This is a genomic window from Pseudomonas sp. rhizo66 (assembly GCF_031931925.1).
GTDB lineage: Bacteria > Pseudomonadota > Gammaproteobacteria > Pseudomonadales > Pseudomonadaceae > Aquipseudomonas.
Genome location: NZ_JAUJWZ010000003.1, coordinates 281,536 through 338,841, shown reverse-complemented (window position 1 = coordinate 338,841; position 57,306 = coordinate 281,536). Strand labels below are relative to the sequence as shown.

The 57,306-nt window shown below is 59.1% G+C and carries 53 protein-coding genes (2 of these 53 cut by a window edge); 24 read left to right on the top strand and 29 right to left on the bottom strand.

Going from position 1 to position 57,306, the window contains the following annotated elements; translation table 11 throughout:
• The 12 genes from QZR14_RS05875 to yaaA form a co-directional block, all read right to left on the bottom strand.
• Positions 1–277, bottom strand: the beginning of a protein-coding gene (locus QZR14_RS05875; protein WP_311996102.1) for an alginate O-acetyltransferase AlgF. It extends 380 nt beyond the left edge of the window; the window shows 277 of its 657 coding nt (coding positions 1–277); it begins with the start codon at positions 275–277; the stop codon falls past the left edge of the window.
• Positions 278–291: 14 nt separating this feature from the next.
• Positions 292–1,467, bottom strand: a complete 1,176-nt coding sequence (locus QZR14_RS05870) for an alginate O-acetyltransferase (protein WP_122843191.1) — start codon at positions 1,465–1,467, stop codon at positions 292–294.
• A gap of 10 nt (positions 1,468–1,477) precedes the next feature.
• The gene (locus QZR14_RS05865; protein ID WP_016985188.1) at positions 1,478–3,043 is read right to left on the bottom strand and encodes an MBOAT family O-acyltransferase; all 1,566 of its coding nucleotides are present in this window, start codon (positions 3,041–3,043) and stop codon (positions 1,478–1,480) included.
• 270 nt (positions 3,044–3,313) lie between these two features.
• On the bottom strand, positions 3,314–4,426 hold the full coding sequence (locus tag QZR14_RS05860) for a mannuronate-specific alginate lyase (RefSeq protein ID WP_250607358.1): 1,113 nt from the start codon (positions 4,424–4,426) through the stop codon (positions 3,314–3,316).
• A gap of 8 nt (positions 4,427–4,434) precedes the next feature.
• Positions 4,435–5,895 (bottom strand): alginate O-acetyltransferase, encoded by a 1,461-nt coding sequence (locus tag QZR14_RS05855; protein ID WP_311996101.1) that lies wholly within the window; start codon positions 5,893–5,895, stop codon positions 4,435–4,437.
• Between the two features lie 10 nt (positions 5,896–5,905).
• A complete protein-coding gene (gene algG, locus QZR14_RS05850; RefSeq protein WP_250607362.1) occupies positions 5,906–7,477 on the bottom strand; it encodes a mannuronan 5-epimerase AlgG in 1,572 nt (523 codons plus the stop codon).
• A 26-nt stretch (positions 7,478–7,503) separates the two neighbouring features.
• Entirely contained in the window at positions 7,504–8,985 is a 1,482-nt protein-coding gene (locus QZR14_RS05845; RefSeq protein WP_311996100.1) for an alginate export family protein, read from the bottom strand.
• Positions 8,982–10,484: an alginate biosynthesis TPR repeat lipoprotein AlgK gene (gene algK / locus QZR14_RS05840; protein WP_311996099.1), complete on the bottom strand. Its 1,503-nt coding sequence runs from the start codon at positions 10,482–10,484 to the stop codon at positions 8,982–8,984. The genes QZR14_RS05845 and algK overlap by 4 nt, the downstream gene beginning before the upstream one ends.
• 9 nt (positions 10,485–10,493) lie before the next feature.
• Positions 10,494–11,663, bottom strand: coding sequence for an alginate biosynthesis protein Alg44 (locus QZR14_RS05835; protein ID WP_311996098.1), 1,170 nt, complete (start codon positions 11,661–11,663; stop codon positions 10,494–10,496).
• 35 nt (positions 11,664–11,698) lie between these two features.
• The gene (alg8, locus tag QZR14_RS05830) at positions 11,699–13,180 is read right to left on the bottom strand and encodes a mannuronan synthase (protein ID WP_371857959.1); all 1,482 of its coding nucleotides are present in this window, start codon (positions 13,178–13,180) and stop codon (positions 11,699–11,701) included.
• A gap of 251 nt (positions 13,181–13,431) precedes the next feature.
• Positions 13,432–14,748 carry a nucleotide sugar dehydrogenase gene (locus QZR14_RS05825; protein WP_122609548.1) on the bottom strand — a complete coding sequence of 439 codons (1,317 nt, stop codon included), beginning with the start codon at positions 14,746–14,748 and terminating at the stop codon, positions 13,432–13,434.
• Between the two features lie 810 nt (positions 14,749–15,558).
• On the bottom strand, positions 15,559–16,338 hold the full coding sequence (yaaA, locus tag QZR14_RS05820) for a peroxide stress protein YaaA (RefSeq protein WP_250607366.1): 780 nt from the start codon (positions 16,336–16,338) through the stop codon (positions 15,559–15,561).
• A 329-nt stretch (positions 16,339–16,667) separates the two neighbouring features.
• On the opposite strand from yaaA, the gene QZR14_RS05815 reads away from it, so the two are divergent.
• The 5 genes from QZR14_RS05815 (at position 16,668) to moaE (ending at position 20,921) form a co-directional block, all read left to right on the top strand.
• Complete coding sequence (locus QZR14_RS05815) at positions 16,668–17,792, top strand: polysaccharide deacetylase family protein (protein ID WP_311996097.1); 1,125 nt, start codon at positions 16,668–16,670, stop codon at positions 17,790–17,792.
• Positions 17,793–18,129: 337 nt separating this feature from the next.
• The gene (locus QZR14_RS05810) at positions 18,130–19,524 is read left to right on the top strand and encodes a PhoH family protein (protein ID WP_007914309.1); all 1,395 of its coding nucleotides are present in this window, start codon (positions 18,130–18,132) and stop codon (positions 19,522–19,524) included.
• A gap of 228 nt (positions 19,525–19,752) precedes the next feature.
• Positions 19,753–20,226 (top strand): cyclic pyranopterin monophosphate synthase MoaC, encoded by a 474-nt coding sequence (moaC, locus tag QZR14_RS05805; RefSeq protein WP_016985015.1) that lies wholly within the window; start codon positions 19,753–19,755, stop codon positions 20,224–20,226.
• Positions 20,223–20,465 carry a molybdopterin converting factor subunit 1 gene (gene moaD / locus QZR14_RS05800; protein ID WP_123451855.1) on the top strand — a complete coding sequence of 81 codons (243 nt, stop codon included), beginning with the start codon at positions 20,223–20,225 and terminating at the stop codon, positions 20,463–20,465. The genes moaC and moaD overlap by 4 nt, the downstream gene beginning before the upstream one ends.
• A gap of 3 nt (positions 20,466–20,468) precedes the next feature.
• A complete protein-coding gene (gene moaE / locus QZR14_RS05795; RefSeq protein WP_038357637.1) occupies positions 20,469–20,921 on the top strand; it encodes a molybdopterin synthase catalytic subunit MoaE in 453 nt (150 codons plus the stop codon).
• Between the two features lie 3 nt (positions 20,922–20,924).
• On the opposite strand, the gene QZR14_RS05790 is transcribed toward moaE, so the two are convergent.
• Positions 20,925–21,218 (bottom strand): hypothetical protein, encoded by a 294-nt coding sequence (locus QZR14_RS05790; RefSeq protein ID WP_311996096.1) that lies wholly within the window; start codon positions 21,216–21,218, stop codon positions 20,925–20,927.
• Between QZR14_RS05790 and QZR14_RS05785 the strand changes: the two genes are divergently transcribed.
• A complete protein-coding gene (locus QZR14_RS05785; RefSeq protein WP_311996095.1) occupies positions 21,217–21,993 on the top strand; it encodes an ABC transporter substrate-binding protein in 777 nt (258 codons plus the stop codon). The genes QZR14_RS05790 and QZR14_RS05785 overlap by 2 nt on opposite strands.
• Positions 21,994–22,077: 84 nt before the next feature.
• Here the strand turns inward: QZR14_RS05785 and QZR14_RS05780 are convergent, their stop codons facing one another.
• The 5 genes from QZR14_RS05780 to QZR14_RS05760 all read right to left on the bottom strand — a co-directional run bounded on the left by QZR14_RS05780 (position 22,078) and on the right by QZR14_RS05760 (position 27,327).
• On the bottom strand, positions 22,078–22,704 hold the full coding sequence (locus QZR14_RS05780; RefSeq protein ID WP_064586076.1) for a helix-turn-helix transcriptional regulator: 627 nt from the start codon (positions 22,702–22,704) through the stop codon (positions 22,078–22,080).
• Positions 22,705–22,797: 93 nt separating this feature from the next.
• The gene (locus tag QZR14_RS05775) at positions 22,798–23,925 is read right to left on the bottom strand and encodes an NAD(P)/FAD-dependent oxidoreductase (RefSeq protein WP_311996094.1); all 1,128 of its coding nucleotides are present in this window, start codon (positions 23,923–23,925) and stop codon (positions 22,798–22,800) included.
• A gap of 88 nt (positions 23,926–24,013) precedes the next feature.
• Positions 24,014–24,958: an ornithine cyclodeaminase family protein gene (locus QZR14_RS05770; RefSeq protein WP_311996093.1), complete on the bottom strand. Its 945-nt coding sequence runs from the start codon at positions 24,956–24,958 to the stop codon at positions 24,014–24,016.
• A 136-nt stretch (positions 24,959–25,094) separates the two neighbouring features.
• Entirely contained in the window at positions 25,095–26,573 is a 1,479-nt protein-coding gene (gene rhlB / locus QZR14_RS05765; protein WP_250607375.1) for an ATP-dependent RNA helicase RhlB, read from the bottom strand.
• A 97-nt stretch (positions 26,574–26,670) separates the two neighbouring features.
• Entirely contained in the window at positions 26,671–27,327 is a 657-nt protein-coding gene (locus tag QZR14_RS05760) for an alpha/beta hydrolase (protein ID WP_250607377.1), read from the bottom strand.
• A 467-nt stretch (positions 27,328–27,794) separates the two neighbouring features.
• Between QZR14_RS05760 and QZR14_RS05755 the strand changes: the two genes are divergently transcribed.
• The 4 genes from QZR14_RS05755 to QZR14_RS05740 all read left to right on the top strand — a co-directional run bounded on the left by QZR14_RS05755 (position 27,795) and on the right by QZR14_RS05740 (position 31,955).
• Positions 27,795–28,826, top strand: coding sequence for an amino acid ABC transporter substrate-binding protein (locus QZR14_RS05755; protein ID WP_095050968.1), 1,032 nt, complete (start codon positions 27,795–27,797; stop codon positions 28,824–28,826).
• A gap of 66 nt (positions 28,827–28,892) precedes the next feature.
• Positions 28,893–30,074, top strand: coding sequence for an amino acid ABC transporter permease (locus tag QZR14_RS05750; RefSeq protein ID WP_311996092.1), 1,182 nt, complete (start codon positions 28,893–28,895; stop codon positions 30,072–30,074).
• A 10-nt stretch (positions 30,075–30,084) separates the two neighbouring features.
• Positions 30,085–31,179 (top strand): amino acid ABC transporter permease, encoded by a 1,095-nt coding sequence (locus tag QZR14_RS05745; RefSeq protein ID WP_250607379.1) that lies wholly within the window; start codon positions 30,085–30,087, stop codon positions 31,177–31,179.
• Between the two features lie 11 nt (positions 31,180–31,190).
• Positions 31,191–31,955 (top strand): amino acid ABC transporter ATP-binding protein, encoded by a 765-nt coding sequence (locus QZR14_RS05740; protein WP_003221897.1) that lies wholly within the window; start codon positions 31,191–31,193, stop codon positions 31,953–31,955.
• 61 nt (positions 31,956–32,016) lie between these two features.
• On the opposite strand, the gene QZR14_RS05735 is transcribed toward QZR14_RS05740, so the two are convergent.
• Complete coding sequence (locus QZR14_RS05735; RefSeq protein WP_311996091.1) at positions 32,017–32,505, bottom strand: type II toxin-antitoxin system MqsA family antitoxin; 489 nt, start codon at positions 32,503–32,505, stop codon at positions 32,017–32,019.
• Positions 32,502–32,813, bottom strand: a complete 312-nt coding sequence (locus tag QZR14_RS05730; RefSeq protein ID WP_311996090.1) for a type II toxin-antitoxin system MqsR family toxin — start codon at positions 32,811–32,813, stop codon at positions 32,502–32,504. The genes QZR14_RS05735 and QZR14_RS05730 overlap by 4 nt, the downstream gene beginning before the upstream one ends.
• Positions 32,814–32,980: 167 nt before the next feature.
• On the opposite strand from QZR14_RS05730, the gene QZR14_RS05725 reads away from it, so the two are divergent.
• The 5 genes from QZR14_RS05725 to QZR14_RS05705 all read left to right on the top strand — a co-directional run bounded on the left by QZR14_RS05725 (position 32,981) and on the right by QZR14_RS05705 (position 36,971).
• Positions 32,981–33,640: a FadR/GntR family transcriptional regulator gene (locus QZR14_RS05725; RefSeq protein ID WP_311996089.1), complete on the top strand. Its 660-nt coding sequence runs from the start codon at positions 32,981–32,983 to the stop codon at positions 33,638–33,640.
• The gene (locus QZR14_RS05720) at positions 33,630–34,934 is read left to right on the top strand and encodes a CynX/NimT family MFS transporter (protein WP_311996088.1); all 1,305 of its coding nucleotides are present in this window, start codon (positions 33,630–33,632) and stop codon (positions 34,932–34,934) included. Before QZR14_RS05725 ends, QZR14_RS05720 begins: the two co-directional genes overlap by 11 nt.
• A 204-nt stretch (positions 34,935–35,138) precedes the next feature.
• On the top strand, positions 35,139–35,609 hold the full coding sequence (locus QZR14_RS05715) for a nuclear transport factor 2 family protein (protein ID WP_311996087.1): 471 nt from the start codon (positions 35,139–35,141) through the stop codon (positions 35,607–35,609).
• Positions 35,610–35,648: 39 nt separating this feature from the next.
• Positions 35,649–35,951 carry a GIY-YIG nuclease family protein gene (locus tag QZR14_RS05710; protein ID WP_008083651.1) on the top strand — a complete coding sequence of 101 codons (303 nt, stop codon included), beginning with the start codon at positions 35,649–35,651 and terminating at the stop codon, positions 35,949–35,951.
• Between the two features lie 84 nt (positions 35,952–36,035).
• Positions 36,036–36,971, top strand: a complete 936-nt coding sequence (locus QZR14_RS05705; RefSeq protein ID WP_311996086.1) for a glutathione S-transferase family protein — start codon at positions 36,036–36,038, stop codon at positions 36,969–36,971.
• 83 nt (positions 36,972–37,054) lie between these two features.
• Here QZR14_RS05705 and QZR14_RS05700 read toward each other — a convergent pair whose 3' ends face one another.
• Both QZR14_RS05700 and yejK read right to left on the bottom strand, forming a co-directional pair.
• A complete protein-coding gene (locus QZR14_RS05700) occupies positions 37,055–37,405 on the bottom strand; it encodes a glutaredoxin family protein (RefSeq protein WP_099758069.1) in 351 nt (116 codons plus the stop codon).
• Entirely contained in the window at positions 37,405–38,409 is a 1,005-nt protein-coding gene (gene yejK / locus QZR14_RS05695) for a nucleoid-associated protein YejK (protein WP_095050956.1), read from the bottom strand. Before yejK ends, QZR14_RS05700 begins: the two co-directional genes overlap by 1 nt.
• A gap of 395 nt (positions 38,410–38,804) precedes the next feature.
• Here yejK and QZR14_RS05690 point away from each other — a divergent pair, with 395 nt between their 5' ends.
• Positions 38,805–39,086 carry an HU family DNA-binding protein gene (locus QZR14_RS05690; RefSeq protein ID WP_003221909.1) on the top strand — a complete coding sequence of 94 codons (282 nt, stop codon included), beginning with the start codon at positions 38,805–38,807 and terminating at the stop codon, positions 39,084–39,086.
• Between the two features lie 194 nt (positions 39,087–39,280).
• On the opposite strand, the gene rlmF is transcribed toward QZR14_RS05690, so the two are convergent.
• From rlmF to QZR14_RS05660, 6 genes are all read right to left on the bottom strand, one after another.
• Positions 39,281–40,300: a 23S rRNA (adenine(1618)-N(6))-methyltransferase RlmF gene (rlmF, locus tag QZR14_RS05685; RefSeq protein ID WP_311996085.1), complete on the bottom strand. Its 1,020-nt coding sequence runs from the start codon at positions 40,298–40,300 to the stop codon at positions 39,281–39,283.
• Positions 40,301–40,467: 167 nt separating this feature from the next.
• A complete protein-coding gene (locus QZR14_RS05680) occupies positions 40,468–41,628 on the bottom strand; it encodes a hypothetical protein (protein WP_311996084.1) in 1,161 nt (386 codons plus the stop codon).
• Between the two features lie 591 nt (positions 41,629–42,219).
• Positions 42,220–45,066 carry a valine--tRNA ligase gene (locus tag QZR14_RS05675; protein ID WP_311996083.1) on the bottom strand — a complete coding sequence of 949 codons (2,847 nt, stop codon included), beginning with the start codon at positions 45,064–45,066 and terminating at the stop codon, positions 42,220–42,222.
• Positions 45,067–45,259: 193 nt separating this feature from the next.
• Positions 45,260–45,655 carry a DNA polymerase III subunit chi gene (locus QZR14_RS05670; RefSeq protein ID WP_311996082.1) on the bottom strand — a complete coding sequence of 132 codons (396 nt, stop codon included), beginning with the start codon at positions 45,653–45,655 and terminating at the stop codon, positions 45,260–45,262.
• 8 nt (positions 45,656–45,663) lie between these two features.
• Positions 45,664–46,092, bottom strand: coding sequence for a DNA polymerase III subunit chi (locus tag QZR14_RS05665; RefSeq protein WP_311996081.1), 429 nt, complete (start codon positions 46,090–46,092; stop codon positions 45,664–45,666).
• Positions 46,093–46,149: 57 nt separating this feature from the next.
• Complete coding sequence (locus QZR14_RS05660) at positions 46,150–47,640, bottom strand: leucyl aminopeptidase (protein ID WP_250607394.1); 1,491 nt, start codon at positions 47,638–47,640, stop codon at positions 46,150–46,152.
• A 308-nt stretch (positions 47,641–47,948) separates the two neighbouring features.
• On the opposite strand from QZR14_RS05660, the gene lptF reads away from it, so the two are divergent.
• The 8 genes from lptF to pdxJ all read left to right on the top strand — a co-directional run bounded on the left by lptF (position 47,949) and on the right by pdxJ (position 56,306).
• On the top strand, positions 47,949–49,070 hold the full coding sequence (gene lptF, locus QZR14_RS05655; protein WP_250607396.1) for an LPS export ABC transporter permease LptF: 1,122 nt from the start codon (positions 47,949–47,951) through the stop codon (positions 49,068–49,070).
• Positions 49,063–50,124 carry an LPS export ABC transporter permease LptG gene (gene lptG / locus QZR14_RS05650; protein WP_311996080.1) on the top strand — a complete coding sequence of 354 codons (1,062 nt, stop codon included), beginning with the start codon at positions 49,063–49,065 and terminating at the stop codon, positions 50,122–50,124. The genes lptF and lptG overlap by 8 nt, the downstream gene beginning before the upstream one ends.
• A 172-nt stretch (positions 50,125–50,296) precedes the next feature.
• Positions 50,297–52,093, top strand: a complete 1,797-nt coding sequence (gene lepA / locus QZR14_RS05645) for a translation elongation factor 4 (protein WP_203420853.1) — start codon at positions 50,297–50,299, stop codon at positions 52,091–52,093.
• A gap of 9 nt (positions 52,094–52,102) precedes the next feature.
• Positions 52,103–52,957, top strand: coding sequence for a signal peptidase I (lepB, locus tag QZR14_RS05640; protein WP_250607398.1), 855 nt, complete (start codon positions 52,103–52,105; stop codon positions 52,955–52,957).
• Between the two features lie 169 nt (positions 52,958–53,126).
• Entirely contained in the window at positions 53,127–53,816 is a 690-nt protein-coding gene (rnc, locus tag QZR14_RS05635; protein ID WP_024011703.1) for a ribonuclease III, read from the top strand.
• The gene (gene era, locus QZR14_RS05630) at positions 53,809–54,711 is read left to right on the top strand and encodes a GTPase Era (protein ID WP_007909024.1); all 903 of its coding nucleotides are present in this window, start codon (positions 53,809–53,811) and stop codon (positions 54,709–54,711) included. The genes rnc and era overlap by 8 nt, the downstream gene beginning before the upstream one ends.
• Before the next feature lie 117 nt (positions 54,712–54,828).
• Positions 54,829–55,518: a DNA repair protein RecO gene (gene recO, locus QZR14_RS05625; protein ID WP_311996079.1), complete on the top strand. Its 690-nt coding sequence runs from the start codon at positions 54,829–54,831 to the stop codon at positions 55,516–55,518.
• A gap of 41 nt (positions 55,519–55,559) precedes the next feature.
• On the top strand, positions 55,560–56,306 hold the full coding sequence (gene pdxJ, locus QZR14_RS05620) for a pyridoxine 5'-phosphate synthase (RefSeq protein ID WP_311996078.1): 747 nt from the start codon (positions 55,560–55,562) through the stop codon (positions 56,304–56,306).
• Between the two features lie 82 nt (positions 56,307–56,388).
• Here the strand turns inward: pdxJ and mltF are convergent, their stop codons facing one another.
• Positions 56,389–57,306, bottom strand: partial view of a membrane-bound lytic murein transglycosylase MltF gene (gene mltF, locus QZR14_RS05615; RefSeq protein ID WP_250607400.1) — the 3' portion only. The gene runs 543 nt beyond the window's last position; the window shows 918 of its 1,461 coding nt (coding positions 544–1,461); its start codon lies off the right edge, out of view — the gene reads right to left on this strand; it ends in the stop codon at positions 56,389–56,391.

The following is a 57,306-nucleotide window of genomic DNA, read 5'->3' as shown; positions in this document are numbered from 1 at the left end:
TCTGGCTGCCGATTTTGGCGCTGTAATCGCCGCCCGGCATGAAGCTGAAGTCGCTGCTGGCCAGTGGCGCAACATCGCTCAGGTTGGTGCTGCCGACGGTGGCGCTGACTTCGGCGTTGCTGGCGTTGTAGACCCGCACAAAGGTCGAGCCTTTCGGTGCGGTCGGGCCGTACAGGGCGGCGTCGCCACCGGCGAAGGCTGGGACGGAAAGCACGCTGAGGCCAGCAACCAGTGCGAAGCTTTTAGCGAGACGACGAGGAGTAGTAGTGAAAGTCATGGTGTACCTCTCTTTCAGTTTTGCGCCCGATCGGGCGTCTCGGATTTAGTGTTGATGGCTACGTTTTGTTGGCGTGCACCGGCTTGTTTAAGCTCTGCGACCCACTGCGGGTCGGCGTCGCCGATTTCGTTGTTCACAGGCAGATAACGTTCAGGAAACTCCCAGATCAGCACCTGTGGCGGGCTGTTCTTGAAGTCATCACTTTTCAGGTAGCTGAGCATCGGCAGGATCGGACCGTGGCCGTCTTCGGCGTAGCTCACCACGTCGCTGTGCAGCGCTTGTTTCAGCGCACCGACGAAGTTCCAGTTAGGGTTGGCGCTGTAGCTGGTACCGACCAATGCCACCGGCACTTCATTGCTGGCGAATAGCGCGTCGTCACCGGCAGGCTGCTCGCCGGCCGCGACGGTGTTGCGCTTCTGCAGCGGCTCTTGCGCCGGCATCAGGTTTTCGAACAGCGGGTCGAGCGGCAGAAACAAGCGCAGATCGCCCTTGTGCGTGACCTTCTCCGCTGGCGTGGTAACGAAGCGCTGTGGCTCGCCGCTGAGCGGGAACTTGTCGGCGATGGTTTTCGCCAGGGTGTTGGCGGCGATCTCGGCGCCCTCAGGCGTCCAGTGGGTGTCGGTGCGCAGGAACACTTGCTGACCGTTCTGCTTGGCCTGTTGCAATGGCTTGAGCAGGTCAGGGGCGAGGATCTTGTCGGCCGCCACACGCTGGTGGAAATCCTGATAGAGGTTTTCGTGGATGCTCGCCGGTTTCACTTCACCCAGATGCTCCGGGTACAGACGAACCTTGGCCGGCACGATCGCCATCACCAGTTTCACGCCTTTCTCTTTCAGGGTCTGGCGCACGCCTTCGACCAGCGCGTAGTTGCCTTGCAGGTTCAGCTCTTCGTTGACGATCGGGTTGAATTCCTCATCGCTGTACAACCACTGATCGCGACCGAGCACTACGCCCGGACGACCTTCGTTGAACAGTTTGAAATCCAGCGCGGCCCAGAGGTTGGTGCCCAGACGCTTGATCGGGAATTCATCGTCGTAGTGGGTTTCCACAGCCTTGGTCCAGCGGCCGTTGAGCACCGTCGCATCGGCGTTGGTGCTGAAGCCGAAGAAACTGCGAACCGACCACAGACCGAGGACCAACAGCGTCACCAGGAACAGGGCGATGTAGAAGATGCGTAATGAGCGGGTCATGTCAGATCCCTCAGAACTGGAAGTAAAGGAACGGCGAGAAGCTTTGCGCCGAGAGTTTGAGAATCGAGGCGATAAACAGCAGCAGGATCAGGCCGCGCATCACATAGCGGGACCAGTCCGCGCTCCAGTAGGCCGGTTGCACCTGGGCTTCGACGCCGACGGTGTAGCCAGGCTCATGGATGCTCGCCGGGTTTTCGCCAGGCGCTGCTTTGATCATTCCCGGGGTCGCGGTGGCAGGGCCGTTGGCCTCGACGTTGACTTCAGGTTTGCTCTTGGCCGGTGGCTGATTGGTGTACAGATCGCGCAGACCGAAGAAGGCCAGCGTCACGTACGCCACGACCAGAGTCGCCACTTGCAGACCGGTGAGGCTGGCCTGATTGAGTTCCGACAGCGACCAGTCGCCGAAGCTGAACATCGCGCCGTACATGCGACCGGCAACGTGCAGGTTCTCGGCACGGAAGATCACCCAGCCCATGACCACGAGCAGGAAGGTCAGCGCCCAGCGAATCGGGTTGAGGCTGCGCGGCGAGGTGTTCAGGCCCAGCGCTTTTTCGATCGCCAGCCACATGCCGTGCCAGGCGCCCCAGACGATGTAAGTGATGTTCGCGCCGTGCCACAGACCACCGAGGAGCATGGTCAGGAACAGGTTGCGATAGGTCATCAGCGTGCCTTTACGGTTACCACCGAGGGTGATGTACAGATAGTCACGCAGCCAGGTCGACAAGCTGATGTGCCAGCGGCGCCAGAACTCGGTGATCGACTGGCTGATGTACGGCTGCTTGAAGTTTTCCATGAAACGGAAACCCATCATCAAGCCCAGACCAATGGCCATGTCGCTGTAACCGGAGAAGTCGAAATACAGCTGCGCGGTGTAGGCCAGCGCACCGAGCCAGGCGTCACCGGTGGTCGGGTTTTGCAGGGCGAAGCAATGGTCAGCGACCACTGCGAGGGTGTCAGCGATAAAGACCTTCTTGATGAAACCCTGCATGAACCGCGTGCAGCCCTCGGAGAACTTGTCGAGGGTGTGCGTGCGGTTGTTGAACTGGTCGGCGAGGTCGCGGAAACGCAGGACCGGGCCGGCAATCAGGTGCGGGAAGATCGCCACGAACGCCGCGAAGTCGATGAGGTTGCGCGTGGCCGGGGTGTCGCCGCGATACACGTCGATGATGTAGCTGATCGACTCGAAGATGTAGAACGAGATGCCGATCGGCAGCAGCACGTGGGTGAGGATGAACGGCTCAAGACCGACCGACGTCATCATCGCGTTGATGCTGTCGACGCCGAAGTTGGCGTACTTGAAGTAGCCGAGGATGCACAGGTCCACCGCGACGCCCAGCAACAGCCAGCGCTGCGCCGGTTTGGTCCGCACACCGGCGGCACCGACTTTGAGGCCGATCCAGTAGTTCCACAGCGTGACGGCCGCGAACAGCGCGAGGAAGTCCACACGCCACCAGGCGTAGAACACGTAGCTGGCGATCAGCAGCAGCAGATTGCGATAGCGTTGCCCGCTCAAGTAGTACAAGCCGAGAAAGATCGGCAAGAACAGAAACAGGAACACGTTGGATGAAAATACCATCCCGATCTCTCCATGTTTGAACCAACAGTCAAGGGCCAAAGCCCCCCCAAACCCCCCGTGGTAATGGAGGGGTGAAACGGTGTTGCTGTCAGGGTTGTGCCGGGCCTTGAAAACCTGCCCTCACCCCCCGCCCTCTCCCGGAGGGAGAGGGAGCCTGATCTCTGGCCCTGCCAATATTGAGATCGACTCGATGTATCAGGTCGGCGGATTTCTCAAAAGCACCTCGGTCAGTCCCCTCTCCCTCCGGGAGAGGGTTAGGGTGAGGGGCTTTTATCCCTTTTCATGCGCCGGGTCATAGACCTTGGTCAGGTCGCCACCCAAGCGGAAGGTCTTGAACGGCTGCATGCCGTGCTTCTTCTCGATCACATCCGCCGGGCAGGTGTAGAGCGTGCAAAACGGTTCGAGCCAGGCGAATTTCATGTCCTCTTTGAGATCGGTCATGTCCTGCTCTTTGCCGTTCTTCTTCTCGAATTCATCCGGGTCTTTCACCCCCGCCAACACCCGGTCACCGAGACGCTTCAGCGCGCCATTGTTCTCCTGACGCAAATCGACACCGTTGACCTGGGCGAAACTGGCGATCATCGCCAGCGGCGGCAGGGCGTAGTTGTGATAGGCGAGGGCGCGTTGCTGGCGCTTGAGTTCGTTCGGCAGGAAGCCGTCGGCATCGACTTGATTGACGCCAACCTTGTATTCCTTCACCGCCCAGTCAAACAGGTCGCGGCGGTTGGTTGCGATCGAGGTCGCCATCACCGACCAGGCGGCCCAGTACGAGTGGTTGTTGGTTTTTTCCAGCGGCAGGTTGTCCCAGTCGCTGACGACCTGATCGGCCATTTTGCTGAACCACGCCTCGATCAACTGCGCTTCCTGCTGATGCTGAGCCAGTGGATGCGAGTCGGAGAATTTCAGGCGAATGTACGAAGAGGCCATGCTGCCCAGCGCCCATTTGCGCATCGACTTGCCGGTGTGGTTGAAGTCTTTCGACATCAACGCATCGGCCTTGGCCCACGCGGTCAGCCAGTTCAACGTGCAGTCCAGTTGTTCCGGACGACCGTCGCGCATGAACTGCATCACCCGTTTGGCGGTGCCGCGTTCCAGGGTGGTGATGTCTTTGGTGGTGTCGCGGAAGGCTTTTTCCGACTGCACGTTCAGCGTCGCGCGGGCCTTGTCCGAACCTTCGTATTTGCTGCGAAATTGCAGCGGCCCGGTGTACGGCGTCGGCATGGCATCGCAGCCTTCGCTTTTGTCACCGGTCTTGAATTTATCCACAGGCGCAAAATAGCCCTGGGGCGGACGCAGTGGCGCGGCGGCCTGCGCGGTGCCGGCGAGGATCGCCAGCCCGAGCAGCGTCGGCGCTAAAAGAGTTTTCAGTTTCGAGTTTCGCATAGCAGACCTCATTGCCCGACCTGAGCGGTTTGTTGCCCAGCGCCCGGGAATACGTTGCGTTTGCAGATTTTCGCTTCGACTTTCTGCGGCGCGGTGCCCGCTTCCGGGCCCTGGACTTCGACTGCCAGCAGGTTTTGCGAGGCCCAGTCTTCGTCCGTGCGCAGCTCAAAGGCGAAACGACCGTCGGTGTCGGAGGTTTCCGGTTTCTCGATCTTGATGTCCTCGTGGCGACCGTTCATGTACCAGAGGGTGGCTTGCAGGGTTTTCACCGAAGGGTCGGCGAAGCGGATGTCGACCTGATGGCTGCTGTTCTGCAGGTTCAGGTTTTTGCTGTTGACCAGCAGTTCTTGTTTGCTGCCCGGCTTGAGCGTGGTGCTCGCGGACATTTGCGCGTCTTTGCCTTCGCAGCCGTTGTCGAGAAGAGACATCATCTGGCGGTAGATGGTTTCCTGGTCGAGGCGGTACAGCGGCGAGAATTCCCAGATGAGAATTTTCGGCGGCGTCTTCTGGAATTCGTCGCTACCGAGGTACTGCAACATCGAGCCTTCCAGGCCACCGCCGGGGAAGGCGACGTTGAGAATATCGGCGCCAATGGCTTCTTCGAGGAAGCCGGCGAAGTTGTAGTTCTTGCCGCTGTGCGAGGTGCCGACCAGAGTGATTTGCGGGTTGCCGGAATCACCGAACAGGTCGCCATCACCGGCCTCGCCTTTCGGCTCGGTGGTGAACTGGTCCATGTACTGGATCGCGTAACTGGTGCCGCACAGTTGCCCGGCCATGTTGTGCAGGGTGCCGGTCTTGCCCATGCGCCCGGAGCGTTTGGTCTCGAATTCACGCTTGGGAATGTCGGCGAAGGCCGGGATTTGCTTGACCTTCTCGGCGACGATTTTCGCCGTGCGCTGCGCGCCGTACGGGGTCCAGTGCTGGTCGCCGCGGAAGTAGAAGTCATGGGCGGGCAGGGTGTCCGGCAGCGACTCGTTGGTCAGCGGCGACAGGTCTGGCACCACGTAACCCATCTTGGCGAAACGGCCGAGCATGGTCTTGTAGTTGCCCAGCGCTTTCTCGTAATCGAACGCGGCTTTTTCCTGCGGGTTGAGCTTGTTGCGGTTCACCAGACCACGGGTCGGCTGATAAACGATCACCAGTTCGACGCCTTTGGCCTTGAACGCATCGTGCAACTGTTGCAGGCGTTTGTAGCCGGCCGGCGTGGTGTTGAACTCGGTGCGCAAATCTTCCTGCGTGCGGAACAACCAGTCGCCTTGCGCCTGCACCAGGGTGGTGAAGTTCTGCTGATAACGCGTGGTGTAGTTCTTCGCGTCATGGGCGGCCGGGCACAGGTTGCAGCACGGTTCGGCGCTGAACTTCGGCGGCGTGGCAGCGGCACCTTCATCGGCGCGCGCGCCTTGGCTGGCCGCAAGAATGCCCACGGTCAGGGCCGACAGGCTGAGTAATCTGATCAAGTGTGGGTGCATAAAATTATCCTCAGTCCTGCATTTCGGTCTGGCGTTCGACAGGGTCGATCAGCACGGCTTTCTGCTGGCGTACCAGCAAGTCGAGAATTTCATCCTGGCGCTCGCCAAGGATGCCGTTGAAGCTGATGCCGCTGGATTTGGTCGGCGCCAGCATCGACACGCGATACAGCTCGACACTCAAGGGCGAGTCGATCGACAGCGGGCCGCTGCCATTGGCCGCCAGTTCACCGCCGACGACGATCAGCGATACCTGCGCATCGAACGGGTCGAGCTTGATGTCACGGTCGGTGTCGGTCAGGTCTTTGATGTGGCCGTAGACGCCGGTCAGGCCGTTGGCCATGGCAACGTTTTCGTAGAGGCGAATGTTCACGCTGTTACGAATGCGGATGCCGTGGCGCTTGTTGCTGATGACCTTGTTGCCCCACAGCAGGTTGTCGGCAGACTCGTAGAGCGTGATGCCGTCGGTGTGGTTCTTGTAGATCTCGTTGTAGGCAATGATGTTGTTGACGCTGTTACGGTCGATCACCAGACCCGAGAGGTGGTTGTCGAAGCTCTTGTTGTTGAAGATGAAGCTGTCGTTGACCTCACGGGAAATAATGATCCCGTGCTTCTTCTTCGTACCGTGCACGGTGTTCTCGGCAATGATCAGGCCGTGGGAACGGTCGTGCGGGTCGATGCCGTAGACGATGTTGTCTTTGTAGGTGTTGCCCTTGACCACGAAGTCGCGGGTCTCGTAGCAGTAGAAGCCGTACCACATGTCGGAGAACTCGGAGCCGACGATCCAGCCGGTCGGCTCAGGACGCTTGAGCACCTTGGCCATGTTCGGCGTGTACTGGGAAATACTCACCCCGTACGACTTACTGTTGGCGTAGCCGAAACTGGCCATCTTGCTGTTGACGATGTAGGTCTCGGTGCCGCCCCAGGCGAGCAGGAACGGACGGAATTCCTTCGGCGAACGGAAGGTCGCCGGGCCGTTGTCCTTTTCGCGCCAGCCGGTGACTTTGGTGTCACGCACGAACAGTTGGCCGTCGTTGACCATGAACGCACCGGCTTCTTGCGACAGGCGCAGTTCCTGGGTCTGGCCGTCGATTTCGAGGATGCCTTTACGGCCGACCACGATCGGCAACTTCGACAGGTACACACCCGGCGAGGTCTCGCTGAAATACTGCTTGGGCAGTTTCTGCGCCAGATCCTTGAGGTTCATGTAGCCGTCATCGACGAAGATCGCCTGCGGGATGCCGTGCTGACGCACCACCCATTCGGCCATCTTGTTGTCGCCGCCAATGAAGTCTTTCAGGGCGTCTTCCTGCATCATCCGGCGCACGCTGACTTTGCCTGCTTTGCTGCGGACGATTTTCGCGGCAGCGGCTTCGGCGGTATAGCCGGAAATGTCCGGCAGTTTCGGCGCGGCCAGGTTCAGCGCTTCGGTCGGCGCGCTGCTGACAGTGTAGGTCTTGGCTTGTTGCAGCTCTTTGGCGGTGGTCACCGGCTTAACCGGCTCCACTGTCGCGAAGGCGCTGGCGCTGGCCAGCAGCATCGCGCCGGCCAGCAGGCTGAGTGAGCCTGTCCTGGTGCTGATCATGTCGGGCACTCCCTTGGCGGTTTGCATCAGAAGCGCCAGATCACGTCGATGAACGCGCGGTGCATGTACGAATCAACCTGCTTGCCGTAGGCATCGCCCGGTTTGAACACACCGCCACGGAAGCGCACAAGGGCCGAAGGCTCGTCGATCGACTGGCTCAACGCCGCCGGCAACAGACCTTGCTTGAAGTACTTGGTGACGACCAGGTCCATCTCTTGGCCCAGATCCTTGTTGCCGTCTTCAAGCGGCAGCGAGGTGCTGGAAAGGATCGCGCCGGTGGCGTCATCGGTGTTGTTTTCCGCGGCGTTGATGCCGTTGCTGCCCACTGGCTTGTTACCGTCCACGCGCCAGAACTTGTGGTAGATCAGGCTGGCGTCGTACTCGTCATTGACCATCCACGAACCGAACAGAGTCGCGGTCTGCATGTTGTTCATTTCGCCACGGAACGCTTCACCGAAACGGTGCACACGCGAACGGGTACCGGTGTAGTTGGAGCGGTTGCTCTCCAGACCGTTCTGCTCGTAATCGGCGCTGGCGCGGGCATAGGCACCGCCGACTTGCCATTGCGGATCGAGGCGCAGACGCACACCGATATCAGTGGCCCAGCCGTTGACGTCTTCGCTGCGCTTGGCTTGCGCCGGACGCGAACCATCGGCGTTCAGCGCGTTGACCGTGTCGCGGTCGCCGCTCATGCCGGTGATGCTGCCCCAGTAGTTGACGGTGTTGGTGTTGCGCCAGTTGTAGGCATCGCTGTCGGCGGTCAGGCCGATCCAGCTGATGTCGCCGTTCTGGGTTTTATCCAGCGAGTCGCGCGGGACGCCCGGCTCGGCGTAATCGAGTTTGCCGTCATCGTGGGTGTGGTGACCGCGAATGCCGACCCATTGCCCCGGCGTCCACTGGTAAGCGGCATCGGCGTAGGCGTGCAGGCGATCTTTGTCTTTCGGCGCCAGCTCTTTCAGGTCGGTACGGTATTCGCTGAAGCGTTCGGCGACACCGGCGTTGGCGCGCAACAGGGTGGTGTCGAAGGTCCAGTTCAGCGCTTCGATGTTGGTGTCGCGCCACTGGCCATCGTCATTGCGCAAACGCTGACGACCGAACTTGAGCATCTCGCCCGGGTATGGGGTGAGGCCGCTGTAACCGACCCAGAACTCGCGCATCGCCAGGTAGTTTTTCTTGGTTTTGCGATCACTGTTGTCGGTGGCTTGTTCACCGTCGGATTGTTGCAGGGTGTCGGTTTCGATGATGTCGGTCGAAGTCACGGCCTGACCCATGGCGTAGGCGCTCCACGCGCCGCTTTCGCCGTAGATCCACGGACGCAGGTCGAGGCCGACGCCGTTGACGTCGCCGCCACTGGCGGTGCCGAGGTCACGGTCGTCTTCGGACTGGCCGGTGACTTTCACTTCCAGGCCAAAGTTCTTGGTTTCAGTCATCGCGGCCAGTGTCGGGCAAGACCAGATCAGCGCGAACGAAAGGCCAATGCCGGCCTTCACGAATGGATTCAACTTCATAATTTTTCCTCGCCGTCTTCTTCTTGCAGGGCGTGCAGTTGCAGCGTGGTCGGGTTCAGAGCGCCACGGCTGGCTTGCTCTTGTTGCAGCAGACGTTGGGCTTCGGCCAGACGCTCGGGCGGCAGTTGCGCGGCGAGGGTGGTCGCCAGCTCATCGGCTTGCGGAGTGTTTTGCGCCTTGGCCAATTGGCTGAACACATAGGCATTGAGCGGGTCGGGTTTGGTGCCCTTGCCTTGGGAAAACAGTTGGGCGATGGCGAAGTCGGCGCTGTTCTGGCCATTGCGCGCAGCGGTCAGCAGGTGGTCGAGGGCCTTCTGCGGATAGACCTTGCCCAGGTAGCCACGGCGATAGATCTGGCCGAGGTAGTAGTCGGCGGCAACTTCGCGTCCCACGGCTTTCTGGAAATGTTCTTCGGCGATTTTGGCGTCGGCCGGGACCAGTTTGCCTTCGTAGTAGAGCTTGCCCAGCAAAAGTTCGGCGCGTGGCTGATCGGCTGCGCGGCCGTTGTCGAGGTACTTCATCATCTGATCGACGTCGCCCAGTTCCGGGTAGTCGTAGAGCAGTTGCGCGAGGGTCACCCACGACGCCGGGTAGCCCGGAGCGATCGGCTCCAATAGCGACTGCGCGGTTTTTTCGTCGGTCTTGCCGAGGGTCGAGTCGGCCAATACGCGGGCCACGGAATCGACACGCTGCGCGGTGACCGTGCCACGGCTGTAACCGGCCTGCATCTGCTTGATCAGCTCGGCCTGCTGCTCTGGCTGGGCACGTTTCTGATAGACCGTGGCCAGTTCGACGTAGCAGATGTCGGTGGTGTTGAGCGCGGCTTTGCAGATTTTTTCCACGTCATCCAGGTGCTGGTCGTAAGTGCCTTGGGTGCGATACAGCAGCACCTGGGCCAGACCGGCTTCCGGGTAACCGGACTTGCGCCACTGATCGATCTGCTGCTGCGCGTTGATGTTGGGGAAGCTGTGCGGGTATTGCAGATAGAGCATCGCCAGCGGGATCAACGTGTTGCCTTCGCCATTGGCGGCGGCTTTTTTCAGCAGGCTTTCGGCTTCGTGGTGCTCGGCTTCGGTAGAACCCGGTTTGGCCACCAACAGGCGACCGAGACGGGCCTGAGCGCGCGGCGAAACACTAGCGGCGGCGCGGTAAGTCGCTTCGGCCTGTTTCATTTGCGCGGGGTCGCGGCTGTCGACCTGGATATCAGCGAGGCCGACTTGCGCTTCGCTGTAACCCAGGTCCGCCAGTTGCTGATAGTTCTGCGCGGCGGTGGCAGTGTCGCCACGCTTGAGCGCTTCGTTGGCCAGACGCTGATCGGGCAGGCCGGCGCAACCGGCCAGACTGACCGCCAGCGCCAAGGCACATACTGATCCCTTGTGGGAGCTGGCTTGCCAGCGATTCAGGCGACTCGGTTTTTCAGCTAGACCGCATTGATCCCATCGCTGGCAAGCCAGCTCCCACAGGGATTGTGGTGTTCTCAGAAAAAAGGTCACAGGCATGTCCTCGACTTAAAGACCGGCAGCCATGGCTTTGTCGATCAGCCAGTTCAGGTTCGGGCCACGGTCGCTGTTCACTTCCACCGGGCGGCCGGCGAGGCTGCTGTCGAGCGGCTCGTCAGGCTGGATCTGCACGCGGATGTCGGAGGACAGGTCGGCGCTTTTCAGGCTGGTGCTGCTGACGATCTTGCCGGTGCGGGTCTTGTCTTCGCCGGCGATCTGGAAGCTGACCGGGGTGCCCGGACGCACGTCGCCGAACTGGCGATAGGAGAAGCGTGCATCGACGGTGGCCTGGGTGTTACGCGGCACCAGTTGGAAGATCACATCGCCCTTGCTCGCGTACTGACCGTCAGCCACCAGTTGCTGGGCCACGGTGCAATCGCACGGCGAGGTCAGGGTGCCGGTCATTTGCTTGCCGAACAGCTCTTCAACCTTGGCCGGTGCCAGTTGGTCTTCGTCCAGATGGCCTTTGAGCACGTCGAGCATGCTGGTGCTGAAGGTCGCCAGTGGCGCGCCTTTGGCTGCGACGCCGTCGGACTTGATCAGGCTCTGCACGGTGCCGTCACGCGGCATGGTGATGTTCATCCCCGGCACGCTGACCAGACCGGCCTGCGCGTGGCTGACGAAGTACATGCCGTATACCGATTTGAAAATGAAACCCGCCGCGACCAGACCGACCGCGAAGATACCGGCGCTGAAGGTCACTGCTTTCAGGCGGCCGAACGGAGTCATGCCGGAGCCGCCGTCCTTGACCTTGCGCGCCTTGGTGAAGTTGTCACGCTGCAGGGTTGCCAGCACTTCACCCATGCTGACGATGTCGCCGGCCAGGTGCGAAGTGATCAAGTGGCGCAGGGTGGAAATATCCTGCGGCTCCAGATTCTGGAACTGGCAGCCGGCACGGCCGGTCTGGCGGTCGAAGGAACGCACTTGCAGTTCAACGTCCATAGCCAGGCCGAGGTTGTCGATGACAAATTGCAGGCGGGCCTTGTACACCTCACCGATGGTCAGCGGCATTTGCCCGGCGTTGAACGCCAGACCACCGGCGGACAGGTCGAGGACCCGCGCTTCCATTGGCGTCCGGTCGGGGCCGAAGAAGCGCAGTTTGGCCGGGATTTTCACGCGGGCGTGTTGGCGCTGGGCTTCGGATTCATGCACTACGTTGGCGTTGACGGCGGTATTCATGGGGGCGATTTCCTTGTTAATTCAATAGGGGCAGGTCAGACCATCATCAGCAGCACGGCGACGAAAATGCTGCCGGCGGAGAAGGTCATGGTCCGAGACGACCAGGTGTTGAACCAACGTTGAAAGCTGGCGAGATCACGGGTCAGGGAAGTGGGTTGGCGAGTCCAGGATTGTTGGTCGAGGCGGAAGAACACGTAGATCTTCACCAGCGCACCGACGATCTGGTTGTAATACAGAATCGCTGGGTAAGCCGGGCCGATGCGGTGACCGGAACACGACAACAGCAACGTCAGAATCAAGCGGGTGATGCCGATCCACAGCAGGTAAACCAGGATGAACGCGGTGCCGTACTTGAAGCTGGCGATGAGCGCCACGGTCAGGCCGAGCAGCGAGGTCCACATCGAAACGCGCTGGTCGAACAGCACCACCGAGGTGAACGCGCCGAGGCGTTTCACACCCAGGCCCAGCGCTCGCGAGTTCTGGCGCAGGTTGTTGCCGTACCAGCGAAACATCAGTTTGCGGCTGGCCTTGATGAAGCTCTTTTCCGGCGGGTGTTCAACGGTGTTGATCGCTGCGTCAGGCACGTAAAAGGTGTCGTAACCCAGGCGCATCAGGCTGAACCAGCTCGACTTGTCGTCGCCGGTCAAAAACTTGAAACGGCCCAGACGCCAGTGTTGCAGCGAGTCGCTTTCAACGTCGGCGATGAATTCCGGGTTGGTCACCACGGTGGCGCGAAACACCGACATACGACCGGTCATGGTCAGCACGCGTTTGGACAGGGCCATCGAGCACATGTTGATGTGGCGCTGAGCGAAACGCAGCTTGTGCCATTCGCTCATGATGTAGCCGCCGCGCACTTCGCAGAACTCGTTGGTGGTCAGGCCGCCGACGTTGCCGAACAGCTGGAACCACGGCACGGTCTTGCGCACGGTGCCTTCGCCGAGCACGGTGTCACCGTCGATCACGGCAACCACAGCACGGTCGTCCGGCAAGTGACGGGAGATCGCGCGGAAACCATAGGCCAGGCCATCGCGTTTGCCGGTGCCGGGAATGCGCACGAAGTCGAGCTTCACGCGGTCGGGCGGATTCATCCGCGCCCACAGTGCCTTGACCAGTAGCTCATCGGACATTTCCACGATCGAGCAGACCACGGTGGTCGGCAGTTCGCAGTCGATGGCTTCACGGATCACCGAGCTGTAGACCTGCGCGGTGGTGAGCGCGTCGATACGGAAACTGGTGACCATCAGGAACACATGCGACGGGTCCGCCGCCTTACCCAGCTTGCGCACTTTGCGGCGCAGGTGCGGGTAAACGATGTAGAGAAAAATCATGCCGCGCACAAAGTGCGTTGCACCCATCGAGTAGCGCCAGATACCCACGGCGCCAATCAGGAAAATGAAGTCCTTCGACTCGGAGTCGAATGTGGACGTGGGCAGCATCAAGGCCAGGCCCATCAACAAACTGAGGTAAAACAGCCAACCGGCGGCCTGAAGTAGGCCGTGCTTTAGCCTGTGCATAATCTGCATCCGTCTCTATCTCGGGCGAGCCCGATGGGGTTAAGGCAGGCTTACAAAGAACTGCGATGTCACGCGCAATTCGGGCGAACCCTGTAGGAGCTGCCGAAGGCTGCGATCTGTTGATCTTTGCCGGTTCACTCGGGACTCAAGCGTTTGGGGCAAAGATCGCAGCCTTCGGCAGCTCCTACATTTGGGTTCACACATTGGTTGCGCGCCGCCTATGGGTTACGCGGCGGCGCGCAACGTCTGCTTTACCAGCAGATACCTTCGGTGCGCGTACCGGCGTCGGTGGCTTTGGCCATGAAGCCGACCAGGTCGATGACCTGCTTGCCGTGCGGCGCTTGCTGGGCCAACGGGCGGAACTTCTCGTCGCGGTTGCCGAGGATGATCACGTCGGAGTTGTCGATCACCGAATCGAAGTCCGAATTGAGCAGGGACGACACGTGCGGGATTTTCGACTCGATGTAGTCTTTGTTCGCGCCGTGAACACGGGCGTACTCGACGTTGCTGTCGTAGATGCTCAGGTCGTAACCCTTGCCGATCAGCATCTCGGCCAGTTCCACCAGCGGGCTTTCGCGCAGGTCGTCGGTGCCGGCCTTGAAGCTCAGGCCGAGCAGGGCGACTTTGCGTTTGTCGTGACTTTCAACGATGTCGAAAGCGTTCTGCACTTGCGATTCGTTGCTGCGCATCAGCGAGTTGAGCAGCGGTGCTTCGACGTCCAGCGAACCGGCGCGGTAGGTCAGGGCGCGCACGTCTTTCGGCAGGCACGAACCGCCGAAGGCGAAGCCTGGGCGCATGTAGTACTGGGACAGGTTGAGGGTCTTGTCCTGGCAGACCACTTCCATCACTTCACGGCCATCGACGCCGACCGCTTTGGCGATGTTGCCGATCTCGTTGGCGAAGGTCACTTTGGTCGCGTGCCAGACGTTGCAGGTGTACTTGATCATCTCGGCAACGGCGATGTCCTTGCGGATGATCGGTGCGTCGAGTTCTTCGTACAGCGATTGCAAAACGTCGCCCGAGGCCTTGTCGAACTCGCCGATGACGGTCATCGGTGGCAGGTCGTAGTCGGCGATGGCGGTGGATTCGCGCAGGAACTCAGGGTTGACCGCAACGCCGAAGTCGACACCGGCCTTCTTGCCCGAGCAGTCTTCAAGAATCGGGATCACTACGTTGGCAACGGTGCCCGGCAGTACGGTGCTGCGCACGACGATGGTGTGGCGGGTGGTTTTTTCACGCAGGACAAAACCGATCTCGCGGCATACCGCTTCGATGTAGTTCAGTTCGAGGTCGCCGTTCTTCTTGCTCGGCGTACCGACGCAGATCATCGACAGGTCGGTGTCGCGAATCGCCTCGGCGAAGTTGGTCGTGCCACGCAGGCGACCGGTCTGGATACCCTGTTGCAGAAGTTCGCCCAAGCCCGGTTCAACAATCGGCGACTTACCGGCGTTGATCATGTCGATCTTGTCTTTGGCAACATCGACGCCAACTACGTCATGGCCCCGTGCAGACAGGCAACCGGCACATACTGCGCCAACGTAACCCAAACCAAATATGCTGATGCGCATCGCAATTACCTCTGTATATATCAGGCCTTAGAGGGCCGGAGTTAATGGTGTTCAGCGTTCATTAGTGCACTCGAAAGTGCGGCATACAGGCGCCACAACGCCGTGTGCAGGCATACTAAGTTTCGAGTGTCTAAATAAGTGCACTCAAGATGTGCGCAACCAGGCCTTGTTGTTATGACTTGCCCTGTTATGCAGCCGATCTTCTTTGGAGAAGACTCTTGTGCAATCGTCTTACGCGCTCGATGTCAGGATAAAAGTCCCGTAAATCAAGCGGTTGGGTGCTCAGGCGAGCACGTTTATAAGGGCGCGGCCATGGCCTTTGTAGGGGATATAAATGGTGCGTATCTCCTGTCCAGCGTCTGTTTTGAGACTAGTTAGTCATCTAGGCAAGTTGCTGTGACAACTTGGTTACATGGCTATCTGCTCCGCGTAAGTTATCTCGTACAAACTCGGCGAGAATCGTTACCGGTGGTATGAGCTATGCATTCGGACGAAGTTCCTGTCCGCTCATCGCGAAATCTGAAATTTTTTGAAATATTGTCAGAGATGGCACTAGTCTCAATTTGATAGCACTTTCGTTTTCGACCTTTATTAACAGGCGAAAAATCACGTTAGATAGTTTTGTGCCACTACGGTGAAAAAAATCAGGTGCCACTACTGAAAAAATTGATCAGTGTCGAGTGAAACTAATATTAGAAAAGGTAGGGGTATTATTTTGGCGCCATAAAAATGGCGAAAACAGGCGGGGGATTTTTGACATCGTGCGAGCTGCACGACTCTTTATAGAAAGAGTCGTGCATTAGGCATGCTTTATTCGGGGGCGTGGTCGCGCAAAAACACCAGATTGTCCGGTTTCGATTGCTCAGCGCTGTAGCGATAACCCTGCACATCGAACTGTTTGAGCTGGGCCGGATCGTTGATCTTTTCCTGGATCACGAAACGGCTCATCAGGCCTCGTGCCTTTTTCGCGTAGAAGCTGATGATCTTGTATTGGCCGTTCTTCTGATCCTTGAACTCGGTGTTGATGATCCGCGCGTTCAGGGCTGTGCGTTTGACCGCCGAGAAGTATTCGTTTGAGGCGAGGTTGAGCAGCACGTCATCGCCCTGATCGGCCAACGCCTCATTCAGCCACTCGCTGATGCGCGTGCCCCAGAAGGCGTACAGGTCTTTGCCACGGGCGTTGGCCAGTTTGGTGCCCATTTCCAGACGGTACGGTTGCATCAGGTCGAGCGGGCGCAGCAAGCCGTAGAGGCCAGAGAGCATGCGCAGGTGTTTTTGCGCGTAATCGAAATCGGCTTCGCTGAAGGACTGCGCGTCCAGACCGGTGTAGACGTCACCCTTGAACGCGAGCAGTGCCTGTTTGGCATTGTCTGGCGTGAAGGCTGGCGTCCAGCTGCCGAAACGCGCGGCGTTGAGCCCGCCGATCTTGTCCGACACGTGCATCAGTTCGCTGATCTGCGCCGGGGTCAGGTCGCGCAATTGCTGGATCAGTTCTTGGGAATGGTCGAGGTATTGCGGCTGAGTGAAACGCTGGGTCGCCGGCGGTGTTTCGTAATCGAGGGTCTTGGCGGGGGAAATCACCATCAGCATGAAGTCGTCTCCTTTAATCGTGGGGGCGATTCTAGGGGGTTGTCCGAGTTGACTCCAGCTATGGGGGTAATAGGTGTGGGGGAAGCTCGGGCATTTGCGACGGCTGGTGGATTCTTCCCTCACCCCAGCCCTCTCCCAGAGGGAGAGGGAGCCGATCTTCGTTGGTTTCAAAATTTGAGTTCGACTCGTTAGTTCAGATTGGCGGATATCGAAAGGGATACTCGGTCAGCTCCCTCTCCCTCCGGGAGAGGGTTGGGGTGAGGGCAGCGTCCGTGAATCTTGCACATCAGCTATAGTGCCGCGCGGGTTTTGTTATGGAGACATCCCTTTTGCGCATTGTTCTTTTATTCACCGCGTGGCTGTTGAGCTTCGGTGCCGTGGCGGCGCCGGGCGATGTGGCGACGCTGGATCGCAGCACCTGGCCAGAGCAGCTCAGCAATCCGACGCTGTTTGATGTGGCGTCCCGGGCGGAAATCCTCATGTTCGCCCGTGGTCTGCTCGGTACTGAGTCGATCGACGAGGCCGCTTTGGCCCAGCGTCTGGGCCTGCGTACGGTCAATGTCGACGCGGTCAACATTCTGCGTCAACGCCTCTGGCAGCGCCTGTTGGCCAACTACAACTACGCCCAGCAAAGCTGCGATCAGGACGCCTCGTTCTGCTTCCTTGTCGAAGACTTGCCGACGCTGCGCGAGCAAGCCGCCAAGTTCGTAGTCAGCGACGACAGCTATTACACCAAGTGGGCCGAGCCGAGCCGGATCTTCCATCTGCAGTATCTCGACGAGTTGCTGCGTAAGGCCGCCCTGTCGCCACAGACCAGCAACGAATTCGATCGTTTCGGCGACTACGAGCGTAATGGCGACGAGATGCACGATCGCCTGTTTCTGCTGACCTTCGACAGCGCCGCCAACCTGCAACCGGACAACACCGATTGGCTCACCGAGTACCTGCGCAAATCTAATCTGAGCGGTACGTTCTTTGTGTTGGGCAAGGATATTCAGGCGCGGCTGGCCGATCGTTCGGTGAGCAGCCTGCAAGCGGGATTCTCCAGACAGTGCGTGGGCGTTCAAGGTTGGGAGTTCCGCTCCCACAGTCACTGGCAGGACTGGCAGGATTCGGTGCGGCGCAGTGCTGATCTGGTGAAGAACAAGTTGCCGGAAAACTACGTGCCGCTGTTCCGTCCGCCGGAAGGCCAGCGGCGTAGCGATGCGCAAGGTTTCTTCAACACCCAAGGCCTGCAAGTGGCGCTGTGGGACATCGACGCCCAGGACGGCGCTGGCAAACTCAAGGGCGCGCCGAGTGCGCAGCGGGTGCTGACCCTGATGCTGTTGTGGCGCCACGGGGTGATCAATTTCAACATGAAACAGGACGCGGTGAAGACCGCGTTGCCGTGGTTGATCACGCAAACCGCGCAGAGCGGTATCGGTTGGGAAGACTGTCAGGACGCGTTTCGTTGAGAAACGGCAAAAGCCCGGAAACATTGCGCTTGGGGCGATTTTCTTGAGGAATTCGGTGCAGGCGGACTTCCGACTTTAGCGGGGTCTGGGCAGTCCGCCAAGGGCTTTTCGTCACTCTGCAAAATAAACTTAAAAAAACCGTCAAAGTGCTTTTTTATGTCATCGGTTTTGGAGTATTACGAAGACAGACCGCCGAAACCTGCAACACAGGTGGCGTCTTCCAAGACCCGTTTGTTTGCAGTCACTTGAATCTCCGCAGGTGAGATTTCGGCAGTCACTTCGAGGCGCAGCACCGCCCAGGTATTGCGTCCAATGGCTCTGACAAAGGTGACCGAGTATGGATGATCACGGACGTAGCCCTTCCTCCAACCAGCCAATCCTTTATGTACTCGATACCAACGTATTGATTCACGATCCAAACGCCCTGCTGAATTTCGAAGAACACCACGTCGCGATCCCGATGACCGTGCTGGAAGAGCTGGACAAGCTCAAGAGCGGGCATCACAGCGTTGCCGCCGAATGCCGTCAGGCCATCCGGCTGATCGACAAGACCTTGGGCGACGCTTCCCCGGAAGACGTTGAACTGGGTGTGCCGATCCAGCGCGGCAAGGGCGGGCCAAAGGGCTTGCTGTCAATTCTGATGAGCAAACAGGCCGAATCGAACCTGATTCTGCCCGAGCATCTGAACGACAACAAAATCATCAACCAACTGATCGACCTGCACACCCGCGACCCGAAAAAGCCTGTGGTGCTGGTCACCAAAGACATCAACATGCGCCTCAAGGCGCGCGCCTGTGGCATCGATGCCGAGGACTACAGCACCGACCAACTGGTCGATGACGTGTCCCTGCTGCCCAACGGCTATCACAACATGACCGGCTCTTTCTGGGACCGCGTGAGCAAGGTCGACACCCGTCAGGATCACGGTCGCACCTGGCATCAAGTGCAACTGATCGACAACCTGCCGGCAGTACACATCAACGAGTTCATCATTGACGAACAGGGCTTTGTCGGCTGGATCAAGGAGATCGACGAGGCCAAGCTGCTGATCCTCGACCTGCATCAGGAACCGCTGCTGCACCAAGAGGCCTGGGGGCTCAAACCACGCGACATCTATCAGAGTCTGGCGCTGTACGCGTTGCTCGATCCGGACATTCATCTGGTCAACCTGTCCGGTGCGGCAGGCTCCGGTAAAACCATTCTGGCACTGGCTGCTGCGATTGAGCAGACCATGGTCAGCAAGCGTTATCGGCGCATCATTGCCACCCGCAGCGTGCAAGGCCTGGATCAGGAAATCGGCTTCCTGCCCGGCACCGAAGCGGAAAAAATGGAGCCTTGGCTGGGCGCCATCACCGACAACCTCGAAGCCTTGCACATGGATGACGAAAACACCCATGGCAGCGTCGACTACATCCTCAGCAAAGTGCCGTTGCAGTTCAAATCGCTCAACTACATTCGCGGTCGCAGCTTCCAGCAGAGCCTGATCCTGATCGACGAATGCCAGAACCTTACGCCGCACCAGATGAAAACCATCATCACCCGTGCCGGCGCCGGCTCCAAAGTGGTGTGCCTGGGCAACCTCGCACAGATCGACACCCCTTACCTGTCCGCGACCAGCTCCGGGCTGACGTACCTGACCGAACGCTTCAAGGATTTCCCCAACGGTGTACACATCACCCTGCAAGGGGTGCCTCGCTCGATCCTGGCCGAATACGCCGAATCGCATCTGTAACCCTTGACCCAAAACCGGGCGGCCCTTAAAGCCGCCCGGTTTTTTATGCCCCTGCACAAATCCCAATGTAGGAGCTGCCGAAGGCTGCGATCTTTTGATCTTGTTTTTAAAAATCAAAGTCAAAAGATCGCAGCCTTCGGCAGCTCCTACACGAAGAACACCATATTCGTGCGTGCGGAAATTTGACCCGCAGGTTTACAATCCCCGCTCCTGATCAGGAGTAATCCCGTGCTGACTCATCTCGATTCCCAAGGTCGCGCCAACATGGTCGACGTCACCGAAAAAGCCGTGACGTTCCGTGAAGCGACGGCCCAAGCGCTGGTGCGCATGCTCCCCGAAACGCTGCAGATGATCGTCAGCGGCGGCCATCCCAAGGGTGATGTGTTTGCCGTGGCGCGCATCGCCGGCATTCAAGCGGCGAAGAAAACCAGCGATCTGATTCCCCTGTGCCACCCGCTGATGCTTACCGGCGTCAAAGTCGAACTCAGCGCTGACGGCGAAGACACCGTGCGCATCGTCGCCCGCTGTAAACTGTCCGGGCAGACCGGCGTCGAGATGGAAGCGCTGACCGCCGCCAGCGTCGCCGCTCTGACCATTTACGACATGTGCAAAGCCGTGGATCGCGGCATGACCATCGAAAGCGTTCGTCTGCTGGAGAAGGTCGGCGGCAAGAGCGGGCACTTCCAGGCGGAGCAGCCATGAACCTGACCGTGAAGTTTTTTGCCCGTTACCGTGAAGCGCTGGGCGTGGATTCGGTAAAGGTTGAAGGTGATTTCGCCACCGTCGATGACGTGCGCGCACTGCTCGCGCAGCGTGACGGCGCCGAGGTGCTGAGCGAGCAGAACCTGATGTGCGCACGCAACGAAGACCTCTGCCAGCTCGACGAGCCGGTGACCGATGGCGACGAAGTGGCGTTTTTCCCCACCGTGACCGGAGGCTGAGCCATGGCGATTCGCGTGCAGGCCACGCCGTTCGATCCGGGCGCTGAAGTCAACGCGATGCACGCTGCCAATGTCGGCGTCGGCGCGGTGGTGAGTTTTGTCGGTTACGTGCGTGATTTCAACGATGGGCTGGATGTGGCCGGGATGTTCCTTGAGCACTATCCGGGCATGACCGAAAAAGCCCTCGGCAAGATCGCCATCGAAGCCGAACAGCGCTGGCCATTGCTGAAGCTGGAAGTGCTGCATCGCATCGGCGCACTGGAGCCGGGCGAGCCGATCGTGTTTGTCGGCGCGGCCAGCGCCCATCGCCAGGCCGCATTCGACGCCTGCGCCTTCGTCATGGATTACCTGAAAACCCGCGCACCGTTCTGGAAGAAGGAAAACACCAGCGACGGGCCGCGATGGGTCGAAGGGCGTGACAGCGATCACGCCGCCGCCGATCGCTGGAAGAAATAAGTTCTATAGCGCCTTCCAATCCGCCATCGCTGGCAAGCCAGCTCCCACAGGGTTTTGCGTCGTGCACATATTTTTTGTGCACCACTGAAACTGTGGGAGCTGGCTTGCCAGCGATGAGGCCATCTGCAACACCAAAAAACCTCGCAGACACTCTCTTCTTCCTGATTGACGATTTGTACCTGAGAGTCCAGTATGGATTTCCAAGTACAAAAAAGCTTCTGTCTTGCAGCTATCAGCTTGCCGCTTGTAGGTGCTCTTCTTCGCCAAACCAACAACAACCTGCGAGAGAACGAACATGAAGAAACTCCCCCTCATCACCGGTCTGGCCCTGAGCCTGTTGGCCTCTGCCAGCGTGTTCGCTGCCGAGCAAACCCTGCGCATCGGCATTGAAGCCGCTTATCCGCCCTTCGCTTCGAAAACCGACAAGGGCGAAATCGTCGGTTTCGACTACGACATCGGCAACGCCTTGTGCACGCAGATGAAGGTCAAGTGTGTGTGGGTCGAAGGTGAGTTCGACGGTCTGATTCCTTCGCTGAAAGTGAAGAAGATCGACATGGCGCTGTCATCGATGACCATCAACGAAGACCGCAAGAAGTCGGTGGATTTCACTCACAAGTACTACTTCACCTCGTCACGCCTGGTGATGAAGGAAGGCGCCACGGTTGACGATCAGTACGCCAGCCTCAAGGGCAAGAACGTCGGCGTGCAGCGCGCGACCACCACCGATCGTTATGCCACCGAGGTATTTGAGCCCAAGGGCATCAACGTCAAGCGCTACAGCAACAACGAAGAGATTTACATGGACCTGGCGGCGGGGCGCCTCGATGCCATTTTCGCCGACACGATCCCGTTGAATGATTTCCTGTCGATGCCGCGTGGCAAGGGTTACGCGTTTGTCGGGCCTGAGTTGAAGGATCCGAAGTACGTGGGCGAGGGCGCAGGGATTGCGGTGCGCAAGGGCAATGCCGAACTGGTCAGCCAGTTGAATGGCGCCATCGATGGCATTCGCGCCAGTGGCGAGTATCAGAAGATTTCCGAGAAGTATTTCAAGTCCGACATTTACGGCGACTGATAAAAAAGATCGCAGCCTTCGGCAGCTCCTACATGGAAATGCGTGCTCCTGTAGGAGCTGCCGCAGGCTGCGATCTTTTGCTCCTCAGCCCTTCAATTCCTTCAAATGCTTGTACACCGTCGCCCGCCCCATGTTCAGCACATTGGCCACATAGTTCGAGGCACTCTTGCCCTTGAACGCCCCCTCGGCGTGTAGCGCCAGCACCAGTTCGCGCTTGTGATCGCGAGTCAGCAGATTCAGGCTCAGTTGCCGCTCGCGCAGCCAGGCGTGGAGGAAGGTGTTGATGCGTTCCTGCCAGTCATCACGGAACAGCGAGTCCGGCTGGGGAATCAGCTTGCTCGGCGAGAGAAACAGGTCCAGCGCCGCTTTGGCATTCTCGAACAGCGAAATATTCAGGTTGATGCACAACACTGCCAGCGGCCGGCCTTCGCTGTCGCGCAGCACGGTGCTCAGGCTGCGAATCTTCTGGCCATCCCAATTGAGCTTTTCGTACGGGCCGATATTGCGGTCGCTGACATCCTCGCTGAGCATGTCTTCCAGCGACGAGTCGTCGCCGATCTCACGTTTGGACAGGTTGTTGGCGATGTAGTCGACCTTCTGCGTGCGCAGGTCGTGCAGCACCACTTCGGCGTGAGGAAAGAACAGCGTGGCGATGGCGTCGGCGACGGCGCGGAAGTTATCCAGCGCCGGGTCGAATTCGGGGGCAGTCATGACAGTGGAGCTCCAGGCAGCGTCAACGCCCCCGTGATCAGGAGGCGTTGCGAGTGTGCCGCAATCCGTTGGGCGCGTCATCCGCAGGGACGCTCAGGCGAGGCGGGCAGGGGAGAGCATGGCGCTGTCCAGCCCGAACTGCTGCAAGTGTTCGGGCAACGGCTCACCGCGTACCAACGCCGCGCTGGCCTGGCCCATCGCCGGCGACGTCTGGATGCCGTAGCCACCCTGCGCCGCCACCCAGAACAGTCCGGGTACATGCTGATCGAAACCGCTGAGCAGATCACCGTCGGCGACGAAACTGCGCAGCCCGGCCCAAGTGCGCGTCGGACGGCGGATGGTCAGCGTCGTCGCCTCTTCGATCTGGTAGATGCCCATGGCGATATCCAGCTCTTCGGGTTGCACATCGTGAGGTTCGACCGGGTCGGCGTTGGCCGGCGAACCGAGGAACATGCCGGCGTCGGGCTTCATATAGAAGGATTCATCGAGGCTGACCAGCATGGGCCAGTGATGAATATCCACACCTTCTGGCCCGGCGAAAATGAACGCGGCGCGGCGCTTCGGCTGCAGGCCCAGCGGCCTGGCGCCAGCCAGTGCACCGATCTTGTCGGCCCAGGCGCCGGCGGCGTTGATGATCACCGGTGCGCTGAACGTCTGCCCGTTGGTTTGCACGTGCCAGAGGCCATCGGAGTCACGGCTCAAGCCGATCACTTCGCAATCGGTGTGCACTTTGCCGTTATTGCGACGGATTCCGCGCAGGTAGCCCTGATGCAGGGCGTCGGTGTCGATATCGCTGGCGCTCGGGTCGTAGATCGCGCCATGGACTTTTTCCCGGCGCAGAATCGGCAGTCGCGCACAGGCTTCGTCGGCGCTGAGCAGTTGCATCTCCGGCACGGTGGCTTTGGCGCTGAGGTATTGGTTGTTCAGTTCGGCGGCGTCACCGGTGAAATCCACGGTCATTTCGCCACGCGGGGTGAGCAGTGGGTGTTCGCAGAAACCTGTCGGCGGGTTGTCAAAAAATGCCCGGCTGGCCTGGGTCAGCGCGCGTACTTGCGGTGTGCCATACGCGGCGGTAAACAGCGCGGCAGAGCGCCCGGTGGAGTGATAGGCCGGGTGGGATTCACGTTCGAGTACGACCACTTTGCCGTGCGGTGACAGCCAGAAACCGGTGGACGCGCCGGCAATCCCGCCGCCGATGATGATGAAATCTGCCTGGCTCATGAAGGTCTCCGGTGTTTACGCAATATCAAGGCGTTCAATAGTCCCCTGTGGGAGCGAGCAGGCTCGCTCCCACAGGGGATTTGTGGTGTTAGTGAGTCAAGTGATAAACCGCATTGGCGAGGGCAATGTCTTCCAGCCCCAAGCCGATTGAACGGAAGAACACATGACGATCGTAATCAGGGCGCTGCACTTTCTCGCTGAGCAGGTCGGCGAGGTCGCCGACGATCAAATCTTTGCTCCAGCCATGTTGTTCTGCGGCAATCAGCATTTCACCCGCCGACCCCGGTGTGGTCAGACGATAGTCGCAGAACACCTGCATGTCGTTGAGGCTGTGCGGCGGCACTTCATGAGCGCGCGGAGCGTTGGTGCTGATCGAGGTGATCAGGGCCGGTTTGCGCAATGCGGCGGGATCGATGACCGGGCCGGCGGACGAGGTGCACAGCATGATCACGTCGGCCTCGGCGATGGCGGCTTCGCGGGTCTCGGCAATGTTCAGATCGGCTGCGATGGCTTTCAATGCTGCCTGAGTTGCAGCATCTTCGCGCAGGGACGGCGAATACAGGCTGATGCTCTGCCAGTCGCGCAGACCTTTCACATAGTGCAGATGCGCCTGCGCCACCTTGCCGCTGCCGATGATTGCCAGTCGCGTGGCATTCGCCGGGGCGAGGGCGTCGACCGCCACGGCTGTTGTCGCGGCGGTGCGCGCGGTAGTCAGTTCACCAGCATCGCAGAGCAGCAGCGGCTGACCGGTTTTCATCGACATCAACAACGTCCATGCCGTCACCAGCGGGCCTTGCTCGCGAACGATATACGGCGAAGTCTTCACGCCGTACACACCATCCTCGGCCAGCACGCCCAGATAATTGATGAAGTCGCCGGCCCCCTGAGGGAATTCCACCAGTTGCTGTGCCGGTTGTACGGCATTTCCCGCTGCGAGGTCGCGAAACAGTTTGCGCAGGATCTGTGGCACATCAATGCGCGCCAGCAGTTCACGGGCCTGGGTGTGGTCGATCGCGTAAGGCGTACTGGACATGTCAGGCTCCGCAGTCTAGATATAAACTAATTTGTCTATTATGGACTTTTAGTGTTGTCTCGCAACCACCTGATGAATTCCAGGCGAAAAAAAAGCGCAGTCCGTTGCCGGCTGCGCTTTTTCTTTCAGGCGTCGCTTACTGCGGACGCTTGCGCTCAACTGCGCGCAACAGATGCGTCGGCGGCGTTTCACAGCTGATCTTGCGACCGAGCTTTTCTTCGATGGACGGCAACTGATACGAGTCGTCTTCACCGGCGAAGCTGATCGACACACCATCGGCGCCGGCACGACCGGTACGACCGATGCGGTGCACGTAGTCGTCCGGGACTTCCGGCAGGGTGAAGTTGATCACGTGGCTGATGCCGTCGATGTGGATGCCGCGACCGGCAACGTCGGTGGCGACCAGCACACGAATCTTGCCTTCGCGGAAACCTTCCAGGGTCTTGATGCGTTTGTGCTGCGGCACGTCGCCGGACAGTTGCGCGGCGTTGATGCCGTCACGCACCAGGCGTTCTTCGATGCGGCGCACTTCGTCCTTGCGGTTGGCAAAGACGATCACGCGTTCCCAGCCGTTATCGTTGACCAGGTTGTAGAGCAGTTTGTACTTATCGGCACCGGCCACCGCATAAATGTGTTGCTCGACGTTTTCGTTGGCCACGTTGGTGATTTCGATTTCGACGATCGCAGGGTCAGTGGTCCACTGCTTGGCGAGGTTCATCACGTCTTCAGTGAAGGTCGCGGAGAACAGCAGAGTCTGGCGCTCGGACTTCGGCGGCGTCTGGCGAATGATCTGGCGCACCTGCGGGATGAAACCCATGTCGAGCATGCGGTCGGCTTCGTCCAGCACCATCACTTCGACCATGTCCAGGTGCACATCGCCGCGCTGGTTGAAGTCGAGCAAGCGGCCCGGGGTGGCGACGAGGATGTCGCAGTGGCGTGCTTCGAGGTGCTTGAGCTGCTTGTCGAAGTCCATGCCGCCGACGAACGTCATGACGTTGAGGCCGGTGTACTTGGTCAGGTCGGCAGCGTCTTTGGCGATCTGCACCACCAGCTCACGGGTCGGCGCGATGATCAGCGCACGGGGTTCGCCCATGTAGCGTTCTTTCGGCGGCGGCGTTTGCAGCAGCTGGGTGATGATCGAGATCAGGAACGCGGCGGTCTTGCCGGTGCCGGTCTGCGCACGACCAATGGCGTCTTTGCCGGCGAGGGTGTAACCCAGCACCTGTGCCTGGATCGGCGTGCAATAAGGAAAGCCCAGATCCTGGATGGCGTGCATCAGTTCGGGAGACAACTTGAAATCGTGGAAGCGGGTTTTGCCTTCCTGCGGCTCGACGACGAAATCTTCGAGTTTCCAGGGAATCACCGGTGCCTTGGGCTTCGGTTCGCGGCGTGGTTTGGCCGGTTTCGGCGCTTCGCTGCGTGCGGGCTCGGCGGCGATGGGCGCGGCCGGTGCAGATTGCGGTGCTTGCTTCGGTGCCGCTACGGGAGCGGGGCGCTCGGCCTGTGGCGCATCGGTGCGATGACCGGGGGCGTGCGACGGCGCACTGGGAACTGGCGCGAGCTGCTCAGCCTCGCTTTTACCGAACATTTTCTTGAGTGCTTTGAGCACGGTCATCTCATCAATTGGTTAAGGAATGTACGCCGGCCAGTGTAATGCAAGAAACGGGCGCGGCGTAGTGGGAGGGATCAAAGGGTGACTTTAATCTCGACGCTTAGCGCAGACGTTCGCTCAGCCAGATGCCGATATCGCGAATTTCTTCGGGTAACACTTCGTGCTCCATTGGGTATTCCTGCCATGTCACGGTGACACCATGCTTCACCAAATGCTCGTAGGCAGAGCGGCCCATCGAGTTCTGCACCACGCCATCGAACTGGCCGTGCAGGCACAGTGCGGGAATCCGCTGCTGACTGGCTAAAAGCTCCATCTCATCAGTGAAGGTCGGCGCATAGGTCGACAACGCCAGCACACCGCCCAGTGGCCCCTGCCATTTTACAAATGCGGTGTGCAACACCACCGCGCCCCCCTGGGAAAAACCGGCGAGGAAAATCCGCGAGGCGTCTATTCCGGCGGCTCGCTGCACATCGATCAATTTGATGATGCGATCGGCGGACTCCTCCAACTGCTCACGGTCAATCGCGCGCGCCGGGCTCATGGCTTTGATGTCGTACCAGCTCGGCATGGCATATCCGCCATTTATCGTCACCGGAAGTGTGGGCGCCTGTGGCAGCACGAAGCGCGTGCTCAACAGGCTTTCCTGCAGCGCCTCAGCCACCGGCAGGAAGTCGTAGCGGTCGGCGCCGAGGCCGTGCAGCCAGATCACGCAGGCGTCTGCGGGCTTAACAGGCTCAAGAATCAAGGGCTCGGTCATGTCTGCTCCAAAAATGTGCGGGCGCTCTCATTAAGTGCGTGATTGGAGTGCGCGTCGGGTGGATCCGTTAAGAAGATGTCGCAAGGTTACAAGTTTTGCTATTGACCTGTCGCCGAATCGATTTGGCGAGCGGTGTGGTACGGGCTTTGCTATGGCTTGAACCGTGCAACCGATCTTGCGTGGGCGGTAACACTATCAGTGTACGACCCGCGACGGGATTGCAAAGAATCCGGTGATGGATGTTCGCCAATGGCCGCTACGGGCTTAGCGAACGTGAAAGGGCTACAGCCCGTTCGGCCGATTGGTGAGAAGTGAGTTGTCCATGATGTGGATTTTCTCCTACTAGACTCATAGCGAAGGTCTTACGTCGGTTGACCCCAAAAAAAGCCAACACGGGTCAACAACGCCTCAAAAGGGTGCGACTGGACTCAAGCTCCGACACAACAAGAGCAAAACTGGAGGTTTGAATGAAGATGTTGAAATCCACTCTGGCGATCGTGACTGCAGCAACAGTTCTCGGCGTCAGCGGGTTCGCTCAGGCGGGTGCAACCCTGGATGCCGTGCAGAAGAAAGGTTTCGTGCAGTGTGGCGTGAGCGACGGTCTGCCGGGCTTCTCGGTTCCGGACGCTACCGGCAAGATCCTCGGGATCGACGCTGACGTCTGCCGCGCTGTGGCCGCTGCCGTGTTCGGCGACGCGACCAAGGTCAAATTCAGTCAGTTGAACGCAAAAGAGCGCTTCACCGCGCTGCAATCGGGCGAGATCGACATCCTGTCGCGCAACACCACCATGACCAGTTCGCGTGACGCGGGCATGGGCCTGAAATTCCCGGGCTTCATTACCTACTACGACGGCATCGGCTTTCTGGTGAACAACAAGCTGGGCGTGAAGAGTGCCAAAGAGCTGGACGGTGCAACCATCTGCATCCAGGCCGGTACCACCACCGAGCTGAACGTTTCCGACTACTTCCGTGGCAACGGTCTGAAATACACCCCGATCACCTTCGACACCTCCGATGAAAGCGCCAAGTCGCTGGAATCCGGTCGTTGCGACGTGCTGACCTCCGACAAGTCCCAACTGTTCGCCCAGCGCTCGAAGCTGGCGTCGCCGAAGGACTATGTGGTTCTGCCGGAAACCATTTCCAAAGAACCGCTGGGCCCGGTCGTACGTAATGGCGACGACGAGTGGCTGGCCATCGTGCGCTGGGTAGGCTACGCGCTGCTCAACGCTGAAGAAGCCGGTATCACTTCGAAGAACGTCGAAGCCGAAGCCAAGTCGACCAAGAACCCGGACGTTGCCCGTATGCTCGGCGCTGACGGCGAGTACGGCAAAGACCTGAAACTGCCGAAAGACTGGGTTGTGCAGATCGTCAAACAAGTCGGCAACTACGGCGAAATCTTCGAGAAAAACCTCGGCAAGAGCACTCCGCTGGAAATCGACCGCGGCTTGAACGCCCTGTGGAACAACGGCGGCATTCAGTACGCACCACCAGTGCGCTAATGGTTCTATCACCCGGCGGGCCAACCGCCGGGTGATGTTCTTGTTCCATTTCTTCCGGGGCACTTCATGCAAAATTCAATCGGCGCACCAAAGCAGAGGCTCAGCCTCAGCGATCCACGAGTGCGTGCGTGGCTATTCCAGATCATCACCGTTGTGGCGGTGGTCTCGCTGGGCTGGTACTTGTTCGACAACACGCAAACCAACCTTCAGCACCGGGGCATTACCTCCGGTTTCGGCTTTCTGGAGCGCAGTGCCGGGTTCGGCATCGCTCAACACCTGATCGACTACACCGAAGCGGACAGCTATGCCCGCGTCTTTGTCATCGGTCTTCTCAACACCCTGTTGGTGACCGTGATCGGCGTGGTTCTGGCGACGATTCTCGGTTTCATCATCGGTGTGGCGCGGCTGTCGCAGAACTGGATCATCAGCAAACTGGCGACGGTGTATGTGGAAGTGTTCCGCAACATTCCGCCGCTGCTGCAAATCCTGTTCTGGTACTTCGCGGTGTTCCTGACCATGCCGGGACCGCGCAACAGCCATAATTTCGGCGACACCTTCTTCGTCAGCAGCCGTGGCCTGAACATGCCGGCCGCACTGGCTGCCGACGGTTTCTGGGCGTTCGTGATCAGCATTGTGGTGGCCATCGTCGGCATCGTGCTGATGTGCCGCTGGGCCAACAAACGCTTTGAAGAAACCGGCGTGCCGTTCCACAAGTTCTGGGTCGGCCTGGCGATTCTGCTGGTGATCCCGGCCTTGTGTGCCCTGATCTTCGGCGCACCGCTGCACTGGGAAATGCCCGAGCTCAAAGGCTTCAACTTCGTCGGCGGCTGGGTACTGATCCCGGAACTGCTCGCCTTGACCCTGGCCCTGACCGTATACACCGCGGCGTTCATCGCCGAGATCGTGCGTTCCGGGATCAAGTCGGTCAGCCATGGCCAGACCGAAGCGGCGCGTTCGCTCGGCCTGCGCAACGGCCCGACCCTGCGCAAGGTGATCATTCCGCAAGCCCTGCGCGTGATCATTCCGCCGCTGACCAGCCAATACCTCAACCTGGCGAAAAACTCTTCGCTGGCGGCCGGTATCGGTTACCCGGAAATGGTGTCGCTGTTTGCCGGCACGGTGCTCAACCAGACCGGTCAGGCGATCGAGGTGATTGCCATCACCATGAGCGTGTACCTGGCGATCAGTATCAGCATTTCCCTGCTGATGAACTGGTACAACAAGCGCATTGCGCTGATCGAGCGGTAAGGAAAAGCGCATGAGTACTCATACTTTCAAACCCGACATGCCCCCACCAAACAGCAGCATCGGCGTGGTGGCGTGGATGCGCGCGAACATGTTCTCCAGCTGGCTCAACACCCTGCTGACGCTGTTTGCGTTCTACCTGATCTACCTCGTGGTGCCACCGATCCTCAGTTGGGCCATCCTCGATGCCAACTGGGTCGGCACCACCCGCGCCGACTGCACCAAGGATGGCGCCTGCTGGGTGTTCATTCAGCAGCGTTTCGGCCAGTTCATGTACGGCTACTACCCGACGGAACTGCGCTGGCGCGTGGACCTGACCGTGTGGCTGGCGGTGATCGGCGTGGCGCCTCTGTTCATCTCGCGCTTCCCGCGTAAAGCGGTGTACGGGCTTAGCTTCCTGGTGCTGTACCCGATCATTGCCTACATCCTGCTGCATGGCGGTTTTGGTCTGAGCAATGTGGCGACCAGCCAGTGGGGCGGCCTGATGCTGACCTTGGTCATCGCTACCGTCGGTATCGCCGGGGCCTTGCCACTGGGGATTGTGCTGGCGCTGGGTCGTCGTTCGAACATGCCGGCAATTCGTGTGGTCTGCGTGACCTTCATCGAGTTCTGGCGCGGCGTACCGTTGATCACTGTGCTGTTCATGTCCTCGGTGATGCTGCCGCTGTTCCTGCCCGAAGGCATGAACTTCGACAAACTGCTGCGGGCATTGATCGGCGTGATCCTGTTCCAGTCGGCCTATGTGGCTGAGGTGGTGCGCGGCGGTCTGCAAGCGATCCCTAAAGGTCAGTATGAAGCGGCTGCAGCGATGGGCCTCGGTTACTGGCGTTCGATGGGCCTGGTGATCCTGCCGCAAGCCCTGAAGCTGGTTATCCCCGGCATCGTCAACACCTTCATTGCGCTGTTCAAGGACACCAGTCTGGTGATCATCATCGGCCTCTTTGACCTGCTCAACAGCGTCAAACAAGCCGCTGCCGATCCGAAATGGCTGGGCATGGCCACCGAAGGCTACGTGTTCGCCGCCCTGGTGTTCTGGATTTTCTGTTTTGGTATGTCGCGCTATTCCATGCATCTGGAACGCAAGCTCGACACTGGCCACAAGCGTTAGGAGTTCTGTAAATGAGTGAAGCAATCAAAAAGCCTGTAGGTCCTGAAGGCATTATTCAAATGCAGGGCGTCAACAAGTGGTACGGCCAGTTCCACGTGCTCAAAGACATCAACCTCAACGTCAAGCAGGGCGAGCGTATCGTCCTGTGCGGCCCGTCGGGTTCCGGCAAATCGACGACGATTCGTTGCCTCAATCGCCTGGAAGAACACCAGCAGGGCCGCATCGTCGTCGACGGCGTGGAACTGACCAACGACCTCAAGCAGATCGAAGCGATCCGCCGTGAAGTCGGCATGGTGTTCCAGCACTTCAACCTGTTCCCGCACCTGACCATTTTGCAGAACTGCACCCTGGCACCGATGTGGGTACGCAAGATGCCCAAGCGCAAGGCCGAGGAAATCGCCATGCATTACCTGGAACGCGTACGCATTCCAGAGCAGGCGCACAAATTTCCGGGGCAACTGTCCGGCGGTCAGCAACAGCGTGTGGCGATTGCCCGTGCGCTGTGCATGAAGCCGAAAATCATGCTGTTCGACGAACCGACTTCAGCGCTCGATCCGGAAATGGTGAAGGAAGTACTCGACACCATGATCGGCCTGGCTGAAGACGGCATGACCATGCTTTGCGTGACCCACGAAATGGGCTTTGCCCGCACCGTGGCCAACCGCGTGATCTTCATGGACAAAGGTGAAATCGTTGAGCAGGCGGCGCCGAATGACTTCTTCGATAATCCGCAGAATGACCGGACGAAGTTGTTCTTGAGTCAGATTTTGCATTGATCTGACCTACGTTCTGAAATAAACCCGGACCGAGCTCCGGGTTTGTTTTTATCGGCTTTTGTCAGGGCACCGGTGCCGTCTCCTGTTCCGGGAAGCGCGCGGCGAGCAATCGCCGCAAGTCACTGCCTTCGTTCATCGCGTGTATTTCGGCGAGCAGATGAGGGTGACGATCCAACACGCGCATAAGGCTGAACAACGGTTGAGGCGGCGGAAGCTCGCCGCGTTCGTAGCGGGAAAAAGCGTTGTGACCTCCACCGGATAGCAATTTAACTGCTTCTTTTTGGGTGAGATGCAATTTGCGGCGGATGCGTTTCATCTCGGCGCCCATTACGTGGAAGGACTCTTCGAGCAATTTATCGCCGGCGTCGGAATAACGTTCGGCGCTGTCAGTATCGTTATCAAAAATGATCTCGCCGCAGGCTGCGCATTCCCACCCTGCAATGTCGTGCACCCAACGTGAAACGTTCTTGTAGTTGACAGTCAAACTGCGACGTTCGAAATGTTGCATCGCCTCTTGAGTACCACAGCTCATGCATTGCCGTGTATTCATAAATTCTTCTCCTTGAAAGAGATCACGGGAGGACCGCCGTTGGGGCAGTAGGTGATTTTGATATACAACTCCAAGTCGTGATATCCAATATGGTAAACGTCCTGCCAGTGTCGGTGGTTGGTGTAGCTAGTCATGGACTTGTAGAACATTCGACGATCCAGCGAGCAGATGGCTTGCTGCATATGTTTGAGGTTTAACCCCATTCCCTTGCCCGAGCTCATCGCGCTTCCTGTAAAGGCTTTGGCGCCCAGTCTGATGACCTCTTGCTTCACTACCGCCAAGTCGTAATGGGGTGTGTTCTTCTCCATAAGAAATCAAAAACCCTGTCCCTGAAATTACCCTTAAAGGGTAATTTTGACCAATCGAAAATCCCGCTTCATGTGTCTCCGATTGACCCTAGGTGGTTGCCGTCCTACACGGGGCTGACTAACATGTCAGAAAATTCATCCTATGATTGGATGAAAGGGCGAATTCCATGTCAGACATTTCTCCACTCATTAAGCGATCCCTGGTCGATCAGGCCCTGGATCAACTCCGCCAGCGCATCAACAGCGGTGCCTGGAAGGTCGGCGAGCGTCTGCCGACCGAGCCGGAGCTGTGTGCCGAGCTGGGCATCAGCCGTAACACCGTGCGCGAAGCCATGCGCGTGCTGGCGTTTTCCGGATTGATCGAGATTCGCCAGGGCGATGGCAGTTACTTGCGCGCCGTGGTTGATCCGCTCGACACGCTCAAAGCCTTGTCGCGCTGCTCGCTCGATCAGGCACGGGAAACCCGACACATCCTCGAGGTCGAGGCCATCGGCCTGGCGGCGTTGCGCCGTACCGACGAGGATCTCGTCGCATTACGTGAAGCGCTCGGCACCAGCGGCAGCCACTACCACGGTGATCTGGACACCTACATCGCCTGCGATCTGGTGTTCCACCGTCGTCTGGTGGACGCCGCGCACAACCCGACCCTCAGCGAGCTGTATCGCTATTTCTCCAGCATTGTCGGCGCGCAATTGCGCCAGACCCTGAACATCGTCCCGCGCCGCCAGGAAGTGTTCGACCTGCACATCGATCTGCTCGATGCGGTCGAGCAACGCGACCCGGAACGGGCCAAAGCCTTGTCGAGGCAGTTGATCAATGAACCTTGAAACCGAGAAGTCCATGTCACGCAGTGAGATATCCACAACCCCGAAGCGCACGGCAGAACTCGAAGAGCTGTTGATCGACGCCGAGGCCGACGACGAGCAAGTGCAGCACAGCCATCCGCTGGTGAAACGGCCGTGGCTGTTGCTGCTGGGCTTGATTCTGGTGGCGCTGAATTTGCGCCCGGCGCTGTCGAGCATGGCGCCGTTGCTCAGCGACGTTTCCAAAAACCTCGGCTTGTCGGCGGCTCAGGCCGGTTTGCTGACCACGTTGCCGGTGCTTTGCCTCGGTTTGTTTGCGCCACTGGCGCCGATTCTGGCGCGGCGTTTTGGCGCTGAGCGGGTGGTGCTGGGGATTTTGCTGACACTGGCTGGCGGGATCATTTTGCGCAGCAACTTTGGCGAGATCGGCTTGTTCGCCGGTAGCGTATTGGGCGGCGCGAGCATTGGCATCATCGGTGTTCTGCTGCCGGGGATCGTCAAGCGCGACTTCGCCAAACACGCCGGCACCATGACCGGCGTCTACACCATGGCGCTGTGTCTGGGCGCGGCGATGGCAGCGGGTTCCAGTGTGCCGCTCAGTGAGCACTTCGGTGGTAGCTGGGCGATGGGCCTGGGTTTCTGGGTGATTCCGGCGCTGGTTGCGGCGGTGTTCTGGCTGCCGCAAATCGGGCAGAAGCAGGGTGCACACAACGTTGCTTATCGTGTGCGCGGGCTGCTGCGTGATCCGCTGGCCTGGCAGGTGACCTTGTACATGGGCCTGCAATCGTCGCTGGCCTACATCGTGTTCGGCTGGTTGCCGTCGATCCTGATTGGTCGTGGTCTGACGCCGACCCAGGCCGGTCTGGTGTTGTCCGGTTCGGTGATCATCCAGCTCGCCAGTTCGTTAGCCGCACCGTGGCTGGCGACTCGCGGCAAGGATCAGCGTCTGGCCATCGTCGTGGTCATGGCGCTGACCCTTGGCGGTCTGTTCGGCTGCCTGTATGCGCCGATCGAAGGCCTGTGGGGCTGGGCGATTCTGCTGGGACTGGGGCAGGGCGGTACGTTCAGTCTGGCGTTGACGTTGATCGTGCTGCGTTCGCGTGATTCGCATGTTGCGGCGAACCTGTCGAGCATGTCCCAAGGTTTCGGTTACACGTTGGCGTCGCTGGGCCCGTTCGCGGTCGGCGTGGTGCATGACTGGACCGGCGGCTGGAATGCGCTGGGCTGGATCTTTGGCATCATTGGTACAGGCGCGATCATTGCCGGGCTCGGCGCCGGGCGTGCGTTGTACGTGCAAGTGCAAAGCGAAAAAATCTAACGCGGTTCAAACTGTAGGAGTGAGCCTGCTCGCGATAGCTTTATACCAGTCAACGTTGCGCTGACTGACACACCGCTATCGCGAGCAGGCTCACTCCTACATGGGTTTTGTGTACAGCGGGTATTCGGTTTACGAATGCCGATAGTGTTTCTGCGCATTGCAGATTATGGTGCTGGCACTCTGTACCTATTTTGGAGTTTGCCCATGAGCGAAGCCCACGCCGCGTTGATCACCCGCTTCTACCAGGCCTTCCAGCGCCTCGACGCCGAAGCCATGGCCGCCTGTTACACCGACGACATCGTGTTCAGTGATCCGGCATTCGGCGAGTTGCGCGGGCGCGAGGCCGGCGACATGTGGCGCATGCTCACCACTCGGGCCAAGGATTTCTCGCTGACCTTCGACAACGTCCGCGCCGATGAGCGCAGCGGCGGCGCGCATTGGGTGGCGACCTACCTGTTCAGCCAGACCGGCAACATCGTCATCAACGATATCCAGGCCCGCTTCGTCTTCCGTGACGGCAAGATCTGCGAGCACCACGATCACTTCAATCTGTGGCGCTGGTCGCGTCAGGCGCTGGGTTTCAAAGGCCTGCTGCTGGGCTGGACACCGCTGGTGCGCAACGCCGTGCGTGCGCAGGCATTGAAGGGACTGAAGGCATTTCAGGCCGGTCGCTGATAAGATCGCCGCCTGTTTCCTACACGTCTTGATCCCGAAGTGACCAGCCTTAGCGAAAAATCTGTCGACGTCGCCGAACCCGTGAGCAAGTCCTGGTTCGTCTACCTCGTTCGCGCCGCCAATGGTTCGTTGTACTGCGGGATCAGCGACGATCCGGTGCGTCGTTTCGCCAAGCATCAAAGCGGCAAAGGCGCGCGGTTCTTCCTCTCCAGCCCGGCGATGGCGCTGGTTTATACCGAGCTGTGCCGCGACAAGAGCGATGCGTTGCGACAAGAGCGGTTGATCAAAAAACTCAGGAAGAGCGCCAAGGAATGTCTGGTTGCGTCTTATCAATCTGACTGATTGGTTCCCATCAGGCAGATCTGTAGGCTGCCAAGCCAATGCACGCTAAGCTGCCAGCTCACTATCTGAGCGGCGGAGCCGAGCATGTCCGAGTTGATTCTGCACCACTACCCGACCTCCCCATTTGCCGAGAAGGCCCGCCTGCTACTGGGCTTCAAAGGCTTGTCGTGGCGCTCGGTGCATATTTCGCCGGTGATGCCGAAACCGGATCTGACTGCACTCACTGGCGGCTACCGCAAGACCCCGGTGTTGCAGATTGGTGCTGACATCTACTGCGACACTTCGCTGATCGCCCGTCGCCTGGAGCAGGAAAAGGCGTTGCCGGCGTTCTTCCCTGAAGGTCAGGAATTCACCGCCGCCAGTTTTGCCACATGGGCTGACTCGGTGGTGTTTCAACATGCCGTAAGCCTGGTGTTTCAGCCGGAATCGGTGGCGGTTCGTTTCGCCAAGTTGCCGCCGGAAGCGATCAAAGCTTTTATTGCCGACCGCGCTGGTCTGTTCAGTGGTGGCAGCGCCACGCGTTTGTCTGCCGAACAAGCCAAGCATCAGTGGCCGACCATCATGGCGCGGCTGGAGCAGCAGTTGCAGCGCGAGCAAGGCGACTTCCTGTTCGGCGAACCGTCGATTGCCGACTTCGCATTGGCGCATCCCATGTGGTTCCTGAAAGCGACTCACGTCACGGCGCCGCTGGTGGATGAGTATCCGGCGGTAGCAGCCTGGTTGGGCCGAGTGCTGGGCTTTGGCCATGGCGCGGCGAGCGCGATGACCTCCGAGGAGGCGCTGGAGGTGGCGCGTAACGCGACACCAGCGGCATTGCCGGATGAGCAGTTCGTAGACCCGAATGGCTTCAAGTCGGGTCAGCAGGTGGCGATTGCCGCGACGGATTACGGGGTTGATCCGGTGGTGGGTGAGTTGCTGTTTGCTGGCAGTGAAGAGCTGATCATTCGTCGTGAAGACGAACGTGGTGGTGTGGTGCATGTGCACTTCCCGCGCTTCGGCTTCCGCATCGAAGCCCGCTAAAAGCAAAAGATCGCAGCCTTCGGCAGCTCCTACGCCGATCTCATGTAGGAGCTGCCGCAGGCTGCGATCTTTTGATCTTGCTGTTATTTCAGGGCGGCGAGGATTTCGTCCGGGTCAAACCCGCGAATCAATGTGCCATTCACGTCGATCAACGGAATCCCGCGCCCACCCAATGCCTCGTACGCCTTGCGCGCCTCGGCATCCTTCTCGATATCGAACTCCTTGAACGCAATTCCCTTGCTGTCGAGAAAGCGTTTGGTTTGCTTGCAGTAGCCGCACCAGTCGGTGGCGTAGAGCACGACATTGGCCTGCGCCCGCGTCTGCTCGGAGACCATCTGCGACGGGTTGAACACCCGCTCGATCTTGCCCCAGTTCTGATAGACCACCACGACCAGCAGTACCAGCAGAACTTTCTTCAGCACATTGCCGAGCATCAGTTGCGGCGCTTCAACTGATCGGTGAGCGACGTCGGCAGGCCCTTGATCACCAGGGTGCCGGCCTCTTCGTCGTATTCGATCTTCGAGCCCAGCAGGTGCGCTTCAAAGCTGATCGACAGGCCTTCGGCGCGGCCGGTGAAGCGGCGGAATTGATTCAGCGTGCGTTTGTCCGCCGGAATCTCGGGCGACAGACCGTAATCCTTGTTGCGAATGTGATCGTAGAAGGCTTTCGGGCGCTCTTCGTCGATCAACTCCGAGAGCTCTTCCAGGCCCATCGGTTCGCCGAGTTTGGCTTGGCTGCTGGCGTAATCGACCAGGGTCTTGGTTTTCTCGCGGGCGGAGTCTTCCGGCAAGTCTTCGCTTTCGACGAAGTCACTGAAGGCCTTGAGCAGCGTGCGCGTCTCGCCCGGGCCGTCGACGCCTTCCTGGCAACCGATGAAGTCGCGGAAGTACTCCGAGACCTTTTTGCCGTTCTTGCCCTTGATGAACGAGATGTACTGCTTGGACTGCTTGTTGTTCTGCCACTCGGAGACGTTGATCCGCGCCGCCAGGTGCAATTGGCCGAGGTCGAGGTGACGCGACGGGGTCACGTCCAGCTCATCGGTCACTGCTACGCCTTCGCTGTGGTGCAGCAGGGCGATGGCCAGGTAATCGGTCATGCCTTGCTGATAGTGGGCGAACAACACGTGACCGCCGACCGACAGGTTCGATTCTTCCATCAGTTTTTGCAGATGTTCGACCGCGACCTTGCTGAACGCGGTGAAGTCCTTGCTGCCTTCCATGTATTCCTTCAGCCAGCCGCTGAACGGGAACGCGCCGGACTCTGGATGGAACAGGCCCCAGGCTTTGCCCTGTTTGGCGTTATAGCTCTCGTTGAGGTCGGCGAGCATGTTTTCGATGGCTGCAGACTCGGCCAGTTCAGTGTCACGGGCGTGCAGAACTGCGGGCGTGCCGTCGGGTTTTTTGTCGATCAGGTGGACGATGCAATGACGGATCGGCATGGGCTTCTCGGCTGTTGGAAGGGAGGAGGGCAGGCTCCCCCGAAAAAGCGCCCAGTGTACCGCAACCACTGGTTTTGGCGCGGGTTGTAGGGCAAAACCGGGGCGCGCACTGACGCATATGCAGTTTTTTACCGATTTAGCGCAATAAAGCTGACCAAATGGGTAGCTAGAGGCGGATATTTCCCCGTCTCTGTGCTAGTTTTGCCCGGTCTTACGCGAAGTCACTGCGTTAAGCGTGCAATCAGCATTTGTCAGGTCGAACCAAACCCTGATTTCGGTATCTATAACCCGACTCGTCGTGGTTATCGCCGAGGGTGCCAGATCCAGAAGATCGGGCTCGATGGCTGACACTGCACTCTGCAATCCATATGAATTTGATAGGGAAGGAACACTACATGGCTCTTACTAAAGACCAACTGATCGCCGACATCGCTGAAGCTATCGACGCGCCGAAAACCACCGCGCGTAACGCTCTGGACCAACTGGGCCAAATCGTTGCCGATCAGCTGGAAAACGGCGGCGAAATCACCTTGCCAGGTATCGGCAAGCTGAAAGTGACCGAGCGTCCTGCCCGCACTGGCCGTAACCCTTCGACTGGCGCTGCCATCGAAATCCCTGCAAAGAAAGTGATCAAGCTGGTTGTGGCCAAAGGCCTGACCGACGCTGTGAACAAGTAAGACGCAGCGAAAAAAAACCGTGCACCGGAGTGATCCGGGCACGGTTTTTTTGTGTCTGCGATTTGGCGAGGAATGACACAGCCTGTAGGAGCTGTCGAGTGAAACGAGGCTGCGATCTTTTGATCTGGCTCTTCAGGGTCAAGATCAAAAGATCGCAGCGTGCCGCAGCTCCTACAGAAGCATCGGCGCAGCTATCAGCGGACCCAGCGCTCGCGGCGCCAGATCTGCTGCTCGGACTTGGTCTGGAAGGTCCACGCCACAAAGCGGCTTTGCTTCTGACCCTGGGACATCTCCACCACCTGGCTTTCCAGCACGCCGGCCTTTTTCAGCGCGGTTTCGATCGCGGGCAGGTTCGAAGCTTTCGACACCAGCGTGCTGAACCACAGCACCTTGTGCTGGAAGTTGGCGCTCTCGGCGATCAGTTGCGTCACGAAACGCGCTTCGCCACCTTCACACCACAGCTCCGCCGACTGGCCACCGAAGTTCAGCACCGGCAGCTTGCGCTTCGGATCGGCCTTGCCCAGTGCGCGCCACTTGCGCTCGCTGCCCCTGGTCGCCTCTTCCATCGAGGCGTGGAACGGCGGGTTACACATGGTCAGGTCAAAGCGCTCACCCGGTTCCAGCAAGCCGATCAGGATGTGCTTGCGGTTTTCCTGCTGACGCAACTGGATGACCTTGCTCAGATCGTTGGACTGAACGATGGCTCTGGCGGCCGCCACAGCAGTCGGATCAATCTCCGAGCCGAGGAAGTGCCAGCGGTATTCGCTGTTACCGATCAGCGGATACACGCAGTTGGCGCCCATGCCGATATCCAGCACGTTGACGATCGCGCCGCGCGGGACTTTGCCGTCGTTCATGCTTGCCAGCAGGTCCGCAAGGAAGTGCACGTAATCGGCGCGGCCCGGTACAGGCGGGCAGAGGTAGTCCGCCGGAATGTCCCAATGCTGGATGCCATAGAACGACTTGAGCAGCGCCCGATTGAACACGCGCACCGCATCGGGGCTGGCGAAGTCGATGCTTTCCTTGCCGTACGGGTTGGTGATCACGAACTTCGCCAGTTCCGGCGTGGTCTTGATCAGCGCCGGGAAGTCGTAGCGACCCTGATGGCGATTGCGCGGGTGCAGGCTGGCCTTTTCACGCGGCTCAACGGTCTTGGCCGGGGTCGCGGTGTCAGGCTTCTTGCGCGCAGGTTTGGGTGTGCGGGGGGCGTTCATGGGCGTGGTCGATTCGGGTATGGCTGAAAGTGGCGGGTATTGTCCCACAAAGTGGGCATCAGGAAGCCTAATGATGCGTCCGCCTTCATCTCAGATCACTTTCAACCACCTCGCAACGCAGCAACTGAGCGCTCACTTCATAAAGACGAAGGTAGCGGCAGTCGGCATCAAGAGAGCAGAGGCTTGGGGGAATCCACGTTAATAGTGAAACTAAGCCCTATGTCTCCAACCTCGAAGAGATTTTTTGATGTCTTGTAACGTCCAGTCGCGGAGATTAAGGCATCGTTGGCAAAGTGTTCGATTACATCATCATAGTGTTCTTCGGTAAAAATGCAGATTAGATCTTCGGTGCAGTCAGGACGGTTTCGCAATGTAAACCTGCGATGGTCTTTGTCCAATTCTCTGATGACTCCGGTGACTTGCATCAACTGCTCCTCATCGGTTTTCTTTTTACCCAGTGCTTGGGTGATAGTTTTGCGATCGGATCGACTGATGAGCACTTGCTGAAAATTTCCAATCAGCTGTCCGCGGAGTTCGACACTCTCAATTTGTCCATGTGCCGGAGGAGCTAACTCTTTGAGAGCCTGTAGAACGTAGGCTTCCGGCTCTTCGTGCTTCGACGGATTGGTTAGCCAAGCAAACGCATCTTTAAGCTTGCTGGTTCCATTACCGTAAACCACCAGTTCCCCCTTTGCTGATTCAAGCTTTTCTTCTGCCGGCGCAGAAAAGGATACTTCAAAACTATTGAAGGCAAATCTCACAGCAGGCAAATCATAAGAACGCCTGAAACTTTCTTCCGGTCTGCCGGATGATTCATTCGGCATGACGGCTTCAAGCAGCCTTTTCAGAGCGGATGTCGGACCCGTTACCGCTTTAGCGATAACGCTGGCCGGAACTTCACCCTCTCGCAGCCCTTTACCGACCAACCGATACGACAATAGGGGCATGTGTTCCAGGAACAGAGTTGCATCTTGCTTTGGTCGGTAATCCGGCGGAACATCATTTATTTCATCGATAACCCAAGCGTTCTGCGGGTCCATTGAATACGAGCAATCGACTGCCCATAACCAAGGTTGTTTGAGTAGGTCATGAACTGTTCTCTTCCCACTCTTCAACATCTGGATTTGCGATTCTGTCGTTGTAGTAACCAGATAGCGAACAGTTTTGGTGATTCGATCATCCAGACTTTCATACCAAAAACGCATCAAACGATCGCTGTCGATTGTTACAAAGATCTTTGGGCCATCAAAATCGTACAAAACTTCGGAAATTTCATGCGGATTGAATGGTTCAACCGCTACGTTCGGAGTCGTGATTGTCCAGCTCATCCTAAGACTCCTTGATTACGGCGAACAGCGCGCTGCGAGAAAAGTGGGTGTATGGCCACCAAGTCGTGTGGCCTGGATTGGAGTTGCTCGGCGTACTGAGCGATTTTCCATGACTCGCATCGAGCACGGCACAGGCAATTCTTCCGCCCAGACGCGGAAACAATTCGCGTTGGTGCGCACAGGCATCATAGCTCATGAATACAGAGAGTCCGTGACGTGTACAGGCAGCATCGCCTGTTGCATTCGGCGCCCTGCCTCGCTCAGCCTGCGATAAACAATCTTCTTCACGAACCGTATCTTCCTGACACACCATATAAAATGAGCCAGTGCAGTCCTGAGAGGAAGGTAGAGGGCAGGCAGCTGGGAGATTGGGCGGGAAATTCATGCAAAGTCCTTTTTCTGAAGTCGCTGAGTCTACATTTGTGTTCGATTGGGGTCTACGCGGCACTCAACTGCATGCGAAGCGAAGTGTTGCTAGCCCGTCGCTGTAACGAAGGCTCCGGAATTTGACAGTGCAACAAGTTGATTCCATGTCTATAAAAATGAAAAAAGGGAGGCCATAGCGACCTCCCTTTTCAATGCGATTTGCAGTTACAGGCTGGCAATCCGCGCGTGCTGCTCGGCCAGTTTGCCCAGGGCTTGTTCAGCCTCGGCCAGTTTGGCGCGTTCCTTCTCGATGACTTCGGCCGGGGCCTTGTCAACGAATCCGGCGTTGGACAGCTTGCCGCCAACGCGCTGGACTTCGCCCTGCAGACGCAGGATTTCCTTGTCCAGACGTGCCAGTTCGGCACCCTTGTCAATCAGACCGGCCATCGGCACCAGCACTTCCATCTCGCCCACCAGAGCGGTGGCGGACAACGGCGCTTCTTCGTCTGCCTGCAGAACAGTGATCGATTCCAGACGCGCCAGTTTTTTCAGCAGCGCTTCGTTCTCGGTCAGACGGCGCTGGTCTTCAGCGCTGACGTTCTTCAGGTAGATCGGCAGTGGCTTGCCCGGGCCGATGTTCATTTCGCCACGGATGTTGCGCGTGCCGAGCATCAGTTCCTTGAGCCATTCGATGTCGTCTTCGGCTGCCGGATCGATGCGCTCTTCGTTGGCCACTGGCCACGCTTGCAGCATGATCGTCTTGCCCTGAATGCCGGCCAGCGGCGCGATGCGCTGCCAGATTTCTTCAGTGATGAACGGCATGAACGGATGCGCCAGGCGCAGCGCCACTTCCAGTACGCGAACCAGCGTACGGCGAGTGCCGCGCTGACGTTCAACTGGCGCGTTCTCGTCCCACAGCACAGGCTTGGACAGTTCCAGGTACCAGTCGCAGTACTGGTTCCAGATGAACTCGTACAGCGCTTGCGCGGCGAGGTCGAAACGGAACTGATCCAGCTGACGGGTCACTTCGGCTTCGGTGCGTTGCAGCTGCGAGATGATCCAGCGATCCGCCAGCGACAGCTCGTAGGCTTCGCCGTTCTGGCCGCAGTCTTCGCCCTTGTCCAGAACATAACGCGCGGCGTTCCAGATCTTGTTGCAGAAGTTGCGATAGCCTTCGACGCGGCCCATGTCGAACTTGATGTCGCGACCGGTCGAGGCCAGCGAGCAGAAGGTGAAGCGCAGGGCGTCGGTGCCGTAGCTGGCGATGCCGTCGGCAAACTCGTCGCGGGTCTGCTTCTCGATCTTCTTCGCCAGTTTCGGCTGCATCAGGCCGGAGGTGCGCTTCTGCACCAGCTCTTCCAGCTCAATGCCGTCGATGATGTCCAGCGGGTCAAGGACATTGCCCTTGGACTTGGACATCTTCTGGCCCTGGCCATCGCGCACCAGACCGTGCACGTAAACGGTCTTGAACGGAACCTGCGGCGTGCCGTCCTCGTTCTTGATCAGGTGCATGGTCAGCATGATCATCCGGGCAACCCAGAAGAAAATGATGTCGAAGCCCGTCACCAGCACGTCGGTGGAGTGGAATTTCTTCAGGAATTCGGTCTGTTCAGGCCAGCCCAGGGTGGAGAAGGTCCACAGGCCGGAACTGAACCAGGTGTCGAGTACGTCGTTGTCCTGTTGCAGCGCAACGTCCGGACCGAGGTTGTGCTTGGCGCGCACTTCGGCTTCGTCGCGACCGACGTAGACTTTGCCCGACTCGTCGTACCAGGCTGGAATCCGGTGGCCCCACCACAGCTGACGGCTGATGCACCAGTCCTGGATGTCGCGCATCCACGAGAAGTACATGTTTTCGTACTGCTTGGGCACGAACTGGATGCGACCGTCTTCAACGGCAGCAATTGCAGGCTCGGCCAACGGTTTGGTCGACACGTACCACTGATCGGTCAGCCATGGTTCGATGATGGTGCCGGAGCGGTCGCCTTTCGGCACTTTCAGGCCGTGGTCGTTGACGCTGACCAACAGGCCGGCGGCATCGAATGCAGCGACGATTTGCTTGCGCGCTTCGAAACGCTCGAGACCGGCGTATTCAGCCGGAATCGCGCCATCGATGCTGTCGTTCAGTGTGCCGTCGAGGTTGAACACCTGGGCCGCTGGCAGCACGTTGGCGTTCTTGTCGAAGATGTTCAGCAGCGGCAGGTTGTGGCGCTTGCCGACTTCGTAGTCGTTGAAATCGTGGGCCGGGGTGATTTTCACGCAGCCGGTGCCGAATTCAGGATCGCAGTAATCGTCGGCAATGATCGGGATGCGGCGGCCAACCAGTGGCAGCTCGACAAACTTGCCGATCAGGGCTTTGTAGCGCTCGTCGTTCGGGTTAACCGCGACGGCGGAGTCGCCGAGCATGGTTTCCGGACGGGTGGTCGCGACGATCAGGAAATCGTTGCCTTCAGCGGTTTTTACGCCGTCGGCCAGCGGATACTTGAGGTTCCACAGGAAACCTTTCTCGTCGTGGTTTTCCACTTCGAGGTCGGAAATCGCCGTGTGCAGTTTGGTGTCCCAGTTGACCAGGCGCTTGCCGCGGTAGATCAGACCGTCTTCGTGCAGGCGCACGAACGCTTCTTTGACCGCTTCCGAGAGACCGTCGTCCATGGTGAAGCGCTCGCGGCTCCAGTCGACGGACGAACCGAGGCGGCGGATCTGACGGCTGATGTTGCCGCCGGACTGATCCTTCCATTCCCAGACTTTCTCGAGGAATTTCTCGCGGCCCAGGTCATGACGGTTCTGGCCGGTGGCTTCCAGTTGACGCTCCACCAGCATCTGCGTAGCGATACCGGCGTGGTCGGTGCCCGGTTGCCACAGGGTGTTGCGACCCTGCATGCGGCGGAAACGGATCAGGGCGTCCATGATCGCGTTGTTGAAACCGTGACCCATGTGCAGGCTGCCGGTGACGTTCGGCGGCGGGATCATGATGGTGTAGGAGTCGCCCGCGCCTTGCGGGGCGAAGTAGTTCTCGGACTCCCAGGTGTTGTACCAGGAAGTTTCAATGGCGTGCGGCTGGTAGGTCTTATCCATGCGCGGCGGGACCCTATTGGCATTAATTCAGGAAAAGCCGACGAGTATAGCGGGGCATGGGGCCGAGGGCGAGCGGGGCGGACTGGGTGGAGATCTAAATGTAGGAGCTGCCGAAGGCTGCGATCCCTTGACTTTGGTTTTTAAAAACAAGATCAAAAGATCGCAGCTTGCGGCAGCTCCTACACGGGGCGCGTTATTCGTACTGGCTGAGGAGCCGCTCCATGCGTGCATCGAGCCGACGTTTGATTTCGGTTTCGATGTGCGGCGCGAAGTCGTCGATCACATCTTGCATGATCAATTGCGCGGCGGCGCGCAGTTCGCTGTCCAGATGGAGCAGGGCGTCCGGGCCTTTATTCACAGATGCCGCAGGTTGTGCTGCAGGTGTCGGGGCTGGCGCGGGAGGCGGTTCGACGGCAAGTGGCTCGTTGCCGACCGCTTCAAACAACATCGGAATCTGTTCCTGTTCACCTTCGTCGACCGTGTCGGTCAACAGCGGTGGTTGCAGGTTATCATCGCCGAGCAACTGGCGGATCGATTCAAGATCATCCAGCAGGTGGGCGGACTTTTGTTGCGGTTTCGGAGTGTCCATTGGAATGCTCAGAGTCGCTGTAAACGGTGATCTTGCAGAGGATAGCCCTGTTCGCGGTAGAAACGGAAACTCTCCCGCGCGGCCGCCCGAATCGTCGGATCTTCAACCACCACTTCCGCCACCCGGGCGAATTTGTGGGCGAAGGCCGGGACTTTCAGGTCGAGGTTGACCAGCAAATCCTGGTGCTGACCGCAGTCATCACCCAATCCCAGCACAATCAAACCGTCCGGTTCGCTGTCAGCCGGGCCATGCGGCACAAAGCTTTCGCCCTTGAATGCCCACAGGCGCGCATCGAGATCGTCGCGCTGAGCCGCGTCGCTGCAATGCAGGTAGATGCGGTGGCCCATGCGCCAGGCTTTCTCGGTGAGCTTGCAGGCAAAGTCCAGGCGCGCCGAAGGGTCGGCGCTGGGCAGGATATAGAAGTCGACTTTGGTCATTGCGGTTCCAGAGCAGCAAGCGGCGTCACCCGAAAGTGACGCCGCTTGTCAGCGGGTTCAGGCTTTGGCGCGATCCAGCAGGTACTGGGTCAGCAGAGGCACCGGACGGCCAGTGGCGCCCTTGTCCTTGCCGCCGCTGGTCCATGCGGTGCCGGCGATGTCCAGGTGCGCCCAGTTGAGGTTCTTGGTGAAGCGCGACAGGAAGCACGCAGCGGTGATGGTGCCGGCTTTTGGCCCGCCAATGTTGGCGATGTCGGCGAACGGGCTGTCCAGTTGCTCCTGGTACTCGTCGAACAGCGGCAGTTGCCAAGCACGGTCGTCAGCGGCTTTGCCGGCACTGAGCAATTGCTCGATCAGCTCGTCGTTGTTGCCCAGCAGGCCCGAGGTGTGCGCACCCAGTGCGACGACGCAAGCGCCGGTCAGGGTGGCGATGTCGATCACCGCTTGCGGCTTGAAGCGCTCGGAGTAGGTCAGCGCGTCGCACAGCACCAGACGGCCTTCGGCGTCGGTGTTGAGGATTTCCACGGTCTGGCCGCTCATGGTGGTGACGATGTCGCCCGGACGCGAAGCATTGCCGCTCGGCATGTTTTCCGCGCAAGCGAGGATGCACACCAGGTTGATCGGCAGTTTTAGTTCAAGCACGGCACGCAGGGTACCGAACACGGAGGCAGCACCGCCCATGTCGTACTTCATTTCGTCCATGCCGGCGCCTGGTTTCAGGCTGATGCCGCCGGTGTCGAAGGTGATGCCTTTACCGACCAGTGCGTACGGCTTCTCGGATTTCTTGCCGCCGTTGTATTGCATGACGATCAGGCGTGGCGGCTGCTCGCTGCCTTGGCCAACGGCGTAGAACGAGCCCATGCCCAGGGATTTGATCTTCTTCTCGTCGAGGACTTCGACTTTCAGGTCCTTGAACTCTTTGCCCAAATTTTTCGCTTGTTCGCCAAGGAAGGTCGGGTGGCAGATGTTCGGCGGCAGGTTGCCCAAGTCGCGGGTGAACGCCATGCCGTTGGCGATTGCAGTCGCGTGATTCACCGCGCGCTGCACTTCGGCTTGCGCAGCCTTGATGGTCAGCAGGGTGATTTTCTTCAGCGCGCGCGGTTCGGCTTTCTGGCTCTTGAACTGGTCGAAGGTGTATTCGCCGTCCACCAGGGTTTCCGCCAGCAGACGGGTTTTGCCGTAGCTGTCGCGGTTTTTGACAATGATTTCATCCAGCGCCAGCACGGCGTCGCTGCCGCCCAGGCCCTTCAGGGTGTTGAGGATGCCGGCAACGATTTTGCGGAACGGGCGGTCGCCCAGTTCTTCATCCTTGCCCACGCCGATCAGCAGCACGCGTTCGGCTTTGAGGTTCGGCAGGCTGTGCAACAGCAGGCTCTGGCCGACCTTGCCGGCCAGATCGCCACGCTTGAGCACGGCGCTGATTGCACCACCGCTCAGTTCGTCGACTTGTTTGGCGGCGACGCCGAGTTTGCGGCCTTCGCCGACAGCAACCACCAGGGTGGCGGTTTTCAACGTTTCTGGGCTAACGCTTTTTACAACCAGTTCCATGTCCGGATCCCTGAATGAATGGTCAACACGCAGGCGTTCGACGCTGTCCGCGGTCGCCTGCTTATAGATAGAAGAGGCGCAGGCCAAAGCCTGCGACAAGGGCCGCAGTTTGAACCTCGCTCCCCGCGCCTGACAACCCTCGGTTGTACGATCTGCAAAGGATTACAGACATGGATGAGTGTGCGCAGTGACAGGCGCCCTCAATCACAGGATAATGCCGCATCTTTTTTCGACGGCTCTGCGTTGCGGGCCGGTCGATGTGTTTGCTTGTTTGGCCGCCTTAGCCTGACAACCCTGGAGTGTCTGGTTTGATCGTCTTCCGTTACCTGTCCCGCGAAGTCCTGTTGACCCTCAGCGCCGTGAGTGCCGTGCTGCTGGTCATCATCATGAGCGGTCGCTTCATCAAATACCTCGCTCAGGCCGCTGCCGGCCAGCTCGATCCGGGCTCACTGTTCCTGATCATGGGCTATCGCCTGCCGGGTTTCCTGCAACTGATTCTGCCCCTGGGCCTGTTCCTCGGGATCCTGCTGGCCTACGGTCGCCTGTATCTCGAAAGCGAGATGACCGTGTTGTCGGCCACCGGCATGAGCCAGCAGAAGCTGTTTCGCATGACCCTGTTCCCGGCGACCCTGGTTGCACTGGTGGTAGCATGGCTGAGCCTGGGTCTGGCCCCGCAGGGTGCCAATCAATTCCAGTTGCTGCTGAACAAACAGGATGCCCTGACCGAGTTCGATACCCTCGAGCCGGGTCGCTTCCAGGCCCTGCGTGACGGCACTCGGGTCACCTACACCGAGACCCTGAGCGACGATCGCGTCAACCTCGGTAGCGTATTCATTTCGCAGAAAAACCTCGGTGCCGATCAGAAGGATCGCGGGATTTCCGTGCTGGTGGCCGAAAGCGGTCGCCAGGAAGTGCGTCCCGATGGCAATCGCTACCTGATTCTCGACAACGGCTATCGCTACGACGGCAGCCCGGGTCAGGCCGATTACCGCGCCATTCACTACGAAACCTACGGTGTGCTGTTGCCCAAGCCGGACGTGAGCGAAGAAGTCACCGACCGTGACGCCATGCCGACCTCGTCCCTGCTGGGCAGCGATGACATCCGCTCAAAAACTGAACTGCAATGGCGTATGTCCCTGCCGCTGCTGGTGTTTATCGTGACCCTGATGGCGGTGCCGCTGTCGCGCGTCAATCCGCGCCAGGGGCGTTTCCTCAAGCTGCTGCCGGCGATTCTTCTTTATATGGCTTATCTGACCATTCTGATTGCCGCCCGCGGCGCCCTGGAAAAAGGCAAGATTCCGCCGGCCCTCGGCCTGTGGTGGGTGCACGCGATCTTCCTGTTCATCGGTCTCGGCCTGCTCTACTGGGAGCCGCTGCGTCTGAAGATGGCCAGCCGTCGCGCGGCAGCGCTGGAGGTGGCCCGTGGTTAAACTTGACCGCTACATCGGCAGCAGCGTGTTTATGGCGATCATCGCCGTACTGGCAATCATTCTCGGTCTGGCGACTTTGTTCGCCTTCATCGATGAGATGGGCGACGTCAGTGACACCTACACCCTCGTTGATGTGCTGAGTTTCGTGTTGCTGACCGCGCCACGCCGTCTCTACGAGATGCTGCCGATGGCCGCATTGATCGGCTGCCTGATCGGCCTCGGCAGTTTGGCCAGCAGTAGCGAACTGACGGTCATGCGCGCCGCTGGCGTGTCCATCGGCCGGATCGTCTGGGCTGTGATGAAGCCGATGCTGGTGCTGATGCTGGCCGGTGTGCTGATCGGCGAGTACGTTGCTCCGGCAACTGAAAGCATGGCGCAGGCCAATCGCTCGCTGGCGCAAGGCAGCGGCGACGCACAAAGCGCCAAGCACGGTATGTGGCACCGTCAGGGTGACGAGTTCATCCACATCAACGCCGTGCAACCCAACGGCCTGTTGTATGGCGTGACTCGCTATCACTTCGACAAGGAGCGCCATCTGCTGAGCTCAAGCTTCGCCAAGAAGGCCGAGTTCGACGGCAACAAGTGGCAGCTCACCGACGTTGCCACCACGCTGTTCCATGAGCGCAGTACTGAAGTCGTCAACACCCCGAACGAGCAATGGGACGTGGCGTTGAGCCCGCAACTGCTCAGCACCGTGGTCATGGCTCCGGAGTCGCTGTCGATCAGTGGCCTGTGGGGTTACATCCACTATCTGTCCGAGCAAGGCCTGAGCAACGGCCGCTACTGGCTGGCATTTTGGGTCAAGGTGTTGCAACCGCTGGTCACCGCCGCGCTGGTGCTGATGGCCATCTCGTTCATCTTCGGCCCGCTGCGTTCGGTGACCCTGGGTCAGCGGGTATTTACCGGCGTGCTGGTGGGCTTCACCTTCCGTATCGTCCAGGATTTGCTCGGCCCGTCGAGCCTGGTGTTCGGCTTCTCACCGTTGTTTGCGGTGCTGGTGCCGGCCGGGGTCTGTGCGTTGGCGGGTGTCTGGCTGCTTAGACGAGCCGGTTGATGAACAAGCTTTCATCTACTGTTTAACCTTGAAAACGCCTCGGTCGACAGATCGGGGCGTTTTTGCATGCAATCCGGGTGACAGGCGAACGTGACGCTTGCGCCGTGTATCAGGTACAATTCCCGGCTATTTTTCGGCGGGCCATGCCTGCAGCCTTTTTGAGTGTTGATCCGTGAGTGATTTGAGTCATATCCGCAATTTCTCCATCATCGCCCACATTGACCATGGCAAGTCGACGCTGGCCGATCGCTTCATCCAGATGTGCGGCGGCCTGGCCGAGCGTGAAATGGAAGCCCAGGTCCTGGATTCCATGGAGCTGGAACGTGAACGCGGGATCACCATCAAGGCCCACAGCGTTACCCTCTATTACACCGCCAAAGACGGCATCAAGTACCAGCTGAACTTCATCGACACCCCGGGCCACGTCGACTTCACCTACGAAGTCAGCCGTTCCCTGGCCGCGTGTGAAGGTGCCTTGCTGGTGGTCGATGCCGGTCAGGGCGTTGAAGCCCAGTCCGTGGCCAACTGCTACACCGCGATCGAGCAGGGCCTCGAAGTCATGCCGGTGCTGAACAAGATCGACCTGCCACAGGCCGATCCTGATCGCGTAAAAGACGAAATCGAGAAAATCATCGGCATCGATGCCACCGATGCCGTCACCTGCAGCGCCAAAACCGGCCTGGGTGTCGACGAAGTGCTCGAACGTCTGGTTCACACCATTCCTGCGCCGACCGGCAACATCGAAGATCCGCTGCAAGCGTTGATCATTGACTCCTGGTTCGACAACTACCTGGGCGTTGTTTCCCTGGTGCGTGTACGTCACGGCCGCGTGAAGAAGGGCGACAAGATCCTCGTCAAGTCCACCGGCAAGATCCATTTGGTCGACAGCGTGGGCGTGTTCAACCCGAAACACACCGCCACCACTGATTTGAAAGCCGGCGAAGTGGGCTTCATCATCGCCAGCATCAAGGACATTCACGGTGCGCCGGTTGGTGACACCCTGACCCTGGCCTCGACTCCGGACGTTGAAGTGCTGCCCGGCTTCAAACGCATCCAGCCACAGGTTTACGCCGGTCTGTTCCCGGTCAGTTCCGACGACTTCGAGGATTTCCGCGAAGCGCTGCAGAAGCTGACCCTCAACGACTCGTCGCTGCAATACACCCCGGAAAGCTCCGACGCACTGGGCTTCGGCTTCCGTTGCGGCTTCCTCGGCATGTTGCACATGGAAATCATCCAGGAGCGCCTCGAACGCGAGTACGACCTGGACCTGATCACCACCGCGCCAACGGTAATTTTCGAGCTGGTGCTGAAAACCGGTGAAACGATTTACGTCGACAACCCATCCAAGCTTCCGGATGTGTCGTCGATCGAAGACATGCGCGAGCCGATCGTGCGGGCCAACATTCTGGTGCCGCAGGAACACTTGGGCAACGTCATCACCCTGTGCATCGAGAAGCGTGGCGTTCAAGTCGACATGCTGTTCCTCGGCAATCAGGTGCAAGTCACTTACGACCTGCCGATGAACGAAGTGGTCCTGGACTTCTTCGACCGTCTCAAATCCACCAGCCGCGGCTATGCTTCGCTGGATTACCATTTCGATCGTTACCAATCGGCTAATCTGGTGAAACTGGACGTGCTGATCAACGGCGACAAGGTCGATGCCCTCGCATTGATCGTGCACCGTGACAACTCGCACTACAAAGGTCGCCAGTTGACCGAGAAGATGAAAGAACTGATTCCTCGTCAGATGTTCGACGTGGCGATCCAGGCCGCCATCGGTGGTCAGATCGTTGCCCGGACAACCGTCAAGGCACTCAGAAAGAACGTATTGGCCAAATGCTACGGCGGTGACGTCAGTCGTAAGAAGAAACTGCTTGAGAAGCAAAAGGCCGGTAAGAAACGCATGAAGCAGGTCGGCAACGTGGAAATTCCACAAGAAGCCTTCCTTGCCGTGCTCAGGTTGGAATAGTCAGGTCCTATGTCACTAAATTTCCCGCTGTTGCTGGTCATCGCCGTGTTCGTCTGCGGCCTGTTGGCGTTGCTTGATCTGTTGATCCTGGCGCCGCGTCGTCGAGCGGCCATTGCCTCTTATCAAGGCAGTGTCAGCCAGCCCGATGTCGTGGTGGTCGAGAAGCTGAACAAAGAGCCGCTGCTGGTTGAATACGGCAAGTCGTTCTTCCCGGTGTTGTTCATCGTGCTGGTGCTGCGCTCGTTCCTCGTGGAGCCGTTCCAGATTCCTTCGGGCTCGATGAAGCCAACCCTGGACGTCGGCGACTTCATTCTGGTGAACAAGTTTTCTTACGGGATCCGCCTGCCGGTGATCGACAAGAAAATCATCGAAGTCGGTGATCCGCAGCGCGGCGATGTGATGGTGTTCCGCTATCCAAGTGATCCGAACGTCAACTACATCAAGCGTGTAGTCGGCCTGCCGGGCGATACGGTGCGTTACACCGCTGACAAGCGCCTGTTTGTGAATGGTGAATCGATTGCCGAGCAGATGGCTGGCGCTGAGCCGGGCACGCTGGGCAGCGCTGAACTGTACAAAGAGAAACTGGGCGCCGCCGAGCATCTGATCCGCAAGGAAATGAGCCGCTACCGCGCCACGCCGGACCGCTCGTGGACAGTGCCCGCCGGGCACTACTTCATGATGGGCGACAACCGCGACAACTCGAATGACAGTCGCTACTGGGATGACCCGAACATTCCCAAGGATCTGCTGGGCATGGTTCCCGACCAGAATATCGTCGGCAAGGCCTTCGCGGTCTGGATGAGCTGGCCGGAGCCGAAACTCAGTCACCTGCCGAATTTCTCGCGGGTTGGCCTGATCAAGTAATCACACACGGCGCTGTTGACCACAGCGCCGAATGCATTTCTGGAGCCGGCACAATCGGCTTCGCAATCGCCAGGATTTAATTTTTGAACACAGCGTTAATTGTCCCAGGCCTGCGCCGCATCCCGGCGATGGCAGTGGAATCCAGCCACGAACTCAGCGTGGGTAAACCGTGAGCGTTTCTCTAAGCCGTCTCGAGCGCCAGCTCGGTTACACCTTCAAGGATCAGGAGCTGATGCTGCTGGCCCTTACGCACCGCAGTTTTGCCGGGCGCAACAACGAACGCCTGGAATTCCTCGGTGATGCCATCCTCAATTTCGTCGCCGGCGAGGCGCTGTTCGATCGCTTCCCGCTGGCCCGCGAAGGCCAGTTGTCGCGTTTGCGCGCACGTTTGGTAAAAGGTGAGACGCTGGCCGTACTGGCTCGCGGCTTTGACCTTGGCGATTACCTGCGACTGGGTTCCGGTGAGTTGAAAAGTGGCGGGTTCCGTCGCGAATCGATTCTGGCCGATGCCCTCGAAGCGTTGATCGGTGCGATCTATCTCGACGCCGGCATGGACGTCGCTCGTGAGCGCGTACTGGCCTGGCTGGCCGGTGAGTTCGAAGGCCTTACGCTGGTCGACACCAACAAGGATCCGAAGACCCGCCTGCAGGAACACCTGCAATCGCGCGGTTGCGAACTGCCACGCTACGAAGTGGTGGATATCCAGGGTGAGCCGCACTGCCGAACCTTCTTCGTCGAGTGCGAAGTTGTCTTACTGAATGAAAAAAGCCGAGGTCAGGGTGTGAGCCGTCGTATTGCCGAACAGGTAGCGGCCGCTGCAGCACTGATTGCCCTGGGCGTGGAGAATGGCAATGACTGATACAAACGCAACGCGCTGTGGCTATGTTGCCATCGTCGGCCGTCCCAACGTCGGTAAGTCGACGCTGCTGAACCACATCCTTGGCCAGAAGCTCGCCATTACCTCGCGCAAGCCGCAGACCACTCGCCACAACATGCTCGGGATCAAAACCGAAGGTGACGTGCAGGCGATCTACGTCGACACCCCCGGTATGCACAAGGGTGGCGAAAAGGCCCTGAACCGTTACATGAACAAAACCGCTTCGGCGGCGTTGAAAGACGTCGACGTGGTGATCTTCGTGGTCGATCGCACCAAGTGGACCGACGAAGACCAGATGGTTCTCGAGCGCGTTCAGTACGTCACCGGCCCATTGATCGTCGCGCTGAACAAGACCGATCGCATCGAAGACAAAGCCGAGCTGATGCCGCACCTGAGCTGGTTGCAGGAACAACTGCCAAACGCGCAGATCATCCCGATCTCCGCGCAGCACGGGCACAACCTCGACGCGCTGGAAAAGGTCATTGCCGATCACCTGCCGGAAAACGATCACTTCTTCCCGGAAGACCAGATCACCGACCGCAGCAGCCGTTTCCTTGCCGCCGAACTGGTGCGCGAGAAAATCATGCGCCAGATGGGCGCCGAGCTGCCGTACCAGATCACCGTCGAAATCGAAGAGTTCAAGCAGCAGGGCAAGACCCTGCACATTCATGCCTTGATCCTCGTTGAGCGCGACGGCCAGAAGAAGATCATCATTGGCGATAAGGGTGAGCGCATCAAACGCATCGGCACCGAGGCGCGCAAGGACATGGAGCTGCTGTTCGACTCCAAGATCATGCTCAACCTGTGGGTCAAGGTGAAGGGCGGCTGGTCCGATGACGAGCGTGCGCTGCGTTCGCTGGGTTACGGCGACCTGTAGGCGATTCGAAGATCAAAAGATCGCAGCCTTCGGCAGCTCCTACAATGTCTTGTTTACACCTGTAGGAGCTGCCGAAGGCTGCGATCTTTTTTTGCAATCCCGACCGGGAAAAACGTCATGTCGCAAAACCCGCCACCTGCCCAACCCGCCTACGTCCTGCATTCTCGCGCCTACCGCGAAACCAGCGCGTTGGTGGACTTCCTCACGCCGCAAGGTCGGCTACGGGCGGTATTGCGCAGTGCGCGGGGCAAGGCCGGAACATTGGCGCGGCCGTTCGTGTCGCTGGAAGTCGAATTTCGTGGCAAGGGTGAGCTGAAGAACGTCGGGCGCATGGAAAGCTCGGGGACTTCGGCGTGGCTCAATGGTGAGGCGCTGTTCAGCGGTCTCTATCTCAATGAGTTGCTGATCCGTTTGCTGCCCGCTGAAGATCCGCATCCGGGAGTATTCGATCACTACGCCGCGACCTTGCTGGCGCTGGCCGAGGGTCGACCGCTGGAGCCATTGCTGCGCTCCTTCGAATGGCGACTGCTGGATGATCTCGGTTACGGTTTTTCGTTGAACACCGATATCCACGGTGAGCCCGTCGTGGCAGATGGTCTCTATCGTCTGCAAGTGGATGCGGGTCTTGAGCGGGTCTTCCTGTTGCAACCCGGCCTGTTCAACGGCGTCGAATTGCTGGCCATGGCCGAAGCCGACTGGAGCGCCCCCGGTGCTTTGTCCGCCGCCAAGCGTCTGATGCGTCAGGCTCTGGCCGTTCACTTGGGTGGTCGCCCCCTCGTCAGCCGCGAGCTATTTCGTAAGCCCTGATATGCTGTGCGCCGAATCTCTCAATTCAGGAGCGCGTATCCGTGACCACCAGCAATCGCATTCTTCTTGGCGTGAATATCGACCACGTCGCCACCTTGCGTCAGGCCCGTGGCACGCGCTACCCGGATCCGGTCAAAGCGGCGCTGGATGCGGAAGAGGCGGGCGCTGATGGCATCACTGTGCACCTGCGTGAAGACCGCCGGCACATTCAGGAGCGCGACGTACTGCTGCTCAAGGATGTGCTGCAAACCCGCATGAACTTTGAAATGGGCGTCACCGAAGAAATGATGGCGTTTGCCGAACGGATCCGCCCGGCACACATTTGCCTGGTCCCGGAAACCCGTCAGGAGCTGACCACCGAAGGCGGTCTTGATGTGGCGGGGCAGGAGGCGCGCATCAAGGCAGCGGTTGAGCGTCTGTCGAAGATCGGCAGCGAAGTGTCGCTGTTCATTGATGCCGATGAACGTCAGATCGCTGCGTCGAAGCGCGTCGGTGCGCCGGCCATCGAGCTGCATACCGGGCGTTATGCCGATGCAGAAACCCCGACTGAAGTGGCTGAAGAATTGAAGCGTGTGGCGGACGGCGTGGCGTTTGGTCTGGCCCAAGGCCTGATCGTTAACGCGGGTCACGGCTTGCACTATCACAACGTTGAAGCCGTCGCGGCGATCAAGGGCATCAATGAGCTGAACATTGGCCACGCGCTGGTGGCGCATGCGTTGTTCGTCGGGTTCAAGTCTGCTGTGTCCGAGATGAAAGCGCTGATCCTGGCCGCTGCTCTCAAGGGCTAAGATCAAAAGATCGCAGCCTTCGGCAGCTCCTGCATGGATCGCATTCCCCTGTAGGAGCTGCCGAAGGCTGCGATCTTCTGCTTTAAAGGGGGGCGGGTTCTTGTGCCGGTTTTGACTTGTCGATACCAGGCACATGCAAATTGCCCTCAGCCACTTGATCGCCCTCAAGCTGCGGCTGGGTCACCCAGGTCAAAATGTCGTAGTAGCGACGGATGTTCGCCACAAAATGCACCGGCTCGCCGCCTCGGGCGTAGCCATAGCGGGTTTTGCTGTACCACTGTTTCTGCGACAGACGCGGCAAAATCTTCTTCACGTCCAGCCATTTGTCCGGATTCAACCCTTCCTTGGCCGTCAGTTTGCGCGCGTCATCCAGATGACCGCTGCCCACGTTATAGGCTGCCAAAGCAAACCAGGTGCGGTCCGGCTCCTTGATCGAATCGTCGAGCTGGTCCTTCATGTAAGCCAGGTACTTGGCGCCGCCCATGATGCTTTGCTTCGGATCGAGTCGGTTGGACACGCCCATCGCCTGCGCGGTGTTCTGGGTCAGCATCATCAGCCCGCGCACGCCGGTCTTCGAGGTGACCGCTGGTTGCCACAGCGATTCCTGATAACCAATGGCCGCCAACAGGCGCCAGTCGACTTTCTCTTTCTTCGCGTAATTCTTGAAGTGCTGTTCGTATTTCGGCAGGCGCTGCTGCAAGTGCTGGGCGAAGGTGGTGGCGCCCATGTAGCCGAGGACGTCGACGTGCCCGTAATAACGATCCTTCAAGCGTTGCAGGGTGCCGTTCTTCTGCACCTTGTCCAGATACGCGTTGATCTCGTTGAGCAGGCTGTTGTCTTCGCCAGGGCCGACCGCCCAGCTCTGGCTGCGCGCATCGCCGAGGTCAAAAGCCACGCGGATGTTGGTGAAGTACACCTGGTTCATCGCCACTTCGTTGGAGTCGACCAGGGTCAGGTCGATCTGGCCTTCATCGACCATGCGCAGCAGGTCAACCACTTC

Bases quoted from the DNA above. Each gene is read 5' to 3' on its own strand.
- QZR14_RS05870 (WP_122843191.1), bottom strand. From the start codon at position 1,467: ATGACCCGCTCATTACGCATCTTCTACATCGCCCTGTTCCTGGTGACG.
- QZR14_RS05865 (WP_016985188.1), bottom strand. From the start codon at position 3,043: ATGGTATTTTCATCCAACGTGTTCCTGTTTCTGTTCTTGCCGATCTTT.
- QZR14_RS05860 (WP_250607358.1), bottom strand. From the start codon at position 4,426: ATGCGAAACTCGAAACTGAAAACTCTTTTAGCGCCGACGCTGCTCGGG.
- QZR14_RS05855 (WP_311996101.1), bottom strand. From the start codon at position 5,895: ATGCACCCACACTTGATCAGATTACTCAGCCTGTCGGCCCTGACCGTG.
- algG (WP_250607362.1), bottom strand. From the start codon at position 7,477: ATGATCAGCACCAGGACAGGCTCACTCAGCCTGCTGGCCGGCGCGATG.
- QZR14_RS05845 (WP_311996100.1), bottom strand. From the start codon at position 8,985: ATGAAGTTGAATCCATTCGTGAAGGCCGGCATTGGCCTTTCGTTCGCG.
- algK (WP_311996099.1), bottom strand. From the start codon at position 10,484: ATGCCTGTGACCTTTTTTCTGAGAACACCACAATCCCTGTGGGAGCTG.
- QZR14_RS05835 (WP_311996098.1), bottom strand. From the start codon at position 11,663: ATGAATACCGCCGTCAACGCCAACGTAGTGCATGAATCCGAAGCCCAG.
- alg8 (WP_371857959.1), bottom strand. From the start codon at position 13,180: ATGCACAGGCTAAAGCACGGCCTACTTCAGGCCGCCGGTTGGCTGTTT.
- QZR14_RS05825 (WP_122609548.1), bottom strand. From the start codon at position 14,748: ATGCGCATCAGCATATTTGGTTTGGGTTACGTTGGCGCAGTATGTGCC.
- yaaA (WP_250607366.1), bottom strand. From the start codon at position 16,338: ATGCTGATGGTGATTTCCCCCGCCAAGACCCTCGATTACGAAACACCG.
- QZR14_RS05810 (WP_007914309.1), top strand. From the start codon at position 18,130: ATGGATGATCACGGACGTAGCCCTTCCTCCAACCAGCCAATCCTTTAT.
- moaD (WP_123451855.1), top strand. From the start codon at position 20,223: ATGAACCTGACCGTGAAGTTTTTTGCCCGTTACCGTGAAGCGCTGGGC.
- moaE (WP_038357637.1), top strand. From the start codon at position 20,469: ATGGCGATTCGCGTGCAGGCCACGCCGTTCGATCCGGGCGCTGAAGTC.
- QZR14_RS05785 (WP_311996095.1), top strand. From the start codon at position 21,217: ATGAAGAAACTCCCCCTCATCACCGGTCTGGCCCTGAGCCTGTTGGCC.
- QZR14_RS05790 (WP_311996096.1), bottom strand. From the start codon at position 21,218: ATGTTCGTTCTCTCGCAGGTTGTTGTTGGTTTGGCGAAGAAGAGCACC.
- QZR14_RS05780 (WP_064586076.1), bottom strand. From the start codon at position 22,704: ATGACTGCCCCCGAATTCGACCCGGCGCTGGATAACTTCCGCGCCGTC.
- QZR14_RS05775 (WP_311996094.1), bottom strand. From the start codon at position 23,925: ATGAGCCAGGCAGATTTCATCATCATCGGCGGCGGGATTGCCGGCGCG.
- QZR14_RS05770 (WP_311996093.1), bottom strand. From the start codon at position 24,958: ATGTCCAGTACGCCTTACGCGATCGACCACACCCAGGCCCGTGAACTG.
- rhlB (WP_250607375.1), bottom strand. From the start codon at position 26,573: ATGACCGTGCTCAAAGCACTCAAGAAAATGTTCGGTAAAAGCGAGGCT.
- QZR14_RS05760 (WP_250607377.1), bottom strand. From the start codon at position 27,327: ATGACCGAGCCCTTGATTCTTGAGCCTGTTAAGCCCGCAGACGCCTGC.
- QZR14_RS05755 (WP_095050968.1), top strand. From the start codon at position 27,795: ATGAAGATGTTGAAATCCACTCTGGCGATCGTGACTGCAGCAACAGTT.
- QZR14_RS05750 (WP_311996092.1), top strand. From the start codon at position 28,893: ATGCAAAATTCAATCGGCGCACCAAAGCAGAGGCTCAGCCTCAGCGAT.
- QZR14_RS05745 (WP_250607379.1), top strand. From the start codon at position 30,085: ATGAGTACTCATACTTTCAAACCCGACATGCCCCCACCAAACAGCAGC.
- QZR14_RS05740 (WP_003221897.1), top strand. From the start codon at position 31,191: ATGAGTGAAGCAATCAAAAAGCCTGTAGGTCCTGAAGGCATTATTCAA.
- QZR14_RS05735 (WP_311996091.1), bottom strand. From the start codon at position 32,505: ATGAATACACGGCAATGCATGAGCTGTGGTACTCAAGAGGCGATGCAA.
- QZR14_RS05730 (WP_311996090.1), bottom strand. From the start codon at position 32,813: ATGGAGAAGAACACACCCCATTACGACTTGGCGGTAGTGAAGCAAGAG.
- QZR14_RS05725 (WP_311996089.1), top strand. From the start codon at position 32,981: ATGTCAGACATTTCTCCACTCATTAAGCGATCCCTGGTCGATCAGGCC.
- QZR14_RS05720 (WP_311996088.1), top strand. From the start codon at position 33,630: ATGAACCTTGAAACCGAGAAGTCCATGTCACGCAGTGAGATATCCACA.
- QZR14_RS05715 (WP_311996087.1), top strand. From the start codon at position 35,139: ATGAGCGAAGCCCACGCCGCGTTGATCACCCGCTTCTACCAGGCCTTC.
- QZR14_RS05705 (WP_311996086.1), top strand. From the start codon at position 36,036: ATGTCCGAGTTGATTCTGCACCACTACCCGACCTCCCCATTTGCCGAG.
- QZR14_RS05700 (WP_099758069.1), bottom strand. From the start codon at position 37,405: ATGCTCGGCAATGTGCTGAAGAAAGTTCTGCTGGTACTGCTGGTCGTG.
- yejK (WP_095050956.1), bottom strand. From the start codon at position 38,409: ATGCCGATCCGTCATTGCATCGTCCACCTGATCGACAAAAAACCCGAC.
- QZR14_RS05690 (WP_003221909.1), top strand. From the start codon at position 38,805: ATGGCTCTTACTAAAGACCAACTGATCGCCGACATCGCTGAAGCTATC.
- rlmF (WP_311996085.1), bottom strand. From the start codon at position 40,300: ATGAACGCCCCCCGCACACCCAAACCTGCGCGCAAGAAGCCTGACACC.
- QZR14_RS05680 (WP_311996084.1), bottom strand. From the start codon at position 41,628: ATGAGCTGGACAATCACGACTCCGAACGTAGCGGTTGAACCATTCAAT.
- QZR14_RS05675 (WP_311996083.1), bottom strand. From the start codon at position 45,066: ATGGATAAGACCTACCAGCCGCACGCCATTGAAACTTCCTGGTACAAC.
- QZR14_RS05670 (WP_311996082.1), bottom strand. From the start codon at position 45,655: ATGGACACTCCGAAACCGCAACAAAAGTCCGCCCACCTGCTGGATGAT.
- QZR14_RS05665 (WP_311996081.1), bottom strand. From the start codon at position 46,092: ATGACCAAAGTCGACTTCTATATCCTGCCCAGCGCCGACCCTTCGGCG.
- QZR14_RS05660 (WP_250607394.1), bottom strand. From the start codon at position 47,640: ATGGAACTGGTTGTAAAAAGCGTTAGCCCAGAAACGTTGAAAACCGCC.
- lepB (WP_250607398.1), top strand. From the start codon at position 52,103: ATGTCACTAAATTTCCCGCTGTTGCTGGTCATCGCCGTGTTCGTCTGC.
- era (WP_007909024.1), top strand. From the start codon at position 53,809: ATGACTGATACAAACGCAACGCGCTGTGGCTATGTTGCCATCGTCGGC.
- recO (WP_311996079.1), top strand. From the start codon at position 54,829: ATGTCGCAAAACCCGCCACCTGCCCAACCCGCCTACGTCCTGCATTCT.